Origin of the sequence: Catellatospora sichuanensis, assembly GCF_007483665.1 — a bacterium.
GTDB lineage: Bacteria > Actinomycetota > Actinomycetes > Mycobacteriales > Micromonosporaceae > Catellatospora > Catellatospora sichuanensis.
Window position 1 is genome coordinate 1 of the sequence record NZ_ML660186.1, and the last position, 57,671, is coordinate 57,671.

Annotated in this window: 48 protein-coding genes, 1 rRNA gene and 1 pseudogene (1 of these 50 running past the window's edge); 40 read left to right on the forward strand and 10 right to left on the reverse strand. The window is 71.6% G+C overall.

Features of this window, described 5'->3' with window-relative positions; all coding sequences use genetic code 11:
* The first annotated feature begins 6 nt into the window (after positions 1-6).
* The 3 genes from rrf to FLL47_RS05700 all read left to right on the forward strand — a co-directional run bounded on the left by rrf (position 7) and on the right by FLL47_RS05700 (position 1,922).
* A 5S ribosomal RNA gene (gene rrf, locus FLL47_RS05690) occupies positions 7-123 on the forward strand.
* A gap of 237 nt (positions 124-360) precedes the next feature.
* Positions 361-903, forward strand: coding sequence for an RNA polymerase sigma factor (locus FLL47_RS05695; RefSeq protein WP_144119389.1), 543 nt, complete (start codon positions 361-363; stop codon positions 901-903).
* Positions 904-914: 11 nt separating this feature from the next.
* Entirely contained in the window at positions 915-1,922 is a 1,008-nt protein-coding gene (locus FLL47_RS05700) for a CU044_5270 family protein (protein ID WP_144119390.1), read from the forward strand.
* A 123-nt stretch (positions 1,923-2,045) separates the two neighbouring features.
* Here the strand turns inward: FLL47_RS05700 and FLL47_RS05705 are convergent, their stop codons facing one another.
* Positions 2,046-2,750 carry a hypothetical protein gene (locus FLL47_RS05705; RefSeq protein WP_144119391.1) on the reverse strand — a complete coding sequence of 235 codons (705 nt, stop codon included), beginning with the start codon at positions 2,748-2,750 and terminating at the stop codon, positions 2,046-2,048.
* Between the two features lie 126 nt (positions 2,751-2,876).
* On the opposite strand from FLL47_RS05705, the gene FLL47_RS05710 reads away from it, so the two are divergent.
* From FLL47_RS05710 to FLL47_RS05720, 3 genes are all read left to right on the forward strand, one after another.
* Positions 2,877-5,468, forward strand: a complete 2,592-nt coding sequence (locus tag FLL47_RS05710) for a valine--tRNA ligase (RefSeq protein ID WP_144119641.1) — start codon at positions 2,877-2,879, stop codon at positions 5,466-5,468.
* 35 nt (positions 5,469-5,503) lie between these two features.
* Positions 5,504-6,826 carry a bifunctional folylpolyglutamate synthase/dihydrofolate synthase gene (locus FLL47_RS05715; RefSeq protein ID WP_144119642.1) on the forward strand — a complete coding sequence of 441 codons (1,323 nt, stop codon included), beginning with the start codon at positions 5,504-5,506 and terminating at the stop codon, positions 6,824-6,826.
* Between the two features lie 97 nt (positions 6,827-6,923).
* On the forward strand, positions 6,924-7,379 hold the full coding sequence (locus FLL47_RS05720) for a DUF4233 domain-containing protein (RefSeq protein ID WP_144119392.1): 456 nt from the start codon (positions 6,924-6,926) through the stop codon (positions 7,377-7,379).
* Here FLL47_RS05720 and FLL47_RS05725 read toward each other — a convergent pair.
* Complete coding sequence (locus FLL47_RS05725) at positions 7,376-8,701, reverse strand: VOC family protein (RefSeq protein WP_144119393.1); 1,326 nt, start codon at positions 8,699-8,701, stop codon at positions 7,376-7,378. The two genes, FLL47_RS05720 and FLL47_RS05725, sit on opposite strands and share 4 nt — an antisense overlap.
* A 180-nt stretch (positions 8,702-8,881) precedes the next feature.
* Here FLL47_RS05725 and ndk point away from each other — a divergent pair, with 180 nt between their 5' ends.
* From ndk to FLL47_RS42710, 3 genes are read left to right on the forward strand one after another with little or no spacing between them, the layout of a single operon-like run.
* Positions 8,882-9,292, forward strand: coding sequence for a nucleoside-diphosphate kinase (ndk, locus tag FLL47_RS05730; protein ID WP_144119394.1), 411 nt, complete (start codon positions 8,882-8,884; stop codon positions 9,290-9,292).
* A 21-nt stretch (positions 9,293-9,313) separates the two neighbouring features.
* A complete protein-coding gene (locus FLL47_RS05735) occupies positions 9,314-10,636 on the forward strand; it encodes an SWIM zinc finger family protein (RefSeq protein WP_144119395.1) in 1,323 nt (440 codons plus the stop codon).
* Positions 10,633-13,107, forward strand: coding sequence for a DUF7824 domain-containing protein (locus FLL47_RS42710; protein ID WP_186315578.1), 2,475 nt, complete (start codon positions 10,633-10,635; stop codon positions 13,105-13,107). The genes FLL47_RS05735 and FLL47_RS42710 overlap by 4 nt, the downstream gene beginning before the upstream one ends.
* Positions 13,108-13,251: 144 nt before the next feature.
* Here FLL47_RS42710 and FLL47_RS05745 read toward each other — a convergent pair whose 3' ends face one another.
* A complete protein-coding gene (locus tag FLL47_RS05745; protein WP_144119396.1) occupies positions 13,252-13,866 on the reverse strand; it encodes a PASTA domain-containing protein in 615 nt (204 codons plus the stop codon).
* A gap of 437 nt (positions 13,867-14,303) precedes the next feature.
* On the opposite strand from FLL47_RS05745, the gene FLL47_RS05750 reads away from it, so the two are divergent.
* From FLL47_RS05750 to FLL47_RS05810, 13 genes are all read left to right on the forward strand, one after another.
* Positions 14,304-15,260 (forward strand): terpene synthase family protein, encoded by a 957-nt coding sequence (locus FLL47_RS05750; protein ID WP_144119397.1) that lies wholly within the window; start codon positions 14,304-14,306, stop codon positions 15,258-15,260.
* Between the two features lie 262 nt (positions 15,261-15,522).
* Positions 15,523-18,639, forward strand: coding sequence for an isoleucine--tRNA ligase (ileS, locus tag FLL47_RS05755; RefSeq protein WP_144119398.1), 3,117 nt, complete (start codon positions 15,523-15,525; stop codon positions 18,637-18,639).
* A 246-nt stretch (positions 18,640-18,885) separates the two neighbouring features.
* Positions 18,886-19,575 (forward strand): lysophospholipid acyltransferase family protein, encoded by a 690-nt coding sequence (locus tag FLL47_RS05760; protein WP_144119399.1) that lies wholly within the window; start codon positions 18,886-18,888, stop codon positions 19,573-19,575.
* Positions 19,576-19,656: 81 nt separating this feature from the next.
* Positions 19,657-21,609, forward strand: coding sequence for a TIGR03960 family B12-binding radical SAM protein (locus tag FLL47_RS05765; RefSeq protein WP_144119400.1), 1,953 nt, complete (start codon positions 19,657-19,659; stop codon positions 21,607-21,609).
* A gap of 46 nt (positions 21,610-21,655) precedes the next feature.
* Positions 21,656-22,411: a TIGR03936 family radical SAM-associated protein gene (locus FLL47_RS05770; RefSeq protein WP_144119643.1), complete on the forward strand. Its 756-nt coding sequence runs from the start codon at positions 21,656-21,658 to the stop codon at positions 22,409-22,411.
* A gap of 156 nt (positions 22,412-22,567) precedes the next feature.
* Positions 22,568-25,240, forward strand: a complete 2,673-nt coding sequence (locus FLL47_RS05775; RefSeq protein WP_144119401.1) for an Rne/Rng family ribonuclease — start codon at positions 22,568-22,570, stop codon at positions 25,238-25,240.
* Positions 25,241-25,363: 123 nt separating this feature from the next.
* Complete coding sequence (locus FLL47_RS05780) at positions 25,364-25,906, forward strand: hypothetical protein (protein ID WP_144119402.1); 543 nt, start codon at positions 25,364-25,366, stop codon at positions 25,904-25,906.
* A gap of 72 nt (positions 25,907-25,978) precedes the next feature.
* Positions 25,979-26,470: a hypothetical protein gene (locus FLL47_RS05785; protein WP_144119403.1), complete on the forward strand. Its 492-nt coding sequence runs from the start codon at positions 25,979-25,981 to the stop codon at positions 26,468-26,470.
* 184 nt (positions 26,471-26,654) lie between these two features.
* Positions 26,655-27,134 carry a hypothetical protein gene (locus tag FLL47_RS05790; RefSeq protein ID WP_144119404.1) on the forward strand — a complete coding sequence of 160 codons (480 nt, stop codon included), beginning with the start codon at positions 26,655-26,657 and terminating at the stop codon, positions 27,132-27,134.
* 248 nt (positions 27,135-27,382) lie between these two features.
* Positions 27,383-27,697 carry a 50S ribosomal protein L21 gene (gene rplU / locus FLL47_RS05795; protein WP_120316523.1) on the forward strand — a complete coding sequence of 105 codons (315 nt, stop codon included), beginning with the start codon at positions 27,383-27,385 and terminating at the stop codon, positions 27,695-27,697.
* Between the two features lie 8 nt (positions 27,698-27,705).
* Complete coding sequence (rpmA, locus tag FLL47_RS05800; RefSeq protein ID WP_144119405.1) at positions 27,706-27,963, forward strand: 50S ribosomal protein L27; 258 nt, start codon at positions 27,706-27,708, stop codon at positions 27,961-27,963.
* A gap of 302 nt (positions 27,964-28,265) precedes the next feature.
* On the forward strand, positions 28,266-29,744 hold the full coding sequence (obgE, locus tag FLL47_RS05805) for a GTPase ObgE (protein WP_144119406.1): 1,479 nt from the start codon (positions 28,266-28,268) through the stop codon (positions 29,742-29,744).
* Positions 29,745-29,871: 127 nt separating this feature from the next.
* Positions 29,872-30,312 carry a GNAT family N-acetyltransferase gene (locus FLL47_RS05810; protein WP_186315579.1) on the forward strand — a complete coding sequence of 147 codons (441 nt, stop codon included), beginning with the start codon at positions 29,872-29,874 and terminating at the stop codon, positions 30,310-30,312.
* Here FLL47_RS05810 and trpS read toward each other — a convergent pair.
* The gene (gene trpS, locus FLL47_RS05815) at positions 30,302-31,291 is read right to left on the reverse strand and encodes a tryptophan--tRNA ligase (protein ID WP_144119408.1); all 990 of its coding nucleotides are present in this window, start codon (positions 31,289-31,291) and stop codon (positions 30,302-30,304) included. The genes FLL47_RS05810 and trpS overlap by 11 nt on opposite strands.
* 266 nt (positions 31,292-31,557) lie before the next feature.
* Between trpS and pepN the strand changes: the two genes are divergently transcribed.
* The 7 genes from pepN to FLL47_RS05850 all read left to right on the forward strand — a co-directional run bounded on the left by pepN (position 31,558) and on the right by FLL47_RS05850 (position 38,507).
* A complete protein-coding gene (gene pepN / locus FLL47_RS05820) occupies positions 31,558-34,047 on the forward strand; it encodes an aminopeptidase N (protein WP_144119409.1) in 2,490 nt (829 codons plus the stop codon).
* Positions 34,048-34,259: 212 nt separating this feature from the next.
* Entirely contained in the window at positions 34,260-34,844 is a 585-nt protein-coding gene (gene nadD, locus FLL47_RS05825) for a nicotinate-nucleotide adenylyltransferase (protein WP_144119410.1), read from the forward strand.
* A 121-nt stretch (positions 34,845-34,965) separates the two neighbouring features.
* Complete coding sequence (gene rsfS, locus FLL47_RS05830; protein ID WP_144119411.1) at positions 34,966-35,355, forward strand: ribosome silencing factor; 390 nt, start codon at positions 34,966-34,968, stop codon at positions 35,353-35,355.
* A gap of 49 nt (positions 35,356-35,404) precedes the next feature.
* Complete coding sequence (locus tag FLL47_RS05835; protein ID WP_144119644.1) at positions 35,405-36,004, forward strand: histidine phosphatase family protein; 600 nt, start codon at positions 35,405-35,407, stop codon at positions 36,002-36,004.
* Between the two features lie 45 nt (positions 36,005-36,049).
* Positions 36,050-36,484, forward strand: coding sequence for a DUF5818 domain-containing protein (locus FLL47_RS05840; RefSeq protein WP_144119412.1), 435 nt, complete (start codon positions 36,050-36,052; stop codon positions 36,482-36,484).
* A gap of 17 nt (positions 36,485-36,501) precedes the next feature.
* A complete protein-coding gene (locus FLL47_RS05845; protein ID WP_144119413.1) occupies positions 36,502-37,380 on the forward strand; it encodes a DegV family protein in 879 nt (292 codons plus the stop codon).
* Positions 37,381-37,568: 188 nt separating this feature from the next.
* Positions 37,569-38,507 (forward strand): hypothetical protein, encoded by a 939-nt coding sequence (locus FLL47_RS05850; RefSeq protein WP_144119414.1) that lies wholly within the window; start codon positions 37,569-37,571, stop codon positions 38,505-38,507.
* A gap of 59 nt (positions 38,508-38,566) precedes the next feature.
* Here FLL47_RS05850 and FLL47_RS05855 read toward each other — a convergent pair whose 3' ends face one another.
* Complete coding sequence (locus tag FLL47_RS05855) at positions 38,567-40,525, reverse strand: S8 family peptidase (protein ID WP_222105984.1); 1,959 nt, start codon at positions 40,523-40,525, stop codon at positions 38,567-38,569.
* Positions 40,526-41,286: 761 nt separating this feature from the next.
* Between FLL47_RS05855 and FLL47_RS05860 the strand changes: the two genes are divergently transcribed.
* The 5 genes and pseudogenes from FLL47_RS05860 to FLL47_RS05880 form a co-directional block, all read left to right on the forward strand.
* A complete protein-coding gene (locus FLL47_RS05860) occupies positions 41,287-41,508 on the forward strand; it encodes a winged helix-turn-helix domain-containing protein (RefSeq protein ID WP_120316513.1) in 222 nt (73 codons plus the stop codon).
* A 437-nt stretch (positions 41,509-41,945) separates the two neighbouring features.
* The gene (locus tag FLL47_RS05865; RefSeq protein ID WP_144119645.1) at positions 41,946-42,698 is read left to right on the forward strand and encodes a helix-hairpin-helix domain-containing protein; all 753 of its coding nucleotides are present in this window, start codon (positions 41,946-41,948) and stop codon (positions 42,696-42,698) included.
* Positions 42,698-45,133, forward strand: coding sequence for a ComEC/Rec2 family competence protein (locus FLL47_RS05870; protein WP_246157589.1), 2,436 nt, complete (start codon positions 42,698-42,700; stop codon positions 45,131-45,133). Before FLL47_RS05865 ends, FLL47_RS05870 begins: the two co-directional genes overlap by 1 nt.
* A gap of 43 nt (positions 45,134-45,176) precedes the next feature.
* Positions 45,177-46,160: a DNA polymerase III subunit delta gene (holA, locus tag FLL47_RS05875; protein WP_144119647.1), complete on the forward strand. Its 984-nt coding sequence runs from the start codon at positions 45,177-45,179 to the stop codon at positions 46,158-46,160.
* A pseudogene (locus tag FLL47_RS05880) lies at positions 46,157-46,423 on the forward strand (hypothetical protein); the annotation flags it as partial. The gene holA and the pseudogene FLL47_RS05880, both read left to right, overlap by 4 nt.
* A 719-nt stretch (positions 46,424-47,142) precedes the next feature.
* Here FLL47_RS05880 and rpsT read toward each other — a convergent pair.
* A complete protein-coding gene (gene rpsT, locus FLL47_RS05885; protein WP_120316509.1) occupies positions 47,143-47,409 on the reverse strand; it encodes a 30S ribosomal protein S20 in 267 nt (88 codons plus the stop codon).
* Positions 47,410-47,815: 406 nt separating this feature from the next.
* Here rpsT and FLL47_RS05895 point away from each other — a divergent pair, with 406 nt between their 5' ends.
* From FLL47_RS05895 to FLL47_RS05915, 5 genes are all read left to right on the forward strand, one after another.
* Positions 47,816-48,382, forward strand: a complete 567-nt coding sequence (locus tag FLL47_RS05895) for a DUF4240 domain-containing protein (RefSeq protein ID WP_144119416.1) — start codon at positions 47,816-47,818, stop codon at positions 48,380-48,382.
* A 141-nt stretch (positions 48,383-48,523) separates the two neighbouring features.
* Complete coding sequence (gene lepA, locus FLL47_RS05900) at positions 48,524-50,395, forward strand: translation elongation factor 4 (protein WP_144119417.1); 1,872 nt, start codon at positions 48,524-48,526, stop codon at positions 50,393-50,395.
* Positions 50,392-50,898: an NUDIX domain-containing protein gene (locus tag FLL47_RS05905; RefSeq protein WP_144119418.1), complete on the forward strand. Its 507-nt coding sequence runs from the start codon at positions 50,392-50,394 to the stop codon at positions 50,896-50,898. The genes lepA and FLL47_RS05905 overlap by 4 nt, the downstream gene beginning before the upstream one ends.
* A gap of 349 nt (positions 50,899-51,247) precedes the next feature.
* On the forward strand, positions 51,248-52,396 hold the full coding sequence (locus FLL47_RS05910; RefSeq protein WP_144119419.1) for a hypothetical protein: 1,149 nt from the start codon (positions 51,248-51,250) through the stop codon (positions 52,394-52,396).
* A gap of 141 nt (positions 52,397-52,537) precedes the next feature.
* On the forward strand, positions 52,538-53,437 hold the full coding sequence (locus FLL47_RS05915; protein ID WP_144119420.1) for a hypothetical protein: 900 nt from the start codon (positions 52,538-52,540) through the stop codon (positions 53,435-53,437).
* A 93-nt stretch (positions 53,438-53,530) separates the two neighbouring features.
* Here the strand turns inward: FLL47_RS05915 and FLL47_RS05920 are convergent, their stop codons facing one another.
* The 3 genes from FLL47_RS05920 to FLL47_RS05930 form a co-directional block, all read right to left on the reverse strand.
* Positions 53,531-54,457: a phytanoyl-CoA dioxygenase family protein gene (locus FLL47_RS05920; RefSeq protein WP_144119421.1), complete on the reverse strand. Its 927-nt coding sequence runs from the start codon at positions 54,455-54,457 to the stop codon at positions 53,531-53,533.
* Between the two features lie 173 nt (positions 54,458-54,630).
* Positions 54,631-55,494 carry a hypothetical protein gene (locus FLL47_RS05925; protein ID WP_246157591.1) on the reverse strand — a complete coding sequence of 288 codons (864 nt, stop codon included), beginning with the start codon at positions 55,492-55,494 and terminating at the stop codon, positions 54,631-54,633.
* 97 nt (positions 55,495-55,591) lie between these two features.
* Entirely contained in the window at positions 55,592-56,410 is an 819-nt protein-coding gene (locus tag FLL47_RS05930; RefSeq protein ID WP_144119422.1) for an enoyl-CoA hydratase-related protein, read from the reverse strand.
* A gap of 17 nt (positions 56,411-56,427) precedes the next feature.
* On the opposite strand from FLL47_RS05930, the gene hemW reads away from it, so the two are divergent.
* Positions 56,428-57,642 (forward strand): radical SAM family heme chaperone HemW, encoded by a 1,215-nt coding sequence (hemW, locus tag FLL47_RS05935; RefSeq protein WP_144119423.1) that lies wholly within the window; start codon positions 56,428-56,430, stop codon positions 57,640-57,642.
* A gap of 5 nt (positions 57,643-57,647) precedes the next feature.
* Here hemW and FLL47_RS05940 read toward each other — a convergent pair whose 3' ends face one another.
* On the reverse strand, positions 57,648-57,671 hold the 3' end of the coding sequence (locus tag FLL47_RS05940) for a DUF4870 domain-containing protein (RefSeq protein ID WP_144119424.1). 495 nt of this gene lie beyond the right edge of the window; the window shows 24 of its 519 coding nt (coding positions 496-519); its start codon lies off the right edge, out of view; it ends in the stop codon at positions 57,648-57,650.

A 57,671-nucleotide genomic window follows, 5' to 3' on the forward strand; every position in this document is an offset into this window, starting at 1 on the left:
TAGAGTTACGGCGGCCATGGCGGAGGGGAAACGCCCGGTAACATTCCGAACCCGGAAGCTAAGCCCTCCAGCGCCGATGGTACTGCAACGGGGACGTTGTGGGAGAGTAGGACGCCGCCGGACAAACATCGCAGTCAAGGCCCACCCCTCCGGGGTGGGCCTTGACGCGTATCCGGACACTATTCGGGCCCCTACCGGGGCCCTTTTTCATGCCCATTTCACGCCGGCGGTCTCCACGCCCGGCACCCTAGCCGATGCTGATCACCGGCGATGGACCTTCCGGACACCGGTTCGCGGTAATCATCGAGCCGCCGCCGACACAGAGCAGGGTGACAATCGCCATCGCAGTAAGGAGTTCGCATGGGCCCGCCGCTCAGCCGCGACGAAGGCTGGTTCACCAAGATCTACGACGACCACTATCAGCAGATCCTCCAGTACGGCCGCCGTCGGCTGGCCGACGCGGACATGCCCGCCGAGCTCGCGCAGGACGTGTTCGCCGTCGCGTGGCGTCGAAGGCAGGAGGTGCCGGACCGTTGCCTGCCCTGGTTGTACGGGGTGTCCCGACGGCTGCTGGCCAATCACTGGCGGGCCCGGCGGGCGGCGGGTCGGCAGGTGCCGATCGTCGAGGCCGACGTCCTGCGGGAACCGGGCTCGACCGCCGCCGACGCGACCGTGGGGGTGGCCGACGTGTGGGCCGCCATGCGTTCGCTCTCCGAACTCGACCAGGAGATCCTCCGGCTGATCGGCTGGGAGGAACTGACGGTCTCCGAGGCCGCGCAGGTGCTCGGCTGTAGCCGCACCACCGCGGCGGTGCGACTGCACCGTGCCCGTGGACGGCTCACCGCTGCCATGTCGGCCGCGCCCACCCCGCCCATGCCGCACCGCAAACTGGCCCGATCGTGAAAGGACCTGTGATGTTCGGAGAACAGCGGACCCGTACCCTCCTCGGCCCCGCCGACCCGGCACGCCGCACGCCGCCCGAACCGCCCCGGCTCTCGGCACGCGAGCTGATCGCCTGGGCCGAGTCGACCGCCGAGCCGCGCACCGCCCGCCGCGACGCCCGGCTGCCGCGGCGGATGGTCCTTGCTACCGGGGCGATCGTGGCGGCGGCCGGCGCCGGGGTGGTGATCGTGTCGGCGAATACGCCCATCGGTGTGGAGCCGGGTCCCGCCGATCCGTCCGGCGCGGTGCCGGGGCGGGTGCTCGTTCCCGTGGCGTACCGGCCGGGCACGGACGAGCCGGCGGGGCCTCGGCTGCGCGCCCTGGCCGGCGCCTTGGCCGACGCGCCGTACGAGAACAGTGCGGGCAGGTTCACCTATCACCACAAAAAGGTGTGGGGCGATCCGGTGATGACGTCGCCCGGCGGCCGGTTCGCCGTGGCCTTCTCCCGGGAGTCGAAAGTCTGGTGGACCCCCGGTGGAACGGGTCGGCAGCGCACCACCACGGGTGCGCCCGAATACCCGGACCAGGCATCGCGCGACTACTGGGCAGGCCGTCTGGAGATCGCCGCGAGCTCCGCGATCGACGACATCCCGTTGCCGCCGTTCGACCGGGCACTGCTGCCCGCGGACCGGCCGGGGTTGGCCGGACTGCTGAAGACCGGCCTGGGCGCCGGCGCCGTCAGCAGGGAGACCGGCAATACCTTCGGCCGGTACGCGGTCCCGCGGCGGACCCGCGCGGAGATCCTGCGCATCCTCGCCGATGTGCCGGGGTTCCGGTGGCGCGGCGAGGTGACCGACCGGGCCGGGCGCGACGGCGTGGCCGTCACCTTCGACGACCGCGAGCACAGCCAGCAGCACCTGCTGATCTTCCACCCCCGCACGGGTGAGCTGCTCGCCTCGGAGCTGCTGACCCTCGGCCCGCTGCGCATGAACGCCTACGAGCTGATCCTGGCGACCGATCGCACCGACCACCTGGGCTGATCCGGCCGTGCCGGGCCGCCTGCTCCGGGTGGCCCGGCAAAATGGCGAGCGCGATCGATCATGAAGTTATGGCCGCGACCCGCCGTCGAACCGTGCCATAAGTTCATGATCGACCCGAAGGGGTCAGGGGCGGGAGAGGGTGGTGGTGCGGATGGTGGTCATCAGGGGGGCGGCTTCGGCGGGGGTGCGGCTGGGGAAGAGGGCCAGGGCGATGCTGCCGTGGTCGGCCCAGCCGCAGACGGCCATCACGCCGTCGGGGCCGTCGGCGGAGCCGCACTTGAGGATGCCGCCCAGGTCGCCGGGCTCGTACTCCTTGAGGCCGGTGACGCCGCCGGTCTCGTCCTCCATGAGCTTCAGCACGGTGTCGAGTTCCCGCTCGGGGCTGAACATGGTGGTGGTGCCGCCGAACACCATGACGCTCTTCGCCGCGCCTTCGGCCGGGTCGGTGTAGATGCCCGTGGCGGTGGTGTCGAGTTCGATGTCGGCGGCCAGCGCGGTCAGCAGGTAGCCGGCGGTGTCCTTGGCGGCGGGGCTGTCGTCGCGGACCATCGCGCCGATCTTCTCGGGCATGGTGAGCTTGGCGTCGTTCTGCTGAGTGATCCGGATCAGCGTGGGGCCGAGGGTGAACGCGGCGGCCAATGCGCCGGCGCCGAGCACGGCCATCACGGTGAGGGTCCAGCGGCGGCGCTTGCTGTGCGGCGCGGGCTCGTCCTCGGGTTCCGTGGCGGGTCCGGGCATCATCCGCACGGCGGGACGGGCGTGCTGCGGTATCTCACCAGGTTCCGGCGTAGCCGAATCCTGGCGTACCTTCGCGTCCTGCTCTGACATGTGCCCACCTTCCGCCGACCCGCGGAGCCTAGCAAGCCGCAGCCTGCCAGCGGTGGACCCAAGCTCGCTTCGTAGACTTGGCGGGTGACCGAACTCAGCCAGCAGCCGCGCGAGCCGCGCGCCCCGTTGTCCTCCGAGCTTGCCGCCGCGTACCAGCCCGGCGAGGTAGAGCAGCGGCGGTACGAGTCGTGGGTAGCCGCCGGTCACTTCGACGCCGACGCGAAGAGCGACAAGCCGCCGTTCGCGATCGTGATCCCACCGCCGAACGTGACGGGTTCGCTGCACGTCGGCCACGCGCTGGATCACACCATTCAGGACGCGCTGATCCGCCGCAAGCGCATGCAGGGCTTCGAGGCGCTGTGGCTGCCCGGCATGGACCACGCCGGCATCGCCACCCAGAACGTGGTGGAGCGCAAGCTCGCCGCGGAGGGTCTGTCGCGTCACGACCTGGGCCGCGAGACGTTCGTCGAGCGGGTGTGGCAGTGGAAGGCCGAGTCCGGCGGTGCGATCCTCGGGCAGATGCGCCGCCTCGGCGACTCCGTCGACTGGTCGCGCGAGCGCTTCACCATGGACGAGGGCCTGTCGCGGGCCGTGCAGACCATCTTCAAGAAGCTGTACGACGACAACCTGATCTACCGCGCCGAGCGCATCATCAACTGGTGCCCGCGCTGCCTGACCGCGCTGAGCGACATCGAGGTGGAGCACAGCGACGACGAGGGCGAGCTGATCTCCATCCGGTACAGCGACGAGATCGTGGTCGCCACCACCCGGGCCGAGACGATGCTCGGCGACACCGCGGTGGCGGTGCACCCCGACGACGAGCGCTACAAGCACCTCATCGGCACCGAGGTGGAGCTGCCGCTGACCGGCCGGCGCATCCCGATCGTGGGCGACGCGCACGTCGACCCGGCGTTCGGCACCGGCTGCGTGAAGGTGACCCCGGCGCACGACCCGAACGACTTCGAGATCGGCCAGCGGCACAACCTGCCCTCCATCACGATGATGGACGAGCGGGCGATCATCACGGTGCACGGGCCGTTCCAGGGCCTGGACCGGTACGAGGCCCGCCCGGCCGTGGTCGCCGCGCTGCGCGAGCAGGGGCGGATCGTCGCCGAGAAGCGCCCTTACCTGCACGCGGTCGGGCACTGCTCGCGCTGCAAGACGACGGTCGAGCCGCGGCTGTCGCTGCAGTGGTTCGTCAACACCGGCCCGCTGGCCAAGGCCGCCGGGGACGCGGTGCGCGACGGCCGCACCCGGATCGAGCCGGCCGAGCTGTCCAAGCGCTACTTCGCCTGGGTCGACAACATGCACGACTGGTGCATCTCGCGCCAGCTGTGGTGGGGCCACCGCATCCCGGTCTGGTACGGCCCGGACGGCGAGGTCGTCTGCGTCGGCCCCGACGACGAGGTGCCGAGCGGCGAGGGCTGGCGCCAGGACGAGGACGTGCTCGACACCTGGTTCTCCTCGGCGCTGTGGCCGTTCTCGACGCTGGGCTGGCCGGAGCAGACCGCCGACCTGGCGAAGTTCTACCCGACCAGCGTGCTGGTGACCGGCTACGACATCCTGTTCTTCTGGGTCGCCCGGATGATGATGTTCGGCCTGTACGCCATGGACGGCAAGCAGCCGTTCGATGTCGTCGCACTGCACGGCATGGTGCGCGACCAGTACGGCAAGAAGATGAGCAAGTCGTTCGGCAACGTGGTCGACCCGCTGGACTGGATCGAGCGCTTCGGCGCGGACGCGACCCGGTTCACCCTGGCCCGCGGCGCGAACCCGGGCTCGGACGTGCCGGTCAGCGAGGAGTGGTGCCAGGGCTCGCGCAACTTCTGCAACAAGCTCTGGAACGCCACCCGGTTCGCGCTGATCAACGGCGCGCACACCGACGGCGACCTGCCCACCGAGCTGTCGACCATCGACCGCTGGATCCTGTCCCGGCTGCAGCACACCATCGCCGAGGTCGACGAGTACTTCGAGAACTACGAGTTCGCGAAGGTCTGCGACAGCCTGTTCCACTTCGCCTGGGACGACGTCTGCGACTGGTACGTGGAGCTGGCCAAGCCGGTGCTGACCGGTGACGACGCGGCCGCCGCCGAGCGCACCCGCCGGGTGCTGGGGCACGTGCTGGACCAGCTGCTGCGGCTGCTGCACCCGGTCATCCCGTTCGTCACCGACGAGCTGTGGTGCGCCCTGAACAAGGTCGAGGGCGACGCGTCGGTGATGGTGGCGGCGTGGCCCGCGGCGAACCCGGCGCTGATCGACGACGCGGCCGAGGCCGAGCTGGAGATGCTGCAGCGGGTGGTGACCGAGGTCCGCCGCTTCCGTGCCGACCAGGGCCTCAAGCCCGGTCAGCGGGTGGCCGCGGCGCTGGACGGGCTGGCCGCTGCGGGCATCGCCGCGCACGAGCCGCTGATGCGCTTCCTGGCCCGGCTGGACGTGCCCGCCGACGGCTTCACCGCCACCGGCACGGTCGCGGTCGCGGGCGGCGTGACGGTCTCCCTGGACACCCGGGGCAGCATCGACGTGGCCGCCGAGCGGGCCCGCCTGACCAAGGACCGGGCCGCCGCGGAGAAGGAGATCTCCCAGGCGACCGCGAAGCTGGGCAACGAAGGATTCCTGGCCAAGGCTCCGGAGCAGGTGGTGGCGAAACTGCGCGAGCGGCTCGCCACAGCCGAAGCCGACGTGACTCGCATCGACGCCGCGCTCGCGCAGCTAGGGTGACATTCGTGAGCTCTTCCGCTCAAGACGGGCAGGACATGTCCTACGCCGAGGTGGAGGCCGCGCTGGACCGGCGCGGCTTCACCCGGATGGTCTTCGACCTCGGCCGCATCGAGGAGCTGCTGGACGTGCTCGGCAGCCCGCAGCGGGCGTACCCGTCGATCCATCTGACCGGCACCAACGGCAAGACTTCGACCGCACGCATGATCGACAGCCTGCTGCGCACGCACGGGCTGCACACCGGGCGGTACACCAGCCCGCACCTGGAGACGGTGCGGGAGCGGATCAGCCTGGACGGGCAGCCGGTCGACGAGGAGCGCTTCGCCGCGGTGTACGCCGAGGTCGGCCCGCTGGCCGAGCTGATCGACGCGCGCAGCGACGAGCCGCTGACCTACTTCGACATGACCACCGCGCTGGCGTTCGCGACGTTCGCCGACGCCCCGGTGGACGTCGCCGTGGTCGAGGTCGGCCTGGGCGGCGCGGAGGACGCCACCAACGTGATCCAGGCCGGCGTCGCGGTGATCACGCCGATCGGGCTGGACCACACCGAGTGGCTCGGCGACACGGTCGCCGACATCGCGCTGGCCAAGTCGGGCATCGTGCACGAGGGGGCCACGCTGATCTGCGCGCTGCAGCCGGAAGAGGCGATGGAGCCGATCCTGGAGCGCTGCGCCGAGGTCGGCGCGACCGTCGCCCGCGAGGGCAGCGAGTTCGGCGTCATCGAGCGCAACCTGGCGCTGGGCGGTCAGGTGCTGACCCTGCAGGGCCTGGGCGGGGTGTACGACGAGATCTTCCTGCCGCTGCACGGCGCCCACCAGGCGCAGAACGCGGCGCTGGCGCTCGCCGCGGTCGAGGCGTTCCTGGGTGCGGGCAAGGACCGGCAGCTGGAGGTCGAGGTGGTCCGCGAGGGCTTCTCGTCCAGCTCCTCGCCGGGCCGGCTGGAGCGGGTCCGCAACGCGCCCACGGTGCTGGTCGACGCCGCGCACAACCCGCACGGCATGGCCGCGACCGTCGCCGCGCTGACCGAGGAGTTCTCCTTCCGCCGCCTGGTGGCCGTGGTCGGCATGCTCGGGGACAAGGACGCCGACGGGGTGCTGGAGCTTCTGGAGCCGGTCGTCGACGAGCTGGTCTGCACGCGCAACTCCTCGCCGCGGTCGCTGCCCGCCGAGGAGCTGGCGGAGATCGCGTACGAGATCTTCGGCGAGGACCGGGTGCACGTGCACCCGGAGATGCCCGATGCGATCGAGGCCGCGGTGACCCTGGCCGAGGCGGACATCGACGCGGGCATCAGCGGCGTGGGCGTGCTGATCACCGGTTCCGTGGTGACCGTCGCCGACGCTCGGAAGCTGTTCCAGCGATGACCGGCGCGGCGGGCGGGTCCTGGCGCCCGGTTCGGCCTGCGCCGTCCGGCTGGGCGCGGCGAGGAGCAGGCATGAGCGAGCGCCACGGGGAGCGGGCATGACCGAGCACAGCCACCCGGACGAGGCGGCGGCCGGCACCACGCCGGAAGGGCCGGCCGGGCACAAGCCGGGCGAGGCCCGTGAGCGTGATCTCCAGCTGAATCTGGGCGGCAAGCCCAGCGGCCTGCGCAACCCGTCCCGCGCCGTGCGCGGCCTGGGGGCGGGCACGCTGGTGCTGGAGGCGCTGGTGCTGTTGCTGGCGCTGATGCCGATCTGGGTGCTGCGCCCGCCGGGCGGCAGCATGGCGGCGGTGACCGTGGCGCTGGTGGCCGTGGTGGTGTCCGTGGCGCTGTCGGCGACCCTGCGCTACCCGTGGGGCTGGTGGCTGGTTTCGGTGTTCCAGGTCGCGCTGCTGCTGCTGGGCTTCCTGCACTGGGCGTTCGCCGTGGTGGGCGTCGTGTTCGGGCTCACCTGGGCGTACGTGCTCTACGTGCGCCGGACCGTCGCCCGCTAGCCGCGCGCCTTCCACTCGATGACCGCGATGCCGTGGCCGTCGGGGTCCTTGAACGAGGCGGCCCACAGTTCGAGGCGCTCGCCGTGGTTGACCACCCGGGGCGCGTAGGTGAACTTGACGCCGCGCACCTTCAGTTCCCGGTAGACCGCGTCGACGTCGCCGACCTCCAGGTTGAGGTGCACGTGACGGCGGTTCACCGGGGCCAGCTCCGGGGTCGTGCGCAGCACCAGCCGGGTGTCGCCGGAGGCGAGCACCAGGTTGCCCGGCCCGCCGTCGATCTCGTAGAAGCCGAGCAGGTCGTGGTAGAAGCCGCGGGAGCGGGTCAAGTCGGTGACCAGCAGCGTGATGCCCACGCCCTGGATCGACCCGGCCGAGGCGGGCCGGGCGTGCGGTGACGCGACGAGCAGGTCGTCGATGCCGGCGCCGGATGCGGGCGGCAGCGCCACGGGCCCGGTGAAGGTGTCGGAGATGGTGGGGGCGGTGGGTTCCGGCACGTCCGCGAAGTCGATCATGTCGATGGAGGTGAAGTCCGGCGATTCCGCGTCCATCGGCGTGCGGGGGCCGGGCACGTCGCCGGTGTACAGCTCACCCTCCAGCACGGCGACCTGCGCGGGATCTTCGCGTGGCGCCGGCGGGCGGCGGTGCGGACTCGGCTGGCGGCGGGGCAGCTGGTCGCTCACCGGCACCGCGTCGAGGTCGATCGGGTCGTCGTCGCGGAAGCCGGCGTAGGTGTCGTCTGATCCGTGGGGGTCCGCGCGGCCCGGGGTGTCGTCGTCGTGCTGGTCGTCGTAGTGCGGGTCGTCGAAGTGCGGATCGTCGTAGTCGTCGCCCGGATCGTGGTAGAACTCGTCGGCGCCGTGGTCGAACCCCTGCTCGTACCGCTCGCCGTGGGTGCCGATCTTCTCCCACTGGATCTTGATGCGCCGCGCGTCGGCGACGGCGACCAGAGCGGGCAGCGTGTCGCCCGCGTCGGGCCACTTCAGCACCGGCACCCGCGGGTCGTTCATGACCACGGTCTGGCCGGGATGGCCGGGCGCGTCCACCAGCACCTGCATCTCGCAGCGGCCGAACTCCGCGTTCAGCGGCGGTTCGGAAGCCTTCACCACGTGCACGGTGCCCACCACGTACGCCTTGTCGGCGCCGAGCATCGACGCGGTGGTCAGCAGAGCCACCCCGACGACGACCATCGCCGCGCCCACCGCGCCCAGCGGCCAGCTGCCGAGACCGGCGGACATCGAGATGACGAACAGTCCCAGTGCGCCGAGGCACACGGCGGTGGTCACCCGGCCGGGCCGGACCGGTTTGCGCCCTAACCGTGCCAACGCGTGCCTCCCCGAGCGCTGTGTGCACGACCACAGCGCGCCGCCTCCCCGCAACGCTGTGTCTTCAATCCATGACCTTAGGCGGGTCCGTCGATCGAGGAAAGTGCAGTTCGGTAGGCTGATGAGCCCACCTCGTATTGCCGCAGGTGGGGACATGTGTCGCCTTGAAGGAGGAAGTTCGTGGCGGAACGTTCGCTCGTGCTGATCAAGCCCGATGCGGTGCGCCGTGGCCTGGTCGGGGAGATCATCTCGCGGTTCGAGCGCAAGGGGCTCGCCGTCGACGCGCTCGTGCTGCGCACGATGGACGCCGAGCTGGCCGACGCGCACTACGCCGAGCACGTGGAGAAGGCGTTCTACCCCCCGCTCAAGGCCTTCATGACCGCCGGCCCGCTGGTGGCCGCGATCGTGTCGGGCGACGAGGCCATCGCGGTGATCCGCCTGCTGGTCGGCGCGACCGACGGCCGGGCCGCGGCCGCGGGCACCATCCGCGGCGATCTCTCCCTGTCGAACCGGGAGAACCTGGTGCACGCCTCCGACTCGGCCGAGTCCGCGGAGCGCGAGATCAAGCTCTGGTTCCCGGAACTGTCGTAGCCCGTCCCTACGGTGGCCGCCATGTCGGTAGCCACCTATTCGTACCCGGGGCCCTCCGCGTTGACCGCGGAGGGTCTCGCGTTGCAGACGTCCGGCGGGTGCGGCACGCACCCCCGGTTCTTCGACGGGTTCATGACCACCCCGCAGACCGTCGCGACGGGCCTGCTCGCCGTCGCCGAGGTCGCCCGCGCCCGCTATCACCAGCGCACCGACTGGGCCAGCCTCGACCCGGTGGTCACCGGCAGCGAGGACATGCTGCGGTTCGAGTCGTTCAGCGGCTGCTGCGGGGTGTACGCCCGGATGGACGTGCTGCCGTCCGGTCTGGACGGTGAGCGGCCCGAACACGGCACCACCAACGTGGACGTGAACGTGCCGCTGCAACTCGCCCTGGCCCGGGTCGGCGGCCTCGACCCGCTGCACCTGGCCGTCGGGCCCCAGGACCTGACGGTGTCCACCATGGACGGCACCGTGGTCGAGCGCAAGGTGCCGCTGCCCGGTCGCTGGCTGCGCGGGTTCGCCCAGGTGCACGCGGTCACCGCGGGCATGGAGCCGCGGGTGCGGATCAGCGCCGCCGCGGCCGCCGATTTCCTGCGCCGCCTGCCCAAGGGCCGTGACACGCTGTGGGTGGTGCCCGCCGGGCAGGGCCTGCGGCTGACCGCCCGGCCGGTGCCGGGAGCGGTCTGCCTGACCGGGACCGACCGGCTCGGCGCGCTGCGCGGAATGCTGCGCCACGCGGGCACCCTCACCGTGTACGGCCCGGCCGTGCGCCCCGGCAGCGCTCCCGTCGCCTCGGTGTGGGAGCTGGAGACCCCGACCCTGCGGCTGTCGCTGACCCTGTCGCCCGAGCCGTACCGCGGCTTCTCCGGCGAGGGCGCGGTGCTGTCCGCGCTGGCCTCCGACGACGCCGCCGACGCGGCGGACCACATCAGCGAGCTGCTCGCGCTCACGCCCACCCTCGACGCCGACGCGCTGGCCGTCGCCACCGGCCTGACCGCGGCGCAGGTCCGTTCCGGCCTGGCGCTGCTGGGCACGGCCGGGCGGGTCGGCTACGACGTCGCCGAGGCGACCTACTTCCACCGGGTGATGCCGTTCGGCACCGCGGCCGCGGAGAAGCTCAACCCCCGGCTGGCCGGGGCGCGGACGCTGCTGGAAGGCGGGGCCGTGACCGTGTCGGGCGAGGTCGCGTCGGTGCGCGGCGCCGAGGGCGGGTACCAGGTGCGGCTGGTCGACGGGGCACCGGCGGGATGCACCTGCCAGTGGTGGGCCAAGCACCGGGGCGACCGCGGACCCTGCCGCCACCAGCTCGCGGTGCGCATCGCGGTGACCTCGGGAGTGCCCGCGTGAACGCGACGGCGGGTGTGGAGGAACTGCGGCGGGCCGTGGAAGCGGGCGACGTCGCCGCCGTCGTGGGCTGGGTGCGCCGGGCCGACGAGAAGCAGCGCCGGGCGGCGTTCGCCGACGTGGCGGCCGCAGCCCGGCGGCAGCCCGAGGAGTGGCACGCCTGGCGGCGTCAGGCGCAGGCCCGGATCGTCGCGCTGGTGGGCTGCGCGTCCACCGCGAAGAAGGCCAGTGCCGCGCTGAACCGCAGCCAGATGCGGTGGACGCTGCGCGAGACGCACCCGGGCCCCGTGCTGGAGGCGCTGCGCGTGCGGCAGGTGCCATGGCTGGGCGAGTTCGCGCAGCTGATGGCCGACCGGCTGCCGGTCGACGGCGGGTGGGGCTGGTCCGGCCACTGGCGGCACGTGGACGCCCTGGTCCGGGAGAGCGGCTGCGCCGTGCCGACCGGCGAGGCCTTCGTGGCGGGTTGGATCGACGCGATGCGTGACGCGTCCGACCCCGACGCAGCGCTGCGGGACAGCCCGTACACGGCGGCGCTGATCCCGATGATGTTCACGCACGACGGACTCGGTCCGCGGCTGGATTATCTGTACGAGAACGACGCACGCGGCTTCATGCCCGCCCTGCTGCGGCTGGGCGCGGGCGACGCCGCCGTGCGCCGGCAGCTCGTCGAGGGCTGCCGGTCCCGGCTGCTGCGCGGGGGCAAGCCGAGCGCGCTGCGCGCGTACACCCGGATGCACGAGGCGCTGGCGGTGTCGGCGCACGAGGCGGCGGCCGGAGCCGGCGACTACGCGCGCCTGGTGGAGGCCGGCAACTCCACGGTCGCGGCCATGGCGCAGCGGGTGCTGCGCGGCGTGGACGAGGCCGGGCTGCTGGCCTGGGACACGCTGCGTGACGTCGCCGAGGTCGCGCTTGCCCGCCCGGAGAAGACCCTGGTCAAAGCGCAGACGACGTGGCTGCGGCAAGTGGCGCGGCGGCAGCCGGAGCACACGGCGGAGATCGCCACGCTGCTGTCGGGGTCGGCTTCGCCGGTGCCCGCGCCGGTGCCGGTCGCCCTGCCGGTTCCGGTTCCGGCGCCGCTGGGCCCGCCGCTGGGCAGCGTTGCGGAGCTGGCCGAGGAGCTCGCCGCGCTGCTGGCCGGGGACCGGTCGGTGCCGACCGTGGAGCGGGTGCTGGCCGGGATCGCCCACTGGCGGGTACACGACCAGGAGGCGCTGGCCAAGGTGGCGCGCCGGCAGGCCGACGACGGTATGGGCTGGTGGGGGCGTACCGCCGAGCAGATGCGGGAGGTGCTGCTCACCGCTGCCGTGGCGGGTGGACGGTCGGACCCGTGGCGCCAGCTCGCCGACCTGTTCCGCACCGACGGCGCGGTGCATGCCAAGGCGCTGCGGAAGTTGCGCGGCAACAGCAGCGGGCTGCATTTGGTGCTCGCGGCCCGGCTCGCGGAGATGTCGGTGCAGCTGAGCCGGCATCCGGTGCCCCTGCTCATGGCCACGCCGACGCACGCCAACGGCCGGCTGGAGCCGGTGGAGCTGCTGCGGCGGCTGGAGCGGGCCGAGCGCGACGGGTGGCAGCCGTGGGCGCTGGACTTCGAGCAGGCCCTGCTGCGGCTGCCTCGCGAGACCGACCCGCGGGTGGTCACCGCGGCGCTGCGGCTGCGCTCGCCCGCCGGTGCCGCCTTCGCCAGGTGGATCAGCGGGCCGGTGCCCGATCCCGTGTCGCTGCGGCGCGAGCAGCACGCCGACCGCAAGCCGTCGAGCCAATGCTGGGAGCACCAGCCCGCGGTACGGCGGGTGGTGGCGCTGAAGCCGCCGGAGCACGCGAGCCCGCTGGTCCAGGAGGTGATGACGATCGTCCGGTACGACCACCCGACGTGGGCGGCCGGGCACCTCGAGGAGCCGCAGCTCTGGGCGGCCGCGCTGCCGTCCCATCGGGAGGTGGTGGCCGCCTCGGCGCTGCCGATCCTCGCCGCGAACGCCGACCTGGACACGGAGGGCGGCGGCCTGCTGCTGGCCCATCTGGCGGAGTGCGGTGGCCCGGTGGGTCCGGCGGTCGCGCTGGCGCTGGCGTACGGCCTCGCGGCGCGCTCCGCCACCGACCGGATCGCCGCGGTCGACGGGCTGCTGGGCCTGGCCGCGACCGGGGACCTGGACACTGCTGCCGTCGGGCGGGAGCTGGGTGAGCTGGCCGCGGCGGGCGTGCTCAAGGTGAACCGTTTCGCGTCGGCGCTGGACGAGGCCGCGTCGGCCGGCGCGGTGGGTGAGGTCTGGCGGCTGGCGATGGCCGCGCTCCCGCCGCTGACGGCTCTGGACAAGGCGCGTCCCGGCACTGCCGACCTGATGTCGCTGGCGGTTCGGTGCGGCCGGTCTTCGGGCGCCACGCGGCTGCCGCCCGAGGTCGCCGCCCTCGCGGCGCGCGGGGGGTCGAGCCGCCTGGTCGGGCAGGCCCGTGAACTGCAGGCCCTGATCGCGGTGTGACCGCCGACCGGTGTTCGGCACGGTGCGCGGGCGGGTGGTACGCGCCGCGGTAGCCGACTGCGGTGCAGGTCGGACGTAGCGACAGTCAGAAAGGGCACCTTCTTCCACGCATGGCGTCAAGAAGGTGCCCTTTCTATGCCAAGGTCAGCCCTTGCCGTTGCTGACCGAGGTGTTGGTGAGCACGATCTCGGTGTCGGCGGCGACCTTGCTGCCAGCCTTCACCGACTGCTTGACGACCTTCCAGCTGACCAGCAGCGTCAGCTCCTTGCCATCGTCGCCGAGGAACTTCACGTTGGTGAAGCCGGCATCGGTCAGGATCTTCTCGGCGTCGGTGGCCTTCTTGCCGACCACGTTCGGCACCGCGATCAGCACCGGCCCGGGGGTCGGCGACGGCGACGGCGCGGCGGTCGGCGACGCGGCCGCGGTGGGGCTCGGGCTGGCGGCGGCGCTGGGGTCGGCGGCGCTGGGGCTGGCCGCCGGGGGCGCGACGGTGGCGGTGGCGGCCACGGACGGCGATGCCGCCGGGTCGACGTCCTTCTTCTGCCACCACTTCATGTACGCGAACCCGCCGCACAGCAGCAGGAGCAGGATCAGGAGCAGGAGCAGCAGCAGGAGCAGCCAGCGCTTGCGGCCGCCCTTGTCGTCGTCGTTGTCGTCCTTGCCCTTGTCGTCCGCGCCGTGCACCGGCTTGTAGTCGCCGCCCTTGTCATCGGCGGGCGGCGGGGTCGGGGAGGAGGTGTTCTCGTCGGGGTCTGACACGTCAGGTGCCTCTCGCTATCCGATGTGTACTCACGCAGCAGCACGTATGCAAACATCGGCCATGATGGCGGTCTGCGGACGTCCGGTCACCAGCCCGCCGGTCGCATCCCCGGCACCGAACGGTCAGCCCATCGACCCAGGCAGTGGCGGCGGGGCCGTGGGATTCTCGGGGCCCCTGCTCCGGGTCCTCAGCCCGCGGGATGAATCGATCACTGTCGGATTCCGGCGCTTCGCGCAGCAGACGTCGTACACGGCGCACCTCGCCGCGGTGCGCAAGGCGATGTGGAGCCGTACCGGAGCTGAGGTGGCACGCCAGGGGGATTGACATCGATCTTTGCCACTTGTGTAATGGATCGTGAACCCATCGTGATGATGGCGTCCGCGTGCTGTGACGCCGTCGTGCCCCGCACCCCCGCCTCCCGGAACGGAGGACCGTCGTGTTCGCCATCCCCCCGGTCGACTGCCCCCTCGCCTCGCGCATGTCGCCGTACGTGGCCCTCGCCGAACATGATCTGACCGGCTGGGCCCGCAAGTGCGGCCTGATCAGCGACGGCGACGGGCAGAGCTGGCTGGCCGGAGAGGCGTACGCCGGACACGCGGGCCGGATCTTCCCCGATGCGCCACCGGCCGACCTCGCCCTGCTCGCGATGATCTTCGCCTGGTTCTACCTGGTCGACGACGTCTGCGACGGCACGGCGCACCCCGAGCCGCCCCGCCTGCGCCGCTTCGTCACCGAGCTGCTGGCCCTGCTGCACGGCTCGGACTCGCCGACCGAGGTCTTCGCCGGGCCGCCGCGGCTGATGCTCACCGAGATCTGGGCCGCGCTGCGCGAGCGCATGCCGGACGCCTGGCAGAGCCGCTTCGTGGACGCGGTCGCGGTGCACCTCGACGGCGTGATCACCGAGGCGGAGAACAAGGCCGCGGGTCACCTGCCGGGCGTCGGCGAGTACGTCGAGCTGCGCCGGGCGGCGTCCGCGGCGGAGATCTCGCACCTGCTCACCGAGCTGGCCACCGGCACCCACCTGCCGGACGCGATCTACCACCACCCGGCGCTGCGCGAGGTCCGGCTGGCCGGAACGGACCTGCTGTCCTGGTTCAACGACCTCTACTCGCTGGACCGGGACATCGCCACCGCCGGCGGGCACAACCTGGTGCTGGCGATCTCCCACGAGCGCGAGCTGTCGATCGAGGCGGCGGTGCAGGAGGCGGTGGACATGTGGCAGCAGCGCATGGACGGTTTCGGCCCGCTGCGCGCCCGGGTGCCGTCGTTCGGCACCCAGTTCGACCCGGCGGTCCATGCCCACCTGGACGGGGTGGCCGGTTCGGTGCGGGGCACCCTGGACTGGACCGTGGTCAGTGGGCGCTACCGGGGCGACTCGCCGCAGACCCGGTAGGGCGACTCACCCGAAACCCGGTGGACGGTCGGCGCGGTGTCGGCGGTAACCTGGAGCGCACAGGCATCGACCCGGCCATCACCGGTGAGCCTCCGGAAGAACGGGCCGCACGGCCTCAGTAAAACCGGACGGGACGGCCCGTCACAGCCGACATGAGCGGTCCGCCGTGCACCTGCGGTGGGCAAGCGAGGTGGTACCGCGGGCCGACCGGCTCGTCCTCGCACTGTGAAACGACAGTGACGAGTGTGACGAGGAGCCCGCGATGGCCTATCCATTGCATGACGCGGCGGCCGACGGTGTGTCGGCCAGCCCGGACCTGCCCGCCCTGGAACGGCGCGTGCTCGACTACTGGGCCGCCGACAAGACCTTCGCGGCCAGCGTGGAGCAGCGCGACGCCGGGGCGAAGGGGTCGAACGAGTTCGTCTTCTACGACGGACCGCCGTTCGCCAACGGCCTGCCCCACTACGGCCACCTGCTGACCGGCTACGTCAAGGACGTGGTGCCGCGCTACCAGACCATGCGCGGGCGCCGGGTCGAGCGCCGGTTCGGCTGGGACACCCACGGCATGCCGGCCGAGGTCGAGGCGGAGAAGCAGCTCGGCATCACCACCAAGGCCGAGATCCTCGACATGGGCCTGGCCGAGTTCAACGAGGCCTGCCGCAGCTCCGTGCTGCGCTACACCAACGACTGGGAGCGCTACGTCACCCGGCAGGCCCGCTGGGTCGACTTCGCCAACGACTACAAGACCCTCGACCTGGACTACATGGAAAGCGTCATGTGGGCCTTCAAGACCCTGCACGACAAGGGCCTGGTGTACGAGGGCTTCCGGGTACTGGCGTACTGCTGGCGCTGCGAGACGCCGCTGTCCAACACCGAGACCCGGATGGACGACGTCTACAAGGACCGGCAGGACCCGACCCTGGCCGTCAAGTTCCAGCTGGACAGCGGCGAGAAGGTCGCGGTGTGGACGACCACGCCGTGGACCCTGCCGAGCAACCTGGCGCTGGCCGTCGGGCCGGACATCGACTACGCGGTGATGGAGAAGGACGGCGAGAAGCTGCTGCTGGGCGCGGCCCGGCTCGGCTACTACGCCAAGGAGCTGGAAGGCTACGAGCAGACCGGCACCGTCAAGGGCGCCGACCTGGTCGGCAAGCGGTACACGCCGCTGTTCCCGTACCTGCGCGAGCACGCGGGTGAGAACGCGTACCAGGTGCTCGGGGCGGACTTCGTGACGACCGAGGACGGCACCGGGGTGGTGCACCTCGCGCCGGCGTTCGGTGAGGACGACCAGAACACCTGCAACGCGGCGGGCATCCCGACCGTGGTGACCGTCGACGAGCGGGCGCGGTTCACCGCGCTGGTCCCGGCGTACGAGGGCCAGCAGGTCTTCGACACCAACAAGGCGATCATCCGCGAGCTCAAGGACCGCGGCGTGGTGCTGCGCCACGAGACCTACACGCACTCGTACCCGCACTGCTGGCGGTGCGACACCCCGCTGGTCTACAAGGCGGTGTCGAGCTGGTTCGTGAAGGTGACCGCGTTCCGTGACCGCATGGTGGAGCTGAACCAGCAGATCTCCTGGACCCCGGAGCACGTCAAGGACGGCTCGTTCGGCAAGTGGCTGAGCAACGCCCGGGACTGGTCGATCAGCCGCAACCGGTTCTGGGGCTCGCCGATCCCGGTGTGGGTCTCCGACGACCCGAACTACCCGCGCACCGACGTGTACGGCTCGCTGGCGCAGCTCGAAGAGGACTTCGGCGTGAAGGTCACCGACCTGCACCGGCCGTACGTCGACGAGCTGACCCGGCCGAACCCGGACGACCCGACGGGCAACTCGACCATGCGCCGGGTGCCGGAGGTGCTGGACTGCTGGTTCGAGTCCGGCTCGATGCCGTTCGCCCAGGTGCACTACCCGTTCGAGAACACCGAGTGGTTCGAGAACCACTACCCGGGCGACTTCATCGTCGAGTACATCGGACAGACGCGCGGCTGGTTCTACACCATGCACGTGCTGGCCACCGCGCTGTTCGACCGGCCGGCGTTCCGCAGCTGCGTGAGCCACGGCATCCTGCAGGGCAGCGACGGCCGCAAGATGTCCAAGAGCCTGCGCAACTACCCCGACGTCTACGAGATGTTCGACCGCTACGGCGCGGACGCGATGCGCTGGATGCTGATGAGCTCCCCGGTGCTGCGCGGCGGTGACATGGCCGTCAACGAGTCGGGCATCCGCGACTCGGTGCGCCAGGTGCTGCTGCCGCTGTGGAACGTGTACTACTTCTTCACGCTCTACGCCAACGCCGCCGGGCACACCGCCCGGCCCCGGACCGACTCCACGCACGTGCTGGACCGCTACGTGCTGGCCAAGACCCGGGAACTGGTGGAGACCACGACGGCCCAGCTCGACGCGTACGACCTCTCCGCGGCCTGCGCGGGGGTGCGGACCTATCTGGACGCGCTGACCAACTGGTACGTGCGCCGCAGCCGGGACCGCTTCTGGGCCGGCGACGCCGACGCCTTCGACACCCTCTACACGGTGCTGGAGACGGTGGCCCGGGTGGTCGCGCCGCTGGCCCCGCTGACCGCGGAGGAGATCTGGCGCGGGCTGACCGGCGAGCGCTCGGCGCACCTGGCCGACTGGCCGGACGCGGCGGTGCTGCCGGCCGACCACGACCTGGTCGCCACCATGGACCGGGTGCGGGAGGTCTGCTCGGCGGCGCTGTCGCTGCGCAAGGCCAAGGGTCTGCGGGTGCGGCTGCCGCTGTCGTCGCTGACCGTGGCGACCCCGGACGCCTCGGCGCTGCGCGGATTCGCGGAGCTGATCGCCGACGAGGTCAACGTGAAGTCGGTGGAGCTGAGCGACGACCTGACCGGCCACTGCGAGCAGGTGCTCACGGTGGTGCCGCGGGTGCTCGGCCCGCGCGTCGGCGGCTCGGTGCAGCAGGTCATCAAGGCGGTGAAGGCGGGGGAGTGGTCGCTGGTCGACGGTGCCCCGGTCGCGTCCGGGGTCACCCTGCAGGAGGGTGAGTACGAGCTGAAGCTGGTCGCGGCGGACGCGGAGCACTCGGCCCCGCTGCCGGGGGACGCAGGCGTCGTCGTGCTGGACACCGAGGTCACCCCGGCGCTGGAGGCCGAAGGCCTGGCCCGCGATGTGGTCCGGGTGGTGCAGCAGGCGCGCCGTGAGGCGGACCTGGCCATCACCGACCGGATCGCGCTGACCGTGCAGGCGTCGGACGAGGTGGCCGCCGCCGTGCGTACGCACCAGGCGTTCCTGGCGGCCGAGACGTTGGCCGACAGCGTGAGCTTCGGCGCGGTCGACGGCGGCTTCACCGGCGAGGCCGGCGACGGCGGCGACGTCACGGTGGCGGTCACCCGCAGCTGACCCGGCCCGACCGTCGGGATTCCATGATCGAGGCGCCGCCCGTGCCGGAAATGTCACAGGCGGCGCCTCGATCCGTCCAAGGCGCAAAGGTATGCCCAGCTCAAGGCTGCGACGCAGGCCGGTGGGCGGGCCGTGGAGTATCTCAGACTCCGGGCGCGTAGGCGATCGGTTGCGGGGGTATGGGCCCACTCAGGGGACTACGGTAAGTTCATCGCCCGGCTAGCTCATCACCTGTGGAGGCAGAAAGTGCCGGTGCTCTATACGGTCGGATTGTGGACGGTGGCGCCCGCGATCAAGCTGGGCTGGCGGCCCACGATCGAGGGCGCGGAGCACATCCCCGCCTCCGGTGGCGCGATCTTCGCGGGCAACCATCTCTCCGTCGCCGACGAGCTGTTCCTGGGCTCCGCGGTCGGCCGGCACATCTCCTTCTGGGCCAAGGAGGACTACTTCGTCGGCACCGGTCTGAGCGGCCTGTTCTTCCGCACGCTGATGGGCGGCCTGGGCGCGATCCCGGTGCACCGCTCCGGCGGCCGGGCCGCGCTGAGCGCGTTCGACGCGGCGATCCCGGTGCTCCAGGAGGGCGGCCTGGTCGCCGTCTACCCCGAGGGCACCCGGTCGCCGGACGGCCGGCTCTACCGCGGCCGGACCGGGGCGGCGCGGCTCGCGCTCGCCGCGGACGTGCCGATCATCCCGGTCGGCATGATCGGCACCGAGAAGGTGCAGCCGATCGGCCAGGCCCTGCCGTCGCTGAAGCCCGGCCAGGTCACGGTGAAGTTCGGCAAGCCGATCGAGGTCGGCGCGTGGCGCGACGCCGAGTCCGCCAGCACCGCCGCGCGCGAGATCACCGACACGGTGATGATGGCCATCCAGCAGCTCACCGGGCAGGAGTACGTGTCCCGGTACGCTCCGAAGCGAAGCCCCTCGGAGGCGGAGTAGACACGCAGCCGGCAACCGGACATCGGGTTCACAATCGCCCGAGGTCCGGCCTTCGCGTGCGACCGCGTACCCTTGTTACCCATGCGTGGCGAGTCGGTCTTTCCCCAGCTTGAGCAGTTGCTGCCTTTGGTCAGCAAGCCCATCCAGTACGTCGGTGGTGAGCTGGGTGCCGTGGTCAAACCGTGGGAGTCGGCCACGGTCCGCTGGGTGCTGTCGTATCCGGACGCGTACGAGGTGGGCCTGCCCAACCAGGGCGTGCAGATCCTGTACGAGGTGCTCAACGAGCGCGAGGACGTGCTCGCCGAGCGCACCTACGCGGTCTGGCCGGACCTCGAGAAGCTGATGCGGGAGCGTGACGTCCCGCAGTTCACCGTCGACTCGCACCGTGCGGTCGGCGACTTCGACCTGTTCGGCCTGTCCTTCTCGACCGAACTCGGCTACACCAACATGCTCACCGAGCTGAGCCTGGCGAAGATCCCGCTGCTGGCCGCCGACCGTGACGAATCGCACCCGATCGTGGTCGCGGGCGGGCACGCGGCGTTCAACCCGGAGCCGATCGCCGACTTCGTCGACGCCGCCGTGCTCGGCGACGGCGAGGAGGCGGTGCTCGAGATCACCGACATCGTCGCCGCGTGGAAGCGCGAGGGCAGCCCCGGCGGCCGGGACGAGATCCTGCTGCGCCTGGCCAAGACCGAGTCGGTCTACGTGCCGCGCTTCTACGACGTGGACTACCTGCCCGACGGCCGGATCCAGCGCGTGGTGCCGAACCGCCCGGGCGTGCCGTTCCGGGTGCACAAGCGCACCACCATGGACCTCGACGCGTGGCCGTACCCGAAGAAGCCGCTGGTGCCGCTGGCCGAGACGGTGCACGAGCGCTTCGCCGTGGAGATCTTCCGGGGTTGCACCCGGGGCTGCCGCTTCTGCCAGGCCGGCATGATCACCCGCCCGGTGCGCGAGCGCTCCATCACCACCGTGGCGCAGATGGTGCACGACGGGCTGGAGTTCTCCGGCTTCACCGAGGTCGGCCTCCTGTCGCTGTCCAGCGCCGACCACTCCGAGATCGGCGACATCTGTTCCGGGCTGGCCGACCAGTACGAGGGCACCAACGTCTCGCTGTCGCTGCCCAGCACCCGGGTGGACGCGTTCAACATCGACCTGGCGCAGGAGCTGGCCCGCAACGGCCGCCGCACCGGTCTGACCTTCGCTCCCGAGGGCGGGTCGGAGCGCATCCGCAAGGTGATCAACAAGATGGTGACGGAGGAGGACCTCATCCGCACCGTCACCACCGCGTACTCCAACGGCTGGCGGCAGGTGAAGCTGTACTTCATGTGCGGACTGCCCACCGAGACCGACGAGGACGTGCTGCAGATCGCGCGGCTGGCGCACAACGTCATCAAGTCGGGCCGTCAGGCGACCGGCAGCAAGGACATCCGCTGCACCGTGTCCATCGGCGGGTTCGTGCCCAAGCCGCACACCCCGTTCCAGTGGGCTCCGATGGAGCGCCCCGAGGTGATCGACGCGCGGCTCAAGGCGCTCAAGAACGAGATCAACTCGGACCGCTCGCTGGGCCGGGCCATCGGCTTCCGCTACCACGACGGCGAGCCGTCGCTGATCGAGGGCCTGCTGGCGCGCGGTGACCGCCGCGTCGGCGCGGTCATCCGCAAGGTGTGGGAGAACGGCCAGCGCTTCGACGGCTGGAGCGAGCACTTCTCGTACCGCCGCTGGGTCGACGCCTGCGCCGAGGTGCTGCCGGGCCTGGGCGTGGACCTGGAGTGGTTCACCACCCGCGAGCGCGAGCAGTCCGAGGTGCTGCCCTGGGACCACCTGGACTCGGGGCTGGACAAGGACTGGCTCTGGCAGGACTGGCAGGACGCGCTCACCGAGTACGAGCAGGACGACTGCCGCTGGACGCCGTGCTTCGACTGCGGCGTGTGCCCGTCGATGGACACCAGCATCCAGATCGGGCCGACCGGCCACAAGCTGCTGCCCATCACGCCGGTCAACACCGGCCTGCGCGTGCCCGCGGGGGCCTGACGTGGGACGCACCAAGAACCAGCCCACGGGCGGCCAGGCCCCCGTCGTGCAGCGCATCCGGCTGCGTTACACCAAGCGCGGGCCGCTGCGTTTCACCTCGCACCGCGACTTCGCCCGCGCCGTCGAGCGGGCGATCCACCGGGCGGGCATCCCGATCGCCTTCTCGCAGGGCTTCACCCCGCACCCGAAGATCTCCTTCGCCAGCGCGGCGCCCACCGGGGTGGCCTCCGAGGCGGAGTACCTGGAGATCGGCCTGCGGGAGCGGGTCGATCCGGCGGACCTGTGCAAGGCGCTGGACGCGGCGCTGTCGCCCGGCCTCGACGTGATCGAGGCCGTGGAGGCCGTCGCGCCGGGCAGCCTGGCCGACCGGATCACCGCCTCGCTGTGGCGTATCGAGCTGCCCGGGGTGAGCGACGAGCAGCTCGCCGCCGCGGTGGCCGCCTTCGTCGCGCAGAGTGAGGTGCTGGTCGAGCGCCTCACCAAACAGGGCCGGCGCACCTTCGACACCAGGGACGCCGTGGTGTCGATCGGGGCCGTCTCGTCACAGACCTCACCACCTGGCGTGGTCGTGACCGCTCCGTGTGCGATACTCGACCTTGTCGTGCGGCAGGTCACTCCCTCCGTACGGCCCGATGACGTCCTGTCCGGCCTGCGCGTGGTTGCGGACCTGGAGCCGTCGGCGCCCCATTCACTGAAAAGTGCCAGGGCGACCCGGCTGGCACAGGGCACGCTGACCCCCCAGGGGGAGATCGTGGATCCGCTCGACGCGGATCGCGAGCCCGTCGCCATCGGCGAGCGTTGACCCGACCGGTCACCGCTCTCGGCAGACTTCGGCGGATGCCCGTCCGAGCGCCTCGACAGGCGCTTGGACGGGCGACCCCGGCGGCAAACACCGGTGTGCTCCTGAGTGGCTGCGTTGTTACGCGCCCGGGACCGCCAGAACTGGAGAACAGTCCGGATGCTCGACCACGAGCCCGCAGATCGGCACGAGAATGCCGACAACGTTTCGCAGAACGCGCCGAGCGCGGCCTCGGCTGACCAGCCGGGTGCCGTGACCGGCGACGTCACCGGCGGCGACGCCGCCACGGGCGCGCCTGCGACGCCCGAACCCACGCCTGCGACGCCTGAGCCCGCGATGGCCCAGCCTGCGGCGCCGGAAGCGGCCCCCGACACGGCGGCCGCCGAGGGCGCGCCCGCTCGGCGGCGCACCCGCAAGCGCGCTGTCGCGACTGCGGCCCCCGAGGCCGCCGAGGCCGGTGAGGAGACCTCCGCGGAGGCCGCGCCGCCCAAGAAGGCGACCCGGCGCCGGAAGAAAGCCGCAGAGCCGGACATCTCCGGCGAGTCTGGTGCAGAAGACGTAATCGAGCCCGTACTCCCGGCTGTCGCCGAGCTCGCACCGGCCGCCGTGGCCGAGGCGCTCGCCGAGGAAGCCGAAGAGGACGAGGAGGCGGCCGAAGCCGCCGCCGCGGCCGCCGAGCAGGTGGGCGGAGCCCCGCGCCGACTGGCGCCGTCCGTGCTGTTCATGGCCCCCGAGGCGACCGCCACGCCGGTGCGCCCCGCGGTCGTCGCGCGCCCCGCCGAGGAGCCCGTGGAGGTGGCGGAGCCGGCCGAGACCGGCCGCCGCCGCAAGCGCCGCCGCGGCCGGGACGAGGAGGAGGCCGTCGTCGAGGCGGAGGCCGCCGAGCCGGCCGTCGTCGACGAGGAGCAGGACGAGGACGAGAGCGAGGAGAACGGCCGCGCCCGCCGCCGTCGGGGCCGTCGCGGCCGCGGCCGGGGCAAGGGCGGCGCGGACGACAACGGCGACGAGGAGCAGCCCGAGGCCGTCGAGGCCGACGAGGAGGAGGCGACCGACGAAGACGGTGAGCCGCTGACCCGCCGTCGCCGTCGCCGTCGCCGCAAGGGTGCCGGGGACGAGGGCGCCGAGGCCGAGGACGGCGTGCACACCGTCGTCCGCATCCGCGAGCCGCGCGCCGTCAGCGACGAGGTGCAGGGCGTCTCCGGATCGACCCGGCTCGAGGCCAAGCGCCAGCGCCGCCGGGACGGCCGCGAGCAGCGCCGCACCCGTCCGCCGATCCTGACCGAGTCCGAGTTCCTGGCCCGCCGCGAGGCGGTGGACCGGGTCATGGTGATCCGCGAGAACCCGGACCGTACGCAGATCGCGGTCATGGAGGACGGCGTGCTCGTCGAGCACTACGTCACCCGCGCCGCCACCGCCACCATGGTCGGCAACGTGTACCTGGGCAAGGTGCAGAACGTGCTGCCGAGCATGGAGGCCGCCTTCGTCGACCTGGGCCGGGGCCGCAACGCGGTGCTGTACGCCGGTGAGGTCAACTGGGACGCGGCCGGGCTGGAGGGGCGTGCGCGCTCCATCGAGCAGGCGCTGAAGTCCGGCGACTCCGTGCTGGTGCAGGTGACCAAGGACCCGATCGGGCACAAGGGCGCGCGGCTGTCCAGCCATGTCGCGCTGTCCGGCCGGCACCTGGTGTACGTGCCCAACGGCAACGCCTCCGGCATCAGCCGCAAGCTGTCGGACGTCGAACGCAAGCGGCTGCGGGACATCCTCAAGAAGCTGGTCCCCGAGGGCGCGGGCGTGATCGTGCGCACCGCCGCCGAGGGCGCCTCCGAGGAGGACCTCGAGCGCGACGTGCTGCGGCTGCAGTCGCAGTGGGAGGACATCCAGGCCAAGGCGTCCGAGGGCGGCGCGCCCGCGCTGCTCTACGGCGAGCCCGACCTGGTCGTCCGGGTGGTCCGCGACCTGTTCAACGAGGACTTCAAGGAACTCGTGGTGCAGGGCGACAACGCCTACGACACCGTGCAGAGCTACCTCGGGCACGTGTCGCCCGACCTGGTGGACCGGGTGCACCGGCACACCGGCGTCTCGGACGTGTTCGCGACGTACCGCATCGACGAGCAGATCCTCAAGGGCCTGGACCGCAAGGTGTTCCTGCCCTCGGGCGGCCACCTGGTGTTCGACCGCACCGAGGCGATGACCGTCGTCGACGTCAACACCGGCAAGTACACCGGTGTCGGCGGCAACCTCGAGGAGACGGTCACCCGCAACAACCTGGAGGCGGCCGAGGAGATCGTGCGCCAGCTGCGGCTGCGCGACCTCGGCGGCATCGTGGTGATCGACTTCATCGACATGGTGCTGGAGAGCAACCGTGAGCTGGTGCTGCGCCGGCTGACCGAGTGCCTGGGCCGGGACCGGACCAAGCACCAGGTCACCGAGATCACCTCGCTGGGCCTGGTCCAGATGACGCGCAAGCGCATCGGGGCGGGCCTGCTGGAGGCGTTCAGCGAGCCGTGCGAGCACTGCAAGGGCCGCGGGGTCATCATCCACACCGAGCCCGTCTCCGAGCGCCGCGCGCCGGTGCAGGCCGCACCGCCGGTGCAGCTCCCACCCGTGCAGGTCAAGCAGGCCGCCGCGGCTCCGCCCGCGCCGAAGCAGCAGAAGGCCGCGGAGCCGGCGTACTTCGACACCGAGGGTTACGACCTGTCGCGGTACGAGTCGGCGGCGGCGGCAGCCGAGGACGACGACGAGGAGCCGGGCGAGGAGCCCGGTGACGACACGGGCGACACGCCGACCAGGCGGCGCACCCGCCGCGGCGGTCGGCGGCGCACCCGCCCGTAGACCGACGGAGATCGCTCGCGACGGATGTGTCGGCGGGGGACTTGCGTAAGCTGCCCGGGGTATGTGTTCCGCATCCCCGGGCAGTACGCTGCCCAGACCCCTCAGAGCCTGGAGGACGCCCCCATGCGACGCATCCTTGCCGCGGCCGTGCTCGGCGCGGCGCTGTTCACCGCCACCGCCTGCGCAGGCGACCCGGAGCGGCCGAATGCGGGCTCGGTGCCGTCCGCGAGCGCCTCGACCGAGGTGAGCCCAGGCGCGAGTGCCGCCCCCGGCGCCTCCGGCGCCGTCACCGGCACCACCGACCCGAAGGCGACCTGCGCCGCGGTGATCGAGGAGAGCAAGAAGTTCGTCTCGAAGCTGGTGACGAAGGCGCAGCAGCTGGGCGAGTCGCTGAGCGACCCGGACAAGGTCAAGGTCTTCTTCGACGAGCTGTCCAAGGACTACGTGGCGCTGTCCACCACGGTGAAGGCCGAGGCGGCCAAGACCTCCGACCCGAAGCTGCGCAAGGCGCTGGAGGACGTCGCCAAGGCGCTGGACGCCTCGGTGGCCCAGCTCAGCGACCCGCAGAAGCTCGCCGAGGACCCCTCGAAGATGCAGCAGATCCTGTTCAGCCCGGAGCTGACCACCGCCAACGAGGCGCTGAACGACATCTGCCCGGCAGCCTGACGACGTACGGCGACCGTGCCGCCCGACGGGCCCGGCCGTCCCGCCCCACCCCCCTGTAGGAGGCACCTGCCCATGCGACGTTTCCTGACCGCCGTCCTGGTGGCCGCGTCCCTGTTCGGCGCGAGCGCGTGCGCCGACGACAAGCCCGCCCCGGTGTCCTCGCCCGGAACGGCGGCCGCGCCCGCGCCGAGCGGCTCGACGGAAGCCAAGGCGGTCTGCGCCGAGTTCGACAAGGTCTTCAACGGCAAGGCCCGCACCGACCTGGCCACCGCGATCGGCGGTGTGCTCACCGCCCGGGCCGGCAAGGACGCGGCTAAGACGCAGGCCGCGGAGACCAAGCTGCGCGATGCGCTCACCGCGCTGGAGACCCAGATCACGACGGTGGGCGCGGTCGCCGCCGACCCGGCGGTGAAGGCCGCTTTCGACCAGGTCGCGGCGAACGTCCGGCAGTCCGGTGTCGACCTGGCGTTCCTCGAGGGCGTCACCAAGCTCGCCGAACTTGAGGCGAAGCTCACGCCGGTGCTGCTGTCCTGGATCATGCCCTTGGCCAGGATCTGCCCCTGACGTGGTGCCTGAGACCGCTGAGCCTGCTGATGCCGTTGTCGGCCACCGTGGCTAGGCTGCCCCGGTGGCCACAAACGAGGGTTTCGCGTGTACGAGGCTGAATCCCCGGCCATACAGCAAGTAATCGCGGGTGTAGCCGTCGATGGCACCGCACCCGTTTCACCCCGCATAGATAAGGACGAAGATGCGACGGATTCTGGCTACCGCCACCCTCGGTCTCGCGCTGTTCGGCGCCGCGGCCTGCGCGGACACCAAGCCCGAGGCGAGCAGCACCCCCACCCCCGGCGCGGCGAGCTCCGCGGCGGCCCCCGCCGGTGTCGACAAGAAGACGGCGTGCGCCAACCTCACCAAGGCGACCAGCGACTTCGAGGCCAAGATCGTCCCGCTGTTCACGAAGCTGATGGACCCGGCCACCCAGGCCGCCACCCTCACTGAGCTGGGCAAGGCCATCCAGGACTTCCAGGCCGCGTACAGCAAGGATGTCGCCGCGATGGCGGACGCCGACCTCAAGGCGGCCGTGCAGGCCGACCTGCAGACGCTGACCACGACCAGCACCGCGCTGGTGGCAGCCGGCACCGACCAGGCCAAGATCCAGGCCGCGCTCAGCACCCCGGAGTTCGACAAGGCGGGCGACCAGGTCAAGGCGCTCTGCGCCGGGGCCTGACAGCTTGACCGCGCCCGGCGTGCGGTGATCGGCATCACCGCACGCCGGGCCACGGGGTGCCCGGTTTGGGCATCGGGTCGGGCATGACGTAGTCTTCTCCACGGTGCCCATCACAGGGCGCTGCATGCGTGCGTGTGTGCCGGCCGTCTTCGGCCAGGACGTGCCGAGCGCAACCAGTAGTGAAGACTCGGCCCGCCACGCGGGTCGATGAACCAACCGCCAGCACCTACGACAGGAGTCCGCGTCTCATGTACGCGATCGTCAAGACCGGCGGCAAGCAGTACAAGGTCGCCGAGGGCGACGTGATCGAGGTCGAGAAGCTCGCGGGCGCGCCCGGCGACGTGGTGGCGCTGTCCGCAGTGCTGCTTGTTGATGGCAGCGACCTGGTGACCGACGCGGCGAAGCTTGCCAAGGTTTCTGTTTCCGGAGAGCTCGTGGCCCACACCAAGGGCCCGAAGATCCGGATCCACAAGTTCAAGAACAAGACCGGCTACCACAAGCGGCAGGGTCACCGTCAGCCGCTGACCCAGGTCAAGGTCACCGGCATCAAGAGCGGGAAGTAGGCCTCGAGATGGCACATAAAAAGGGTGCATCCAGCTCGCGCAACGGTCGCGACTCCGCCGCCCAGCGACTCGGTGTGAAGCGCTTCGGCGGTCAGGTCGTCAGCGCCGGCGAGATCCTCATCCGCCAGCGCGGCACCAAGTTCCACCCGGGCGACCTGGTCGGCCGTGGCGGCGACGACACGCTGTTCGCGCTCGCCGCGGGCGCGGTGCAGTTCGGTCTCAAGCGGGGCCGCAAGACCGTGAACATCGTTCCGGTCGAGGCCTGACAGATCGTCAGAGGCGGGAGGGCGCGCGAAGCGCCTTCCCGCCTCTTGCCGTTTCCGGACCCGGAAGCGCCGCAATGAGACGCGGCTAACGCCGCAGCCCGGAACACCCGGCACCCATCGCGCGCTGCCCTAGGGGGCACGCCCGCACCCGAGACCCCCGCCGCGACTCTTGGAGACATGCGGCTTCGGGAAGCCAACGTGGCCGCGACTCTTCGAGAGTTGCGGCAGGGACGGAGGCGGGTTGGGCGGGCGCAAGCGGGCATATGCTGTTTTTTGAATCGAACGTATGTGGAGGATGGAACGTGGCGACGTTCGTGGATCGTGTGGTGCTGCACCTGCAGGCGGGTGACGGCGGCCACGGCTGCGTGTCCATCCACCGGGAGAAGTTCAAGCCGTTCGGCGGGCCGGACGGCGGCAACGGCGGGCATGGCGGCGGCATCCTGATGGAGGTCGACCCCAACGTGCACACGCTGCTGGACTTCCACTTCCACCCGCACATCAAGGCGACCAACGGCAAGGGCGGCTCGGGCAACAACCGGGAAGGCGCCAACGGCGGCGACCTGGTGCTCAAGGTGCCCTCCGGCACGGTCGTGCAGACGCTGGACGGCGTGGTCATCGCCGACCTGGTCGGCGCGGGGACCACGCTGGAGATCGCCCGTGGGGGCCGGGGCGGCCGCGGCAACGCGGCGCTGGCCAGCTCCCGGCGCAAGGCGCCCGGCTTCGCCGAGCTCGGTGAGCCCGGAGACCGGCTCGAGGTGGTCGTCGAGCTCAAGAGCGTCGCCGACGTGGGCCTGGTGGGTTTCCCGAGCGCGGGCAAGTCCTCGCTCATCTCGGTGATCTCCGCGGCCAAGCCGAAGATCGCCGACTACCCGTTCACCACGCTGGTGCCGAACCTGGGTGTGGTGCAGGCGGGCGAGCACGTGTTCACCGTCGCCGACGTGCCGGGCCTGATCCCGGGCGCGGCCACCGGCAAGGGCCTGGGCCTGGAGTTCCTGCGCCACATCGAGCGCACCGCGGTGCTGGCCCACGTGGTGGACACCGCGACCCTGGAGACCGACCGCGACCCGGTGGCCGACATCGAGGCCCTCGAGGCGGAGCTCGCGCAGTACGGCGGGCTCGGGGACCGGCCCCGCATCATCGTGCTGAACAAGATCGACGTGCCGGACGGCCGGGACCTGGCCGACATCACCACCCCCGACCTGGAGAAGTTCGGCTGGCCGATCTACCAGGTCAGCGCGGCGACCCGGGAAGGTCTCACGGAGCTCGTGTACGCGCTGGCGCGGATGGTCGAGGAGCACCGGGCGGCCGCGCCCGTGCTGGAGCCGACCCGCATCGTGCTGCGTCCCAAGGCCGTCGACGACTCCGGCTTCGAGATCACGCAGGACCGCGCGGGTGTCTGGGTGGTCACGGGCAACAAGCCCGAGCGGTGGGTGCGTCAGACCACCTTCGACAACGCCGAGGCGGTGGGCTACCTCGCCGACCGGCTAGCCCGGCTGGGCGTCGAGGAAAAGCTGGCCAAGCTGGGCGCGAAGCCCGGCGACCCGGTGCGCATCGGCGAGCGCGAGTTCGACTGGCAGCCGACGATCTACGCGGGCAAGGAATTCACGCCCGGCAACCGCTTCACCGACGAGCGCCTCGAGGACGACATCACCCGTCCGAGGGCTGCGGAGCGGCTCGCGGCCCGCAAGGCGCGGCGCCAGCGCGAGGAAGGCGACACCGCCGGCGACGAGTGGCTCCCCGACGAGAAGGATCTGCGCCTCGACGACGAGGACGACAAGTAGGCGCCGGCACCAGGGCGGACACTGTCAGTTAACGGTTCGGTGACAGTGTCCGTCATCTCACCGCAATCCGCCCTGCTGTGCGGTTTGTGAAACAACGCGGAAACATGCCCTGGCTAGCGTCCTGACGGTGTTGATCCAGCACCGTGAGATCACCCACCCTGATGTCACCGCGCTCGTGCTCGCCGCTGAGGACGAACTCTTCACGCGGTATCCGGGCACCACCCGGTCGCCCCTGGACCCGCACGCCCGTTTCGTCGTGGCGTACGTGTTGGGCAGGCCCGTCGGCTGCGGGGCGCTCGTCGTGTCCAGCCCGGGTGTCGGCGAGATCAGGCGGATGTACGTACTGCCGGCGCACCGCCGCGCCGGGGTGGCCCGCCGCATCCTCGCGGCACTGGAACGACGGGCCACCGCCCAGGGCTGGGACTCGATCATCCTCGAGACCGGCGTGAACCAGCCTGAGGCGATCGCGCTGTACGAGTCGTCCGGTTTTCAGCGGACCGAGCCGTACGGCAGGTACGTCGACAACCCGTACTCCGTCTGCTTCGTGAAGAAGCTCCTCAGGAGCTGACGAGTCCTATCGCCTCGCCGGCTCGCCGCAACGTCGCGGCGGCCCGCGGGCGTGCCCGCTGCGCCCCCTCCCGCAGCACCGCCTCGACCGTCTCCGGCCGGCGGCGCAGGGTTTCGTAGCGCTCCTGGATCGGTGTCAGCACCGCCACCACGGCCTCGGCCGTCTCGCGCTTGAGCCGGCCGTACGAGTCGAAGTGGCCGGCAGAGCCGGTGCAGGCCTGGTAGATCTCCAGCAGGTTGGTCACCCCCGGCTGCTTCTCCCGGTCGTGTCGCACCGTGCTCCCGCTGTCGGTGACCGCGCGCATCACCTTGCGGCGCACGACATCGGGCTCGTCGAGAATGCTGATGACACCCGCGCTGACCACATTGGTCTTGCCCATCTTCGCCGTCGGCTCGGCCAGGTCCATGACCCGTGCGGCGACCGGGGCGGGCACTGCCACGGGCACCGTGAAGGTGGGGCCGTAGCGGCCGTTGAACCGGTTCGCGACGGCTCGGGCCAGCTCGACGTGCTGCATCTGGTCGTCGCCGACCGGCACCTGCTCGGTGTCGTGCAGCAGGATGTCGGCCGCCATCAGCACCGGGTAGGTGAGCAGGCTGAGCCGCACGTGCTCGGCCCGCGCCGCCTTCTCCTTGAACGCGACCATGCGCTGGGCCTCGCCGTAGCCTGTGGCACATTCCAGCAGGTAGTGCAGTTGGGTGTGCTCGGGCAGGTGGGACTGGACGTAGAGGGTGCAGCGCTGCGGGTCGACCCCGGCGGCGAGCAGCACCGCGGCCTGTTCCAGGGTCAGCGCGCGTACCGCGGCGGGATCGTGCTCGACGGTCAGCGAGTGCAGGTCGGCGAGCATGGTGATGGTCTCGCTGTCGTCCTGCCCGGCCACCAGCGGCAGGATCATGCCGAACAGGTTGCCGAGTTGCAGGTGCCCGGTGGGCTTGCAGCCGGACAAGCGGCGGGCGCGGACGCGGGTCGGGGCGATGGTCATGTCGGTCTCCTCGGGAGTCGGGCCACCCCGTCCGGAGACCCTCGGCACGGCGGGAGCCGTGCACGGAGAAGGCCGCCCGGAGGGGCGGCCTGGGTCGTCTACTGGGTTCGCGGAAGCGGGCCGCCCGTCAGGGCAGCCACCACATGGTGCTCGTCATCCGCATGGCGACCATTGTCCCCGCACCCGCCTTGATCGGCAAGAACGTTGCCGAAGGTAAGGGGTTACCGCCGGTTCACCACCTGCCGTCGTCAGGCAGGATGGGCGTCATGTCGCATCGTTGCCTCAGCCATCTCGAAGCCGTCGCGCGGGCCGCCACCGTCCGGAACCTCGCGTACGCCCTGGACGTGGATCTGACCGTGGGAGACGAACTCTTCCGCTCGGTCACCACGGTCCGCTTCACCGCCGATCCCGGCGCCGAGACGTTCCTGGAGGCGCGGCCGGAGCGGCTGCTCGGCGCCACCCTCAACGGTGTCGCACTGCCCGCCGACGCGTTCGCCGAGGGCCGGTTGCGGCTGGCGGACCTCGCCGCGGACAACACCGTCGTGGTGACCGGGGAGTACGCGTACACCCGCACCAGTGAGGGCGTGCACCGCTTCACGGACCCGGCCGACAAGCAGGTCTACGTGTACGCGCAGCCTTCGATCACCGACGCGCCGCGGTTCATGGCCTGCTTCGACCAGCCCGACCTCAAGGCGCCGATGGAGCTGTCCGTCACCGCCGACCCGTCCTGGCTGGTCCGGGCCAACGCGGAGGGCGTACAGGGCACGCCGGGCCGTTGGGAGTTCCCGGCCACCAAGCCCGTCGCGACCTACCTGATCACGTTCGTGGCCGGCCCTTACGTCGAGGTGACCGACAGCCACGACGGCATCCCGCTGGGCCTGTACGCCCGCGCCAGCTATGCCGAGGTGCTGGAGCGCGACGCACCCGAGATCTTCTCGCTCACCAAGGCGTTCCTGGACCGCTACCACGAGCTGTTCGCCGTGCGGTACCCGTTCGGCAAGTACGACCAGGCGTTCGTGCCCGAGTTCAGCTGGGGCGCGATGGAGTTCCCCGGTTGCGTGGTGTTCCGCGACGAACTGCTGTTCCGGGCCGCGGTGACCGACACCGAGCGGCTGGAGCGGGCGGCCATCATCGCGCACGAGATGGCGCACATGTGGTTCGGCGACCTGGTGACCATGCGCTGGTGGGACGACCTGTGGCTGAACGAGTCGTTCGCCACCTACATGGGCTACCGGCTGGTCGGCGAGGTCACCCCGTGGCCGCAGTCCTGGACCCGCTTCGGCGTGGGCCGCAAGGCCTGGGGGTACGCCGCCGACCAGCGCCCCTCCACGCACCCGATCGCGCCCACCGAGGTCGTCGACACCGACGCCGCGTTCGCCAACTTCGACGGCATCTCCTACGCCAAGGGCTGCTCGGCGCTGCGCCAGCTGGTCGCCTTCACCGGCGACGAGGCGTTCCTGGCCGGCCTGCGGGCGCACTTCGACAAGCACGCCTGGGGCAACGCCACCCTGGCCGACCTGCTCGGCGCGCTGTCGCTGGCCAGCGGGCGGGATCTGGACGCGTGGGCGCAGGCGTGGCTGCGCACCCCGCAGGTCAACACGCTGCGCCCGGTCGTCGAGTGGGCGCCCGACGGCTCGTACGCCTCCGTCGTGGTCGAGCAGACCGCGCCGGCGGAGTACCCGACGCTGCGCCCGCACCGCATCGGCCTGGGCTGGTTCGGCGAGGACGGCACCTGGCAGCGCACCGAGGTCGAGGTGAGCGGTGCGCGCACCGCGGTGCCGCAGCTGTCCGGCGTACGCGGCCGCGGCCTGCTGCTCAACGACGGCGACCTCACCTTCGCCAAGATCCGCATGGACGAGCGCACCCGGGCCGAGCTGCCCTCGCTGCTGGCCGAGCAGCCCGACTCGCTGGCCCGGGCGCTGTGGTGGAACAGCGCCTGGGACGCCGTGCGCGACGCCGAGTGGCCCGCCACGGAGCTCGTCGAGCTGGCGGCCGGGGCGCTGCCCGTGGAGCCGGACGTCGTCATCGTGGAGTCGGTCTTCGGACTGGCCCGGCACGCGGCGGCCCGGATGGTGCCCGCGGACCAGCGGGAGGCGGCCCGTGCGGCGCTCGCCGGCGCGGCGAAGACCCTGCTGGCCACCGCGGCACCCGGCAGCGGGCACCAGCTCGCCGCGGCCCGGTCGCTCATCGCGACGGCCGCCGACGGCGACCGCGCGGTGCTGCGCGGCTGGCTGTCCGGCGCGGACGTGCCCGCGGGCCTGGCCGTCGACGCCGAGCTGCGCTGGGCGATCCTGGGCAGGCTGGCGGTGCTCGGCGACGTCGGCGAGGACGAGATCGACGCCGAACTGCAGCGCGACACCAGCGACAAGGGCGAGCAGGAGGCCGTCCGGGTGCGGGCGAGCCGCCCCGACCCGGCCGCCAAGGAGCGGGCGTTCGACCTGGTCGTCACCGAGCAGGGGCAGTCCAACCGGATCGCGGCCGCGGCCGGCGACGGGCTGTGGCAGCCGGAGCACGCCGAACTGACCGCGCCGTTCGTGGCCCGGTTCTTCGCCGAGCTGCCGCACTCGGCGGGCCGCTCCGGCGACATGCTGGCGCACCTGGCGAAGGCCGCCTACCCGGTGTACGCCGTGTCGGAGGACACACTGGCGGCCGCGCGGGCGGCGCTGGCGGGGGACATGCACCCGCTGCTGCGCCGTGCGCTGGCCGACGACACCGACGACCTGGCCCGCGCCCTGCGCGCCCAGCGGGCCGCCTGACCTGCCCCGCGACCCCGCCGTCCACCCCGCCCGGCCGCCGTGCCGCCGTGCCTGGCCGAGCCCGCCCGCCGGGCCTGCCCTGACGTAGACGTTGGCCTATGACATCGAATCCGGGCGCCGATTTTTCGACGTCATAGGCCAACGTCGATGACGGGACGGGGTGAGGCGTCCGGCGGAACGGGACGGGGCGTGCGACGGCATAGAATCGGCGCGTGGCGACACGTATCGGGATCATGGGCGGAACCTTCGACCCCATCCACCACGGTCACCTCGTCGCGGCCAGCGAGGTGGCTGACCGGTACGCGCTCGACGAGGTCGTCTTCGTGCCGACGGGGCAGCCGTGGCAGAAGACCGAGCACGTGGTCACCCCGGCGGAGGACCGCTATCTGATGACGGTCATCGCGACCGCGTCCAACCCGCGGTTCAGCGTGAGCCGGGTGGACGTCGACCGGGTCGGGCCGACCTACACCGTCGACACGCTGCGCGAGCTGCGCGACCAGTACGGCGAGAAGACCGAGCTGTTCTTCATCACCGGCGCCGACGCGCTCTCCAAGATCTTGTCCTGGAAGGACGCGGACCAGCTGTTCGAGCTGGCCCACTTCGTGGGGGTCACCCGTCCGGGGTTCATGCTCACCGACGCGCACCTGCCTGCCGACGTGGTGAGCCTGGTCCAGGTGCCGGCGATGGCGATCTCGTCCACGGACTGCCGGCGGCGGGTCGCGGCGGGCCAGCCGGTGTGGTACCTGGTACCGGACGGGGTAGTGCAATACATCACAAAGCGGCATCTATACCGCTGATTCCGGGTGTCCGGGCCCACCGCGTGACTATCTCAGCGGCGTACCGGGTAATCCCTGTGAGACTCTGGATGCTGAGCCTGATCGCGAGCATCGCGGCCAGGCCACCGACGAAAGGACCAAGGTGCCCGCAACCGAGCGTGCCGTCGAGATGGCCCTGGCCGCCGCGCAGGCGGCCGCCGACAAGAAGGCAGAGGACATCGTCCTGATGGACGTGGGCGAGCAGCTCGTCCTCACCGACGTCTTCGTGGTCGCCTCCGCTCCGAACGAGCGCCAGGTCCTGGCCATCGTCGACGCCGTCGAAGAAGCCCTGCTGAAGATGCCCGAGAAGGCCAAGCCGATCCGCCGCGAAGGCGAGCGCGCAGGCCGCTGGGTGCTGCTCGACTTCGGCGACATCGTGGTGCACGTCCAGCACAGCGAGGAGCGCGAGTTCTACGCCCTCGACCGGCTGTGGAAGGACTGCGCCCGGATCGAGTTCAACGACCGCGACCTGGCGACCCAGGACGCTGCGTGAGCGAGCGCAGCGAGGAGAAGGCGTGAGCCTGGAACGGGGGCAGGAAGCGATCACTCGCGTCCTGCTGTGGCGGCACGGCAACACCGATTGGAATGCCGCCCAGCGCGTGCAGGGTCAGCTCGACGTGCCCGTCAACGACCGCGGCCGGGCTCAGGCCCAGGCCGCGGCTGCGGTGCTCGCGCGCAGTGAGGCCCAGCTCATGATCACCAGTGACCTCGGCCGCTGCACGCAGACCGCCGCGCCGCTGGTCGAGCTGACCGGGCTGACGCCCGAGCGGGACGCCCGGCTGCGCGAGCGGCATTTCGGCTCGTGGCAGGGGCTCACCACCCCGGAGGTGCGCGAGCGCTTCCCGGAGTCGTACGCCCGCTGGCGCGCCGCCGACCCCGATCCGGGCGACGGCCTCGAGCCGCTGGCCGACCTGGGCAAGCGCGTCAGCGAGACGATCCGGCAGGCGGCCGAGCGGGTGCCGGGCGGCACCGCGATCCTGGTCAGCCACGGCGGCGCCATCAAGTACGGGGTGGCCGCGCTGCTCGGCTGGCCCGAGGAGATGCTGCCGACCGTCGCCCCGGTGCAGAACTGCCACTGGGTCGACCTGATCCTGCAGCCGTCCTACGGCTGGCGGGTGTCGGCGTACAACGTCGGCGCATGACGGCACTCGCGCAACTTGCCCGCGGGCGGTAGCGTCCGAACTGACATGGCCACCAGAACCCCCCTCACTCGTCTGTTGTTGACCGGCACGCTGCTGGGCGGTCTTCTGCTCACCGGCTGCGCCCCGACCCAGGAGCCGGAGGTGGGCAGTTCGATGACCCCGCAACCGTCGGCGTCCGGCTGGCTGCCGCCGAGCAGCCCGCCCGGCCGGCCCAAGCCGAGCCTGTCCCCGCAGGTGCCGCCGTCCGCCAAGGACGGCCAGGTCATCTCGGTGAGCGGCCGGGTCGAGCGGGTGGAGCTGGAGGGCGGCTGCACCGTGCTGCGCGCCGACAACGGCACGACCTACCAGCTGATGGGCGGCGACCCGAACGTCGTCAAGCCCGGCGCCACCGTGCTGGTGAAAGGCCGCCTGCGCACCGACATCATGACGATCTGCCAGATGGGCCCCGTGCTCGAGGTCGTCACGGCGCAGTCGTCGTGACGGGTTAACGTGCCCGCATGCCCGTAGCGGTCGTCACCGACTCCACTGCCTACCTGCCCGCCACCGTCGCGGACGGGTCGCTGACCGTCGTGCCCCTGCACGTCGTGCTCGGCGGCGTGTCCGGCCGGGAGGGCGTCGAGGTCAATCCAGCCGAGGTGGCCGTCGCGCTGACCGCCCGCCGTGTCGCGGTGACCACCTCGCAACCCACCCCGGCCGAGTTCGCGCAGGTCTACGACCAGCTGTTCGCGGCGGGCGTGGACGGCATCGTCTCGGTGCACCTGGCCGGCGCGCTGTCCGGCACCCTCGGCGCCGCGTCGACCGCGGCAGGCGAGGCCGCCGGGCCGGTCGAGGTGATCGACTCCTGCTCGGCCGCGATGGGCGTGGGCTTCCCCGCCCTGGCCGCGGCACGGGCCGCGACACAGGGCGAAGACCTGGCGGGCGTACGCGACGCCGCCCTGCACACCATCGACCGCACCAGCACCTTCTTCTACGTGGACACGCTGGAGCACCTGCGCCGGGGTGGCCGCATCAACGCGGCCTCGGCCCTGCTGGGCACCGCGCTGGCGGTCAAGCCCCTGCTGGAGGTGTCCGCGGGCGGCATCACCATGCGCGACAAGGTGCGCACCGCCGCCCGCGCGCTGGACCGGCTGGTCGCGCTGGCTCTGGAGGCGGCCGGTGACGGCCCCGTCGAGGTGGCCGTGCACCACCTGGCCGCCACGGAGCGGGCCGAGTGGATCGCGGGCGCGCTGCGCGAACGGCTCGGCGACCGGCTGTGCGAGCTGTACACCAGCGAGGTCGGCGCCGTCGTGGCCGCGCACGTGGGCCCCGGCCTGGCCGGGGTGGTCGTGCACCGCCTCCCCGAAGCCGCCCAGTCCCTCCTCGACGACCAGCTCTGAGCCCGCCGTCAGCGCGCCGACGCTTGTCGGCACGGCCCGCGCCTTGATAGACGCTGGCCTATCTGATCGATTTTTTGTAGATCGAACTCGACTAGATAGGCCAGCGTCTATCGGTTGGCGAGGGGTGACGGCCTCGTTCCGTGCGCATGGGTGGCGCTGGGGCGGGGGCGTGGTGATACTCAGCGTTCATGGAGAAGGCTCGTTCTGAACTTCTCGGTCGGGACCTGGCGCATGCGCTGCGTACCGGCCCGTTCTCTGCCGCACTGCACCTGGCCATCGAAGATCGGGGCATTCGGCCGGAGGAGATCCAGGAGAAACTGGCCGCCGCCGGGATCAGCGTCAGCCTGGCCACCCTCAGCTACTGGCGGCGGGGTCGCAGCCGCCCGGAGCGCCCGGAGTCGATGAAGGCGGTGCGGATGCTGGAACAGATCCTGTCGCTGCCCGCCGAGTCCCTCCTCGCCCAGCTCGGCCCACGTCGGCCCCGTGGCCGCTGGCTCAACCAGGCGCCGGGGACCATCGACATCGACCGGCTCTTCGAGGACGGCAACAGCGTCTCGAAGATCATCCGGGAGCTGGACCGCTGGACGTACCACGAACTCACCCGGATCAGCCTGCACGACCTGTACCAGGTGGGCGCGCAGCGCCAGGAGCTGCGGCTCAACTGCCGCCAGGTGCTGCGGGCCAACGTGGACCGGGTGGCCCGCACGGTCGGTATCTTCCGCACCGACGACCTGGGCGCGCCCACCGGCGTAAACGCCCTGCGCAACTGCCGGCTGGGCCGGGTGCGGTCCGACCCGGAGTCGGGCCTGCAGGCTGCGGAGATCATCTTTGACCGGATGCTCTCGCAGGGTGACACCGTCGTCATCGAGTACGAGTTCGAGAGCGGCTCGCTCGTCGCCACCGACAACTACTACCGGGGCTTCTCGGTGCCGGTGGGGGAGTACGTGCTGCAGGTGCAGTTCGACCGCGATGCGGTGCCGGCCCGCTGCTACCGCTTCGAGCGGCGCGGCCTGCACGCGCCCGACCAGGGCGTACGCGAGGTGTGGATCGGTTCGACGCACGGCGCACACCTGGTCGCGGCCGACATCCCGCCGGGCATCGTCGGCATGCGCTGGGAATGGGCATGAGCGGCCGGGCATCGTCGTGAGATGCCCGGCCGCCCGGTCCCCCCGTCCCCGTCCCCCGGTCAGGAGACGTTGATGGTCACCTCGTCGATGACCCAGCTGGTCTGCAGCGACTGGTCCTCGACGCCGTTGAACCTCAGCGTCACCGTCTGCCCGGCGAACTGGCTCACGTTGACGACCTTCTCCACGTACGCGGAGTTGGCGTCGAGGTTGGTGGCGGTGGCCACGGTCGTGCTGCCCATGGTCACCGTCAGCCGGTCCCAGACCTGGCCGTCGTTCTCGGCGGTGGTGATGCGCACCCAGTAGCGCAGCGTGGCGCTGGTGCAGCCGGCCGGGATCGTCACCGACTGCTGCACCCAGTCGGTCTGCGTCTGGCCCTGGCCGCCCAGCCAGGCGCTGCGGGTGCCGGTCTTGCCCGGGTAGCCCGAGCCCGCCCAGGCGCCGACGACGCCCGTGTCGGCCGTCCACGGCGTGGTGCCGCTCTCGAAGCTGGAGTTGCCGACGACCTGCGCCGCGGTGCAGCCGCCGCCACCGGAGGTGACCGTCCAGGTGAAGTTCGTCGACCCGGTCCTGCTCGCCGAGTCGGTGACCGTCACCGTGACGTTCGAGGTGCCCGCGGTGGTCGGCGTGCCCGTGATCAGGCCGCTGGACGAGCTGATCGACAGACCGGCCGGCAGGCCCGAGGCGCTCCAGGTGTACGGCGACGTGCCGCCGGAAGCCTGCATCTGGAGGCTGACGGACTGCCCGACGGCGGTGCTCCTGTTACCGGGGTTGGTGACCGACGGGTTGTTGGGGTTGGTCCCGCCGTTCATGAAGCCCGTGTAGAGCAGCCGGTTCGGCGAACCCGTGCCCGGCGAGGTGACCTTGCCGGTGGTGGCGTTGTTGACCAGCGCGTCACGCACCTGGGCGGGCGTGGCGTTGGGGTTGAGACCCAGGTACACCGCCGCGGCGCCGGCCGTGTGCGGCGAGGCCATCGAGGTGCCCGTCATCGTCGCGCTGCCGTTGTTGCTGGAGTACGACGCCGACACGATGCTCGTGCCCGGGGCGAAGATGTCCAGGCAGGAGCCGTAGTTGCTGCTGCTGTTGCGGCCGTCGGAGCTGTTGGTGTTGCCGACGGTGACCGCCGCGGCGACGGCCTGCGGGCTGTAGTAGCAGGCGTCGTCGGAGGAGTTGCCGGCCGCCTGGACGAACTGCACGCCCGACGAGATGAGGCTCGACACGGCGCTGTCCATGGCCTGGCTGGTGCAGCGGCTCTGGCAGCCGATGCTGTAGTTCACCACGGCCGGCTTCTGGGCGTTGGTGCGCACCCAGTTGATGCCCGCGATGAGGTCGTCGTTGGTACCGCTGCCCTGGCAGTTCAGCACCCGGACGGCGGCCACGGAGGCCTTCTTGGCCACGCCGTAGCTGGTGCCCACGGCGGTGCCGGCCACATGCGTGCCGTGGCCGTGGCAGTCCGTCGGCGTGCTGTCGTCGTCCACCATGTCCGTGCCCTGCCTGACCCGGCCGGTGAACTCGACGTGGCTGGCGTTGATGCCGGTGTCGAGCACATAGACCGTCACCCCCTGACCCGGGTTGGTGGGGTACGTGTACGCCTGGTTCAGCGGCAGGTTGGCCTGGTCGATGCGGTCGTCGCCCCAGTTCGGGGGATTGTTCTGGGTGTCCAGCACACCGATGCGCTGCACCGCCTCGACCGAGGCGACCGCGGGGTCGGCGGCCAGCTTGCGCGCCTGCGCCGCGGTCATGCCGACCGAGAAGCCGCGCAGCCCGGCGGTGTAGACGTGCCGCGCCTTGCCGCCGAAACGGCCGGCCAGGTCACGTGCCTTGGTGCCGACGGTGCTCGCGGGCACCGCGGAGTCCTTGAACACCACGATGTAGCGGTCGGCGACCGCGCTCGGGCTGTCGGCGTACAGGATTTGGGCCTCGGGTCCGGTGGGGGCGGCGTTCGCCGTCCCACCCGCGCCGAGCGCCCCGGCGAACGCGACGATGATCGCGAAGCCGAGGGCGGAAACTCGATGCCGCAAGGTTCTCTCCTCCCAGAGATCCCACCCCGCGGCCGGGTCCCGATGACGCCGGCCGCGAAGGGGTGACGCGAACCTAGGAGCGGATGAACCTGTTGCGGCAGAGCGGTTAACAGCGATCGATGATTCGTAACGTCAAAACTGTTTATAGAAACCATCCCATGCCCGCAGTCGTGATCGGACGCTCCTGGTGGTGCGTGCGGCACATGGTGCGCCGAGGGCGTGATCAGGTGGTTGTTCGCAAACGGCCCGTCGTCGACGGGCAAGAGATTTGAGGTGTACGCCCACCGGGCGTCACGCGAAGAGCCGCCTCCATCGCGGTGCGGGCGGCTGCGCGGTATCACGGCCAGCCATGACCAGCTCTGCCGTCGCCTGTCGGATCGCCTGGCAGCTCGCGCGAGAGCAGATGCGGCAGCGGCCCGTCCTCTTCCTGTTCCGGTGGCGGCGGATCTCCTCGTAGAGGAAGGCCGCCCGCTTGTCGGAGACCGGTTCCATGAACGACCGCACGGCACCTCCAGTGATGATGAAGCCCGCCGCACGGAGCCGTCTGTCACGTACGGCGGGGCACCCCTGGACAGGCGGGCCGGGGTGCGATGCCAGCCCGCCCGCTGAGACGCCGCCAAGTGACCAGCCGGGAGGCGCTCATCGAAGACTTTAGCGACTTTGGCGCTAAAGTCCGGTCCTGAACTTTAGCGACCTTGGCGCTAGACGACCGGATGAAATGCGTGGTGTTATGAGCGGGACTAGCTGGGAGTTCTGCCGTCATGCCGATAGAGCCGCACCTCGACCGTGTTCTGCGCCTGATCCGCGAAAACATCGCCGCCGGCACCTGGCCGCCTGGACACAAGTTGCCCACGCACCGGCAGCTTGCGGAGGAGTACGGCGTGGGGATGACCACGATCCGCCAGGCGGTTCTGCTGCTGCGCACCACGGGGGAGTTGAACGGGCACCAGGGTGTGGGCGTGTTCGTGCCGGACAAGGGTTAGCCAGGGCGTCCGCCATAACACACCGGGGTCTTGATCAGGCGGTTGTCCACAAGCGGGCCGTCGTCCACAGGCAAGAGAATTGACCGGTACTCCCACCGCGCACTCGTCCCTAGCGTGGCCGCGTGCCGTCGACCCCGTTCCGCAGACCGCAGCCCGCCGAGGCCGACCTCGACCGGCTGCACCGCGTGCTCGCCCCGGCCACCGCGCCGCCGTCCTGGCCGGAGCCCCTGGACGCGCCGTTCCTCGACGTGCTGCCCGACTACCCGCGGCCACGTCCGACCCGGCAGCTATTGCCACTTGACCCGACGACCTCGGGCGACGCGCAGACTCGTGTCTGGCCGTGGACGCGGCCTGCCGGATCGCAGGCGGTCGGGCTGTCAGCAGCAGCCCTTCACGCCGTGCTGCCAGTGGCGACGTCACGCGGAGTGCTCCCCGCGATGACGGCTGGTTCCGTGTCGGCCACTGCGATCACAGATGCCCCCTCCGGTGCCCTGCCGGGTGCCGTCATGGCGGGCGGGCCCGCTGGCACCGTCAGGCCAGATAGGGATGTGCTGTCGCAGGTGGAGGGCGCACCAAGTGCGCTGCCGGGGCGATCGGCGTTCGATCCGGGGCGGCGTGGGCTGCGGGCGTTGGCGGCGGTGGCAGCAGTGGTGGTGGCGCTCGCGGCGTACCTGGCCTGGCAGGCGCGGCCGTCCGTGGAGCCCGCGCCCGAGCAGGTGCCGGTTCCCGTCGCGGAGTCGGGTCGGCCGACAGCGTCGTCCTCACCGGCGATGCTGGTCGTCGCAGTGACCGGGCAGGTGCGCAAGCCTGGCTTGGTCCGACTGCCGACGGGTGCTCGGGTCGCCGACGCGATCGAGGCGGCGGGTGGGGTGCTGCCGGACACCGATCTGTCCGCGGTGAATCTGGCCCGCAAGGTCACCGATGGTGAACTGATCGCGATCGGGGTGCCCGGTGTGACCGCCGCGGACGGTCCGGCCGCCGGGGCGGGACCCGGCGCGGGTCCGGTGAACCTGAACACCGCGACCCTCGCCCAGCTCGACGCGCTGCCCGGAGTGGGACCGGTGCTGGCCCAGCGCATCCTCGACCACCGGGCCCGGCACGGCGACTTCCGCAGCGTCGGCGACCTGCGGCAGGTCGAAGGCATCGGCGAGTCGAAGTTCGCCCAGCTCAAGGACCTGGTCACGGTCTGATGGACGGCCCCGACCTGCGACTGGTCCCGTTCGCCCTGGGTTGCTGGGCGGCGTCGCTGGCCGCGCTGTTCACCGGGCTGGGCGTCACCTTGGCGCTCGGCACGGTCGGTGCCGTCTGCGGAGCCCTGGCCGCGCTCAGCGGCGACGTCGCGTGGCGAGAGCGGCTTCGGCGCTTCGGCCGTCGTATGGCCCGGCCTTCGGGCAGGCAGTTGCTGCCGGGTCGAGGCGCGGCGGGGTGGCGGTGGCCATGGACGGCGGGCCGTCGGCTGAGCGAGAAAGGGTCTCCGGGGGCGTGGCGGTGGATCGTGGCCGGGGCGTTCCTCGGGGTGCTGTGCGGGGCGGCGGCGACCGGCGCGCGGCTGGCGGCGCGGGACGCTGCGGAGGTCGTCGCGCTGGTGGACGGGCGCGTCTCGGCGACGGTGGTGCTGACCGTGCGGGACGATCCGCGCCAGACGGTCGGGGTCGTCGGGCGACCCGCGACCTGGGTGGTGGCGGCGGACCTGGAGCGGGCCGGTGACCTGCGTACCGACGTCGGAGTGCTGGTGCTGGCCAGTGGTGACGGGTGGGCCGGGCTGCTGCCGGGGCAGCGGGTTCGGGTGCCTGCTCGGTTCGGCTCGTCCCGGGGCGGTGACCTGCGGGCGGCGGTGCTGTCCACCGAGCGGCCGCCGGAGCTGCTCGGACAGGCGTCGTGGGCGCAGCGGGCGGCGGGCGGCCTGCGGGCCGGGCTGCGGCGGGCCTGCGCGCCGCTGGACACCGCCACGGGCGGGCTGCTGCCGGGGCTCGTGGTCGGCGACACCAGCCGCCTCGACCCCGCGGTCGAGCAGTCGTTTCGCGACACCGGCATGACTCACTTGACGGCCGTATCGGGGAGCAATGTGGCAATTGTTACCGGGGCGGTCCTGCTGCTCGCCCGGTGGACCCGGGCGGGGCCACGGCTCACCGCGGTGGTGTGCACGGTGTCCGTGATCGGGTTCGTGATCCTGGCCCGGCCGTCGCCGAGCGTGCTGCGGGCCGCGGTGATGGGCGGGATCGCGCTGCTGGCGCTCGCGTCCGGCCGGTCCCGGGCGGCGCTGCCCGCGCTGTCGGCGGGCGCGGCGGTGCTGCTGATGGCCGACCCGGAGCTGGCCGCCGACGCCGGGTTCGCGCTGTCGGTGCTGGCCACGGCGGGGTTGCTGCTCCTCGCACCGCCGATGCGCGACGCGCTGCGCCGCCGGGGTACACCCGCCGGGATCGCCGAGGCGCTGGCTGTGCCCGCCGCCGCACAGCTGGCCTGCGCCCCGGTCGTCGCGGGCATCAGCGGCACGCTGAGCCTGGTCGCCGTACCGGCGAATCTGGTGGCGGTGCCCGCGATCGCGCCCGCGACGGTCACCGGCGTGGCCGCTGCGCTGCTGTCGCCGGTGTGGCCGGGCGGGGCCGAGTTCGCCGCCTGGCTGGGCAGTTGGCCGGCGTGGTGGCTGGTGACCGTCGCCAGGGTGGGCGCCGAGGTGCCCGCGGGGGTGCTGCCGTGGCCGGGCGGGCCGCCGGGCGCGCTGCTGCTGGCCGGGCTGACCGTGCTGCTCATGATCGGCTTCCGGCGGCCCGCGGTGCGCCGGCTGGCGGCCGTCGTCGCGCTGGCGGCCGTTCTCGGCGCGCTGCCGGTACGCGTACTCACCGGTGGCTGGCCGCCTGACGACTGGCTCGTCGTCGCCTGTGACGTCGGGCAGGGCGACGCGACCGTGCTCAACGCGGGCCACGGCACGGCCGTCGTGGTCGACGCGGGGCCGCTGCCCCGCGACGTCGACCGGTGCCTGCGTGACCTGGACGTCGACGAGGTGCCGTTGCTGCTGGTCAGCCACTTCCACGTCGACCACATCGGCGGCCTGGACGGGGTGCTGGCCGGACGGCGCGTCGGCGCGGTGGTCACCACGCCCTGGCCTGAACCCGCAGCCGGGCGGACGGCCGTGGCACAGGCCGCCGCCGCGCACCGGGTGCCGGTGTCCGACGCCCCGGAATCCGGCGGCTGGACCGTCGGCGACGTACGGCTGGAGGTGCTGCCCGCGCCGCCCGAGCGAGGCACTCGCAGCGATCCGAACAACAACTCGCTGATGCTGGTGGCGACCGTACGCGGGGTGCGGGTGCTGCTGACCGGGGACGCCGAGACGGAACGGCAGCAGGCGCTGCTGGATGCGGGCGTGGACCTGTCCGCGTCGGTCCTGAAGGTCGCCCATCACGGCAGCGCCTTCCAGGAACCGTCCTTCCTGGACGCCGTCGCACCACGGATCGCGCTGGTCAGCGTGGGGGAGGGTAACGACTACGGGCATCCGAGCGCGTCGGTGCTGGCGCGGCTGGCCGGGCGGGGCGCGCGGGTGCAGCGCACCGACGTCAGCGGGGATCTGGCGGTGGTGCTCGCCGACGGGAAGCTTTCCGTCGTGCTCCCGACGCGCCCGTTGGAGTGACGGTGGGCGGCCGCCAGTTCGCACGTGCGACGATAGCGAGGTGGTGAGCCAGGTTCCGCCCCCCGTCCTGACACCCGTGGTCCTCGTGCTGGGCGACGAGGAGTTGCTGGTCGCGCGCGCGATCGCCGACGCGGCCGCACAGGCGCGCGCCGCCGACCCGACGGCCGAGGTCCGCGAGGTGGAGACGGGCGCGATGCTCGTCGGTGAACTCGCCGAACTGCTCAGCCCGTCGCTGTTCGGCGGGGTCCGGGTGGTGGTGCTGCGCGCCGCGCAGGACGCCAAGAAGGACGTCTCGGCGGTGCTGCTCGACTACGCGAAGTCGCCCGACCCCGACGTGACGCTGGTCGTCGCGCACGCGGGCGGCGCCAAGAACAAGGCGCTGGCCGACTCGCTGACCAAGATGGGCGCGTCCGTGGTGCCCGCGGCGAAGCTGACCAAGCACCGCGACCGGGTGGACTTCGTCACCGGTGAGGTGCGCCGGCTGGGCGGTCGCTGCGCCCCCGACGCCGCCGAGACGCTGATCGAGGCCGTGGGCAACGACCTGCGCGAGCTCGCGGCGGCCTGCAACCAGCTGATGGCGGACACCGGCGGCCGGATCGACCTGGCCACGGTGGCGCGTTACTACCGGGGCAAGGCCGAGGTGAGCGGCTTCGCGGTCGCCGACGCCGCGGTCGCCGGGGACGTGCCGGCCGCGCTGGAGGCGCTGCGCTGGGCCCGGCACAGCGGGGTGGATCCGGTGCCGATCGCGGACGCACTGGCCGACGGCGTGCGCACCGTGGCGCGGGTGGCCTCGGCGGGACGCGGCAACGCGTACCAGCTGGCCTCGACGCTCGGCATGCCCGCCTGGAAGATCGAGAAGGCGCAGCGGCAGGCGCGCGGCTGGACCCCGGACGCGCTGGTGCTCGCGATGCGGGCGGCCGCCGACTGCAACGCCGCGGTGAAGGGCGGCGAGGAGGACCGCGACTACGCGCTCGAACGCACCATCGTGGCGTTCGCGCAGGCCAAGCAGGCGGGAGGTGGGCGATGACAGCGGGTATCCGGTCCCGGCGCGCCGGGGGAATCAGCCCCGAGGAGGCGCGCAACCGGCCGCTCTACGCCCGGGTGCTGGGCCTGCAGTACGTGCGCCCCAGCAACCTGATGTGCTTCCTGTTCTTCGAAGGCACCGTGGCGCTGGCCGTGCTGCTGTCACTGGCCGAGCTCACCGGCTGGTGGGCGGTGGCCGTACTGCCCGCCTCGGTCGCGGTGATGGTGAAGCTCAACGACGTGATCGCGGGCGCGACGACACGGTCCGGCGGCACGGCGACCCGCTCCGCGGGCACGGCGACCCGGTCGAAGTCCGCCACACGGCGGGCCCTCGCCCAGCCGACGGTGCGGCTGCGGGTGGCCGCCCCGGCCGAGGCCGCGCCGCCGCCCCAGCGCGCCGACCGGTCCGCGGGTGACGAGCGCGACCCGTATGCGAACCGTCCCGGATACGGCGATCCGGAGGGGTTCGCAGGCCGTTCCGGCAACGGCGGCCAGGACTCCTACACCGGCCGATCCGGCTACGGCGTGGACACCTACGCAGGCCGGCCGGGCTACGGCGAGCAGGACACCTACGCGGGCCAGCCCGCATACGGGACCTACGCCCAGGCCGGGTACGGCGAGCAGGAGACCCACGCCGCAGAGTCCGGGAACTCCGGACACGGCACGCCGGGGCAGCCGGCCGGACCGGACGGCGAGGAGCCGTGGCTGGGCACCGCCGAGCAGCGCGCCCGCCAGTCGGCGGCCTACCGCTACGAGTAGCGACCGCGCCTGTCTGCACCGGGTGGGCGTCACGGCCGCCCGGGCCGACCGGTGGTCGTCCCGGCCGCTTCACGAACAGCTGCGTGCGGCAGCCGGATCAGCGGCTTCGCCGTGACGGCTGACACCTGCCGGAAGACACCTGCCGGAAGACACCGATGCCCGGCTCCCCTCAGGGAACCGGGCATCAGGTGATGTCTTGGCGGTGCCGCGAAGGCACGCTGCGACGATCAGGCAGAGAGCGAAGCCAGCTTCTTGGCGATCGACGACTTGCGGTTCGCCGCCTGGTTCTTGTGGATCACGCCCTTGCTGACGGCCTTGTCAAGCTTGCGCGAGGCGTCGCGCAGCAGCGCGGTGGCGTTCTCGACGTCACCGGCGACGGTCGCCTCGTGGAACTTGCGGACAGCGGTCTTCAGCGACGACTTGACCGACTTGTTGCGCAGCCGGGCCTTCTCGTTCTGCCGGTTGCGCTTGATCTGGGACTTGATGTTCGCCACGCGACAGCCTCGTCCTGCTCGTTTCGGTTGACTGGTTCGGATGGGCCGGCGCAACGAAGCACCAGCCGCGACGTGCCAGGTTACCAGGTGGCCTGGGCATCGGCCAAAACAGGCCGACGTGACACCGGTCGCGGCACCCGACCCGGACAGCCTACCGCGACCGGCCCGCCGCCGCCCCGCCGTCCGCATTCCCCCGTCCCGCCCCGTGGGCGGGGTGGTGTTGATCGTCGTTCCGTGTCGAAAAGTGAAGCCGGACCACACTTTCCGGCACGAAACAGTGATCTTGGCGGCGGCGGTCGGCGCGCGTCCGGCGTGGCGGCCGGGGCGGGGACCGTACGGGTGACGGGACGCGACACCCGCTCGTAGATCGAGGGCGGGCGCGGCCCGGATGGCAGACTGTGCTGCTGTGGACATCGAGCGGTTCTGGGCTCTGATCGAGCAGGCGCGTACGGACGTCGAGGGTGACATCGGCGAGGACGGCACCGGGCTGGCGAAGGCGCTGACCGCGCGGCTGTCGGCGCTCAGCCTGCCGGAGATCGCCGCCTTCGCGACGCGGTTCAGCACGCTGCGCGGTGCCGCCGACCGCTACGACCTGTGGGGTGCGGCGCACCTGATCGGCGGCGGCTGCTCCGACGACGCCTTCGTCGACTTCCGCAGCGGGCTGATCGCGGCGGGCCGGAAGTGGTACGAGGCGGCGCTGGCCGACCCTGACTCGCTGGCCGGACACCCGTCCGTGGTCGAGGCCGTGGAGTGGGACGACGACAGCGCCATCTTCGCCGAGCTGGTCGGGTACGCGGCCGCGGACGCGTTCCGCGAGGTCGCCGGGGCCGAGCTGGTGCTGCCGGAGGTGGCGAAAGCGCCCACCGCGGGCGAGGACTGGGACTTCGAGGACGACGACCAGATGCGCCTGCGCCTGCCCCGGCTGAGCGCGCTGGTGCTCGGCTGGCCCGCGAACGAAGGCTGCCGCTGCTGATGCGACGGCGGTAACGTTGAAGCCCGCTTCGGCACGGTCGGCGGGCGTGGGATCATAGGGGCGGCAATGACCGCCTCACGCCGAACGCGGCCCGTCGCCAGCGAACCGCTTTCCGCACTCACGCTCATAGAACGGATCACCGTGCCTCCGCTGCTCGGATCTAACAAGCCCGGCGACACTGACCCGGCCGCCATCCGCAACTTCTGCATCATCGCCCACATCGACCACGGCAAGTCGACGCTGGCCGACCGGATGCTGCAGATCACCGAGGTGGTGGACCCGCGGCAGATGCGGGCGCAGTACCTCGACCGGATGGACATCGAGCGCGAGCGCGGCATCACCATCAAGAGCCAGGCGGTGCGCCTGCCGTGGACCGTGCGCGACGGCGACCGGACCGGCGAGCAGGTCGTGCTCAACATGATCGACACCCCGGGGCACGTGGACTTCACCTACGAGGTGTCGCGCAGCCTGGCCGCCTGCGAGGGCGCGATCCTGCTGGTGGACGCCGCCCAGGGCATCGAGGCGCAGACGCTGGCCAACCTGTACCTGGCGATGGAGAACAACCTCACCATCATCCCGGTGCTCAACAAGATCGACCTGCCCGCGGCCCAGCCGGAGAAGTACGCGGAGGAGCTCGCGCACCTGATCGGCTGCGAGCCGGAGGACTGCCTGCGGGTGTCCGGCAAGACCGGTGACGGTGTGTCGCACCTGCTCGACGAGATCGTCCGGCAGCTGCCCGCGCCCACCGGCGGCGACGCCAAGGCGCCGGCCCGCGCCATGATCTTCGACTCGGTGTACGACGTCTACCGCGGTGTCGTCACCTACATCCGGGTCATCGACGGCCGCCTGGACGCCCGGGACCGGATCAAGATGATGTCCACCGGCGCGGTGCACGAGCTGCTGGAGATCGGCGTGATCTCGCCGGAGCCGATCAAGTCGCCGTCGCTCAGCGTCGGCGAGGTCGGCTACCTGATCACCGGCGTGAAGGACGTGCGGCAGTCCCGGGTCGGCGACACGGTGACCTTGAACTCCCGGCCGGCCACCCAGGCGCTCGGCGGCTACAAGGACCCCAAGCCGATGGTGTACTCGGGCCTCTACCCGCTGGACGGGTCGGACTACCCGGAGCTGCGCGAGGCGCTGGACAAGCTGAAGCTCAACGACGCGTCGCTGGTGTACGAGCCGGAGACGTCGGCGGCGCTCGGCTTCGGCTTCCGCTGCGGCTTCCTCGGCCTGCTGCACCTGGAGATCATCCAGGAGCGGCTGGAGCGCGAGTTCGGCCTCGACCTGATCGCCACCGCGCCGAACGTGGTCTACCGCGTCGTCACCGACGACGCCAAGGAGATCACGGTCACCAACCCGAGCGAGTACCCGCACGGCAAGGTCGCGGAGGTGTACGAGCCGGTGGCGCGCGCGACGGTGCTGACGCCCAACGACTACGTCGGCGCGGTGATGGAGCTGTGCCAGGGCCGCCGCGGTGTGCTGCAGGGCATGGACTACCTGTCCGCCGATCGCGTCGAGCTGCGCTACATGCTGCCGCTCGGTGAGATCATCTTCGACTTCTTCGACCAGCTGAAGTCGCGTACCAAGGGCTACGCCAGCCTGGACTACGAGCCCAGCGGCGAGCAGGCGTCCGAACTGGTCAAGGTGGACATCCTGCTGCAGGGCGAGCCCGTCGACGCGTTCAGCGCGATCGTGCACAAGGACAAGGCTTACGCGTACGGCACGACCATCGCGTCCAAGTTGCAGAAGCTGATCCCGCGGCAGCAGTTCGAGGTGCCGATCCAGGCGGCCATCGGCTCCCGGGTCATCGCTCGCGAGACCATCCGCGCCATCCGCAAGGACGTGCTGGCCAAGTGCTACGGCGGCGACATCAGCCGGAAGCGCAAGCTGCTGGAGAAGCAGAAGGAAGGCAAGAAGCGCATGAAGATGGTCGGCCGGGTCGAGGTGCCCCAGGAGGCCTTCATCGCCGCGCTGTCCACCTCGGAGGCTCCCGAGGCCGGCAAGAAGAAGTGACCTCCGCGGGACACTGCTTCCGTTGCGGCGCGGCCCTTCCGGCCGCGCCGCCGTCCGTCTGTGGGACCTGCGGGTACGAGCACTACCTCAACGCCCGCCCCACGGCCAGCCTGATCGTGCTGGACGGCGCCGGCCGCTTCCTGGCGCTGCGCCGCGCCCGGCCGCCCCGGGAAGGACTGTGGGAGACGCCGGGCGGGTTCTGCGACGGCTGGGAGGAGCCCGCCGACGCGGCGCGCCGGGAGGCCCGGGAGGAGCTCGGCGTCGACGTCGAACTGGGCGCGTTCGTCGGCATGTACGTGGGCGACTACGAGTTCCAGGGCGAGCGCCTGCCGGTGCTGGACTGCTTCTTCCTGGCCACCCTGCCCGACGGGGCGGGGCTGCGCCTGGACCCCGACGAGTCGTCGGAGGCCACCTGGCTCCCGTTGGCCGACCCGCCGCCGATGGCCTTCGCCACCATGGACCGCGCCCTCCGCGACGCGGTCGCCATCGCCATCGCCCGCTGACGGTCCCGCCCCGCGTTCCGCCCGCCCGCGCGCTCTCCGGCCGCCCCGCGCCGTGCGCGCATGATCGCCGAACTTGCCTGGCAGGTGGGCGAATGGCCGGTCAAGATACGCCCGTTTGCCCGGCAAGTCGGGCGATCATGGTGGGGTGACCCGGTGTGGGACGCCTGTCGCTCGTGTGGGTTATGGCCGTCTGATCGATGGGCTCGGACGATCGGCCAAGATCTGCTGACAAAAGGCCAGGAGCCGTAGTAACTGGGCAATCTACCCATCGTTACCCCAAGTGCAGTGTTTTGCCGCTTTCGCCCGATATGAGGGCAAAGCAGGTTCCAAAGTCGCACAAGGAGTGACGATGCAGATGAAGAAGGCCGGAGCCGTCGCCACGGGCGCTCTCGCTACAGTGGCGATCATGGGGGCTCCTGCCGCTGCGGCGCCCAGCACGGACGCCTCTGCGCTGACCCAGGCCAGCACCTCCACCGAGGGCAAGACCAGCTCGATGCGCCAGGTCGGGGCCAACCAGCTGAAGCTCGCCCGCGGCGGCGGCTTCGACAACAACGGCTGGGACGCGCCGTGGGACGTTGATTCCGCGTCGATCGTCGCGCTGCTCAACGGTACGGTCGTCAACGTGGCCGCCCTCCAGCAGTGTGGCTCGACCAGCGGCAACGTGGTGGGCATCTCGGTGCCGATCGCCACGCCGAACACCGTGGTGTCGGGCTTCGGCCACGACGACGGCTACGGCCACAAGAACGACATCGCCTGCGCCAACGCGAACGTCAAGATCAAGCAGAACAAGCACAACCCGGCCCTGCTCGGTGTCGGCAACGACTCCGTCGTCAACGTCGCGTCGATCCAGTCCTGCGGGTCGACGGACGCCAACATCATCGCCCTCACGGTGCCGATCACCTCTCCGAACACGGTCATCGGTGACTGCCAGAACAGCAACATCGAGATCAACGGCTCCGACGAATGGGACGACGACGACCACTGGCAGGAGTCGGGCCGGGTCGAGGCCATGCCCATGGGCCAGTCGGTCGCGATGGACATGGCTCGTCAGGCACTGGTCAAGAAGGTCAGCGCGCTGAAGAACCGCAGCACGTGGTCGAAGCGGTCCAACGCCCGAGTCGCTCCGCAGGCGCGCGGCGGCGGCTGGGACGCGCCGTGGGACCAGGACAGCGTCAGCCTGATCTCGGCGCTGAACGGCACCGCGGTTCAGATCATCACCGCGCAGGCCTGTGGCTCGACCTCGCCCGACGTGGTCGGGATCGCGATTCCGATCACGTCGCCGAACACCGTCATCGGTGACTGCAAGAACGCCAATGTGAAGATCAAGAAGGACGACCCGAAGGGCATGATCTCCGCCCTGGACAACTCGTCGCTGAACGTGCTCCCGCTGCAGTCCTGCGGCTCCACGAGCGCGAACATCATCGCGGCGGCGGTTCCGATCGCCTCGCCGAACACGGTCATCGGCAGCTGCTACAACGCCAACACGGTCATCGACTAGTCGCTGATCCGGCACGGCAGACGGGGCGGGTCGCGCCAGCGCGACTCGCCCCTTCGAATGCTCGCCAACGACAACTCATGCCGCGCTGCCGCGTTCCTGCGACTCGGGCGCCGGCGGCCAGAAATCCTACAAGGAGTGACGATGCAGATAGGAAAGGCCGGGGTTGTCGCGGCCGGAGCGCTCGCTACGGTGGCGGTGATGGGTTCCGCGGCGACCGCCGCGCCCGCGGCCGGACCGGCGCATGCGGATCCCGTCAGGACCGCCGCGACCACCTTGAAGCAGGCGGCGGTGCAGCAGGCCGCTGGGCAAGCACTCGCTGCCGTGAACGCGGTTTCCCGCGGTCCCCAGGGGGAGGTGCGCCAGCCGCTGATCTCCATCGGCAACGGCAGCGCGTTGACGACCGGCGCATGGCAGGCGTGTGGCTCCTCGTCGGCCCAGGTCGTGGCGGCCACGGTCGCGCTCAAATCCCCGAACACCGTGGTGGGCGACTGTGCCAACGGCAACGTCCTGATCCGGCAGAACCAGGTGCAGGGGATCATCTCGATCCTGGACGACACGTCGGTCAACGCGCTGCCGATCCAGATCTGCGGCTCGAACGCGGCGATCGCCGGCGTCACGGCCGCGATCCGCTCGTCCGCCACCGTGGTGGGCGACTGCTTCAACGCCAACACGTTCATCGCCGAGCCCAAGCAGGCCGCGCAGAAGGGGTCGCAAAGCCTGGTGTCGCTGCTCAGCGGCTCGGTCGTCAACGCGGCGGCGGTCCAGGTCTGTGGTTCCACCGCGTCGATCGCCGGGGTGGCCGCGGCCCTCCAGTCGCCGACCACCGTGCTGGGTGACTGCTACAACAGCAACAGCACCATCCAGAAGCGCAAGGACCCGGCGGTGCTTCCGCTGTTCAGCAACCAGGTCCTGGACATCCTGCCGCTGCAGACCTGCGCGTCGGCCGGCCTGCTCGGCCAGCTCGGTCCGTCGCTGCCGATCGGCAGTTCGGCGTTCGTCGGCGGCCAGTGCGTCACCGGCGGGCAGAAGATCCTGGACTGACCGTCCGTACCGACAGTGAGGCCGGGCCGCGAGATGCGGCCCGGCCTCACTGCTTCGTCCAGTCGCCGCCCGCGGCGGCTGTCCCGTCGGTGCTCAGCGCAGCCAGGGAACGTTGCGGTCCAGCAGGCCGCGCTCCTTGAGCTCGGCGCGCAGCGGGATCGTGTCGTCGATCCAGCCGCCCTCGCCGACGCCCCACATGTTCTGCACCTTCAGGTTGCCGAAGGCCTCACCGATCAGCTGGCGCTGTACGGGGGTCAGGCCGGCGTACCACGCGGACTCGCGGTCGATCGGCATGTCGTCGACCGGGCGGATCCAGCGGTAGGTGTAGCTCATGAAGAGCATCTTGCGCGTCACGTCCGAGCGGTTGCGCGAGCGCGAGTGCCACAGGCGGCGGTCGAAGATGAACGCGTCGCCCGGCTTGGCCAGCCACGGCACGGCGCCCTCAGGACCCTTGGCGATCTCCACCGGGTCGGTCGGGCGGTACATGTGGTTGTTCAGGTGCGAACCCGGGATGCACAGGGTCTGCCCCCGGCCCGGCTCCGAGATGTCGCTGAGCACGATGGCGACCTTGATCGACAGCATCGGCCGCGGGATGTCGCCGTAGTACGGGGCGTAGTACTCCGCGTCGGAGTTCTGCCGCCAGCCGTCCTGGTGCCACTCCCAGCGAGGGGTCTCGCCCTCCTCGTACGGCGGGTTGACGTCGAGGTGGTTGTGCTGGGAGTAGATGTTCCAGCCGGCCAGACCCCAGACCCAGCGGAAGGTCGGGGAGTAGTCGAGCATCCGGGCGAAGGCCGGGCTGTGGCTGACCGCGCCGAGCAGGTGGAGCGAACCGGTCTTGTCGATGTGACCGGTGTCCTTGTTCTCCACGTACAGGCGGTCGGCCTCGGCCTGGAGCTCGGCCACGATCTCAGGGCTGACGACACCGGGGAGGTGCTTGTACCCGTTCTCGTGGAATTCCTTGCGCTCGGCGTCGGTGAGCGGCGCGTAGTCCGTCGCCGGCTCCTGAGAGGTGATGGTCATATCCTCCCCTTGCGTCCTTCCAGACTTGGGCACAGTCGAAGGCAGGATCGGGGCGCGCGACTTGGGGGGTGGCGTGCCGGGATGAGCAACCTTCGCGAACGAGTGCCGATACTAACTCGCGTTCCCGAGCGACGTCGTCGCGCGGGGACCGAAAGACCGGCCTGCCACCAGGGTCACCCGCCCGCGACGGCCTCGGCCACCACCTGTTCGGCCACTTTCTCGGCGCTCGACCACGCGCCGTCACCGGCAGACCACTGCTGGTCGGCGTAGGTCACCCGGGTGACTCCGGTGAGCGGGGCGTGGGCGACCAGCCAGTGCGCGAACTGCCAGCCCGTCTTGCTGTTCGCGGCCGGTATGCGCAGCGCGGCGCCCTCGGTGGTGACGCCCTTGGCCTTCGTGCCGAAGTCGGCCTTCATCCGGTCGGCGAGCACCTTCGACGTCGCGGCGGCGTCCGGGCTGTCCTCGCCGTACGTGTCGCAGGTCACACCACCGGCCTGCTGGCCGGTCAGCACCTTGGTCAGCACGGTGGCGTCGTCGGCCCATTTCTCGTACGCCTCGGGGTAGGCCGAGCGCTGCACCCGCTGGGCGGCGTCGGTGACGCGCATCTTCTGCCACCCCTTGACCTTCGTCAGGCTGATGTAGAAGCGCCGGGCCGCGTGCCGCGGGTCCATGATCTGCTTCGCGGTGCCCCAGCCCTGGCTGGGCCGCTGCTGGAACAGGCCGAGCGAGTCGTGGTCGTTGCCGTCGCCGAGATGCTCCAGATTGCGCAGCTTCGACTCCTGCAGGGCGGTGGCCAGCGCGACCACCACCGCACGATCGGGCACGTTGCGGGCGATCCCGACGGCGGCGATGGTCGCTGCGTTGGCCATCTGTTCGGGGTCCAGTCGCACCTCGCCGTCGGCCCTGGCCACGCACTCGGGCGCGCCGAGCCGGGGCAGCTCCAGCTTGCCGTCGAGCTGCTGCCGGGCGAGGTAGCCGCCGACGCCGAACACCACGACGAGGATCACCAGGACGGTCAGCGCATGCCGGCCCTTCACGGCGGCCTCCTCGACGTCGATGCGGTGAGGCGGGCGCCTTCCGCGGTCACCGACCGGGAAGGCGCCCGCTCTCTGCCGCAGGCTCGTTCAGGCCACCCTACGGCGTGTCCGCCGCTGCGGCACCGTCCTCGTCGGGCAGCGGAACCCAAGCGGCATCCCGTTTCTCCCGGAATGCGGCGACTCCCTCCCTGCCTTCGGGAGAGCCGAAGAAGCGCAGTGAGATCTCCGACAGATACCCCAGCTCCGTGTCCAGGTCCGCGTCCGCGCGGCGGCGCAGCAGCTCCTTCGCGGTCGCCAGCGAGGCCGGCGCGCCCCGGACCAGGCTGTCGCACCAGCGCGCGACGATCGCGTCCACGTCGTCGTCCGGCGCGGTCGCGGTGACCAGGCCGATCGCGGCGGCCCGGGCCCCGTCGAAGACGTCGCCGGTCAGATACAGCTCCGCGGCGGCACGCGGGGCCAGTCGCGGCAGCACCGTGGCGGAGATCAGCGCCGGCACCACGCCCAGTCGGACCTCGGAGAAGGCGAACGTGGCCGCCGCCGTGCAAACGGCCAGGTCGGCCGCGGCGATCAGGCCCAGCCCGCCCGCCCGCGCCGGTCCGCGCACCGCGGCCACCACCGGCTTCGGGGACCGGGCCACCGCGCCCAGCACGTCACCCAGCAGCGCGGCCGGCATCTGCCCCGACTTCGCCGCGGCCGCGGTCTCGGCCAGGTCGGCCCCGGAGCAGAAGACGGGCCCGGTGTGGTCGAGCACGATCACCCGGACCCGGTCGTCGGCGTTCGCCTCGGCGAGCGCCGCCAGCAGCTCGGTCATCAGCCGGTGCGACAGCGCGTTGCGGTTGTGCGGGCTGTCGAGGGTGATCGTGGTTACGCCGCGGGCGTGGGTGACCCGGACGAGATGGGAGTCAGGTGAGGACATGAGGGCAGACTAGAGCCGTGGCACAGCTCCCCGATGGTGAACCCGTACCCGACGACGGCGTCCTGCCCGACTCCGCGCTGGCCGACGTCGGCGGACGCGGCTTCGGCGTGTACCTGCACGTGCCGTTCTGCGCCAGCCGCTGCGGCTACTGCGACTTCAACACCTACACCGCCTCGGAGCTGGGCGGCGCCGACACCGAGGGCTACCTCGAGGCGGTGCTGGCCGAGCTGGCGCTGGCCGCGAAGGTGCTGCCCGCCCCGCCGCGGGTGGACACCGTCTTCGTCGGCGGCGGCACGCCCACCCTGCTGCGCCCGGCCCAGCTCGGCCGGATGCTGGAGGCGATCGACCGCACCTGGGGGCTCGCCGCCGGTGCGGAGGTCACCACCGAGGCCAACCCGGAGTCGGTCGACCCCGCCTCGCTGCGGGAGCTGCGCCGGGCCGGGTTCACCCGGATCTCGCTGGGCATGCAGTCGGCCGCGCCCGGGGTGCTGCGCATCCTGGACCGCAAGCACACCGCCGGGCGCGCCCCGGCCGCCGCGGTCGAGGCGCGCGAGGCCGGGTTCGAGCACGTCAACCTGGACCTGATCTACGGCACGCCGGGCGAGACCGAGGACGACTTCGCCGCCTCGCTGGCCGCGGTGGTGGGTGCGGGCGTGGACCACGTCAGCGCGTACGCCCTGATCGTGGAGGACGGCACGCGGCTTTCGGCCCGGATCCGACGCGGGGAGCTGGCCTCCCCCGACGACGACGTGGCCGCCGACCGCTACCTGGCGGCCGAGGCGGCGCTGAGCGCCGCCGGGCTGGGCTGGTACGAGGTCTCCAACTGGGCCGCAGACGAGGCCGCCCGGTGCGCGCACAACCTGCTCTACTGGCAGGGCGGCGACTGGTGGGGCCTAGGGCCCGGGGCGCACAGCCACGTCGGCGGCGTGCGCTGGTGGAACGTCAAACACCCGGCGCGGTACGCGGCCCGGCTGACCGAGGGCCTGTCGCCCGGCCTGGGCCGCGAGGTGCTCACCGCCGAACAGCGCCACACCGAGGACGTGCTGCTACGGCTGCGCCTGGTCGAGGGCCTGCCGCTGGACGTGCTGGACCCGGCCGGGCGCGCCGCGGCGGGGCAGGCGCTGGCCGACGGGCTGCTGGAGCCCTCCGCGTACGCGGACGGCCGCGCGGCGCTGACGCTGCGCGGCCGTCTCCTCGCGGACGCCGTGGTCCACTCCCTGCTGGCCTGGTGAACTGCTTACTTGACCAGCTTCAGGAACGA

Coding starts and splice junctions, on each gene's coding strand:
- FLL47_RS05765 (WP_144119400.1), top strand. CDS start 19,657: ATGCGTGGCGAGTCGGTCTTTCCCCAGCTTGAGCAGTTGCTGCCTTTG.
- FLL47_RS05920 (WP_144119421.1), bottom strand. CDS start 54,457: ATGACCATCACCTCTCAGGAGCCGGCGACGGACTACGCGCCGCTCACC.
- FLL47_RS05850 (WP_144119414.1), top strand. CDS start 37,569: ATGGAGAAGGCTCGTTCTGAACTTCTCGGTCGGGACCTGGCGCATGCG.
- FLL47_RS05860 (WP_120316513.1), top strand. CDS start 41,287: ATGCCGATAGAGCCGCACCTCGACCGTGTTCTGCGCCTGATCCGCGAA.
- FLL47_RS05915 (WP_144119420.1), top strand. CDS start 52,538: ATGCAGATAGGAAAGGCCGGGGTTGTCGCGGCCGGAGCGCTCGCTACG.
- FLL47_RS05865 (WP_144119645.1), top strand. CDS start 41,946: ATGACGGCTGGTTCCGTGTCGGCCACTGCGATCACAGATGCCCCCTCC.
- FLL47_RS05780 (WP_144119402.1), top strand. CDS start 25,364: ATGCGACGCATCCTTGCCGCGGCCGTGCTCGGCGCGGCGCTGTTCACC.
- FLL47_RS05785 (WP_144119403.1), top strand. CDS start 25,979: ATGCGACGTTTCCTGACCGCCGTCCTGGTGGCCGCGTCCCTGTTCGGC.
- trpS (WP_144119408.1), bottom strand. CDS start 31,291: ATGACCATCGCCCCGACCCGCGTCCGCGCCCGCCGCTTGTCCGGCTGC.
- FLL47_RS05705 (WP_144119391.1), bottom strand. CDS start 2,750: ATGTCAGAGCAGGACGCGAAGGTACGCCAGGATTCGGCTACGCCGGAA.
- FLL47_RS05720 (WP_144119392.1), top strand. CDS start 6,924: ATGACCGAGCACAGCCACCCGGACGAGGCGGCGGCCGGCACCACGCCG.
- FLL47_RS05930 (WP_144119422.1), bottom strand. CDS start 56,410: ATGTCCTCACCTGACTCCCATCTCGTCCGGGTCACCCACGCCCGCGGC.
- FLL47_RS05695 (WP_144119389.1), top strand. CDS start 361: ATGGGCCCGCCGCTCAGCCGCGACGAAGGCTGGTTCACCAAGATCTAC.
- FLL47_RS05715 (WP_144119642.1), top strand. CDS start 5,504: ATGTCCTACGCCGAGGTGGAGGCCGCGCTGGACCGGCGCGGCTTCACC.
- ileS (WP_144119398.1), top strand. CDS start 15,523: ATGGCCTATCCATTGCATGACGCGGCGGCCGACGGTGTGTCGGCCAGC.
- FLL47_RS05735 (WP_144119395.1), top strand. CDS start 9,314: ATGTCGGTAGCCACCTATTCGTACCCGGGGCCCTCCGCGTTGACCGCG.
- FLL47_RS05790 (WP_144119404.1), top strand. CDS start 26,655: ATGCGACGGATTCTGGCTACCGCCACCCTCGGTCTCGCGCTGTTCGGC.
- FLL47_RS05870 (WP_246157589.1), top strand. CDS start 42,698: ATGGACGGCCCCGACCTGCGACTGGTCCCGTTCGCCCTGGGTTGCTGG.
- FLL47_RS05840 (WP_144119412.1), top strand. CDS start 36,050: ATGGCCACCAGAACCCCCCTCACTCGTCTGTTGTTGACCGGCACGCTG.
- pepN (WP_144119409.1), top strand. CDS start 31,558: ATGTCGCATCGTTGCCTCAGCCATCTCGAAGCCGTCGCGCGGGCCGCC.
- FLL47_RS05700 (WP_144119390.1), top strand. CDS start 915: ATGTTCGGAGAACAGCGGACCCGTACCCTCCTCGGCCCCGCCGACCCG.
- FLL47_RS05775 (WP_144119401.1), top strand. CDS start 22,568: ATGCTCGACCACGAGCCCGCAGATCGGCACGAGAATGCCGACAACGTT.
- rplU (WP_120316523.1), top strand. CDS start 27,383: ATGTACGCGATCGTCAAGACCGGCGGCAAGCAGTACAAGGTCGCCGAG.
- FLL47_RS05845 (WP_144119413.1), top strand. CDS start 36,502: ATGCCCGTAGCGGTCGTCACCGACTCCACTGCCTACCTGCCCGCCACC.
- FLL47_RS05910 (WP_144119419.1), top strand. CDS start 51,248: ATGCAGATGAAGAAGGCCGGAGCCGTCGCCACGGGCGCTCTCGCTACA.
- rpmA (WP_144119405.1), top strand. CDS start 27,706: ATGGCACATAAAAAGGGTGCATCCAGCTCGCGCAACGGTCGCGACTCC.